The organism is Nocardiopsis sp. N85 (assembly GCF_028882275.1).
GTDB lineage: Bacteria > Actinomycetota > Actinomycetes > Streptosporangiales > Streptosporangiaceae > Nocardiopsis > Nocardiopsis lambiniae.
This window is the reverse complement of sequence record NZ_JARBUT010000012.1, coordinates 1-57671: the sequence shown is the minus strand read 5'-3', so window position 1 is coordinate 57671 and position 57671 is coordinate 1. Positions and strand designations below refer to the sequence as shown.

At 71.1% G+C, this 57671-nt stretch carries 44 protein-coding genes and 1 pseudogene (1 of these 45 running past the window's edge); 16 read left to right on the top strand and 29 right to left on the bottom strand.

Annotated elements, in window-relative coordinates; genetic code table 11:
• The 3 genes in view from PWG71_RS17680 to PWG71_RS17670 are tightly spaced (at most 37 nt apart) and all read left to right on the top strand, a layout consistent with a single transcriptional unit that may run on beyond the window.
• A protein-coding gene (locus tag PWG71_RS17680; RefSeq protein ID WP_274810879.1) for a hypothetical protein crosses the window boundary here: on the top strand, nucleotides 1–957 show its 3' portion. 402 nt of this gene lie to the left of the window's left edge; 957 of the gene's 1359 nt are visible here — the last part of the coding sequence; its start codon lies beyond the left edge, outside the window; the stop codon is at nucleotides 955–957.
• 37 nt (nucleotides 958–994) lie between these two features.
• Entirely contained in the window at nucleotides 995–1840 is an 846-nt protein-coding gene (locus PWG71_RS17675) for an SRPBCC family protein (protein WP_274810878.1), read from the top strand.
• On the top strand, nucleotides 1830–2639 hold the full coding sequence (locus PWG71_RS17670) for a helix-turn-helix domain-containing protein (protein ID WP_274810877.1): 810 nt from the start codon (nucleotides 1830–1832) through the stop codon (nucleotides 2637–2639). The genes PWG71_RS17675 and PWG71_RS17670 overlap by 11 nt, the downstream gene beginning before the upstream one ends.
• 15 nt (nucleotides 2640–2654) lie before the next feature.
• On the opposite strand, the gene PWG71_RS17665 is transcribed toward PWG71_RS17670, so the two are convergent.
• From PWG71_RS17665 to PWG71_RS17645, 5 genes are all read right to left on the bottom strand, one after another.
• Nucleotides 2655–3911, bottom strand: a complete 1257-nt coding sequence (locus PWG71_RS17665; RefSeq protein ID WP_274810875.1) for an ABC1 kinase family protein — start codon at nucleotides 3909–3911, stop codon at nucleotides 2655–2657.
• Nucleotides 3899–4972, bottom strand: a complete 1074-nt coding sequence (locus tag PWG71_RS17660) for an SRPBCC domain-containing protein (RefSeq protein WP_274810874.1) — start codon at nucleotides 4970–4972, stop codon at nucleotides 3899–3901. Before PWG71_RS17660 ends, PWG71_RS17665 begins: the two co-directional genes overlap by 13 nt.
• Nucleotides 4973–5051: 79 nt before the next feature.
• Nucleotides 5052–5687, bottom strand: coding sequence for a DUF6073 family protein (locus PWG71_RS17655; RefSeq protein ID WP_274810872.1), 636 nt, complete (start codon nucleotides 5685–5687; stop codon nucleotides 5052–5054).
• 62 nt (nucleotides 5688–5749) lie between these two features.
• Nucleotides 5750–7057, bottom strand: coding sequence for a HEAT repeat domain-containing protein (locus PWG71_RS17650; RefSeq protein ID WP_274810871.1), 1308 nt, complete (start codon nucleotides 7055–7057; stop codon nucleotides 5750–5752).
• A gap of 382 nt (nucleotides 7058–7439) precedes the next feature.
• The gene (locus PWG71_RS17645) at nucleotides 7440–7631 is read right to left on the bottom strand and encodes a hypothetical protein (protein WP_274810870.1); all 192 of its coding nucleotides are present in this window, start codon (nucleotides 7629–7631) and stop codon (nucleotides 7440–7442) included.
• A 28-nt stretch (nucleotides 7632–7659) separates the two neighbouring features.
• Between PWG71_RS17645 and PWG71_RS17640 the strand changes: the two genes are divergently transcribed.
• The 3 genes from PWG71_RS17640 to PWG71_RS17630 are packed head-to-tail and all read left to right on the top strand — an operon-like array spanning nucleotide 7660 to nucleotide 10120.
• On the top strand, nucleotides 7660–8406 hold the full coding sequence (locus PWG71_RS17640; protein ID WP_274810869.1) for a helix-turn-helix transcriptional regulator: 747 nt from the start codon (nucleotides 7660–7662) through the stop codon (nucleotides 8404–8406).
• 17 nt (nucleotides 8407–8423) lie between these two features.
• The gene (locus tag PWG71_RS17635) at nucleotides 8424–9383 is read left to right on the top strand and encodes a DUF1702 family protein (RefSeq protein WP_274810867.1); all 960 of its coding nucleotides are present in this window, start codon (nucleotides 8424–8426) and stop codon (nucleotides 9381–9383) included.
• Nucleotides 9380–10120 carry a TetR/AcrR family transcriptional regulator gene (locus PWG71_RS17630; RefSeq protein ID WP_274810865.1) on the top strand — a complete coding sequence of 247 codons (741 nt, stop codon included), beginning with the start codon at nucleotides 9380–9382 and terminating at the stop codon, nucleotides 10118–10120. Before PWG71_RS17635 ends, PWG71_RS17630 begins: the two co-directional genes overlap by 4 nt.
• Here the strand turns inward: PWG71_RS17630 and PWG71_RS17625 are convergent.
• The 3 genes and pseudogenes from PWG71_RS17625 to PWG71_RS17615 all read right to left on the bottom strand — a co-directional run.
• Nucleotides 10096–10416, bottom strand: a pseudogene (locus tag PWG71_RS17625) (flavin reductase family protein); the annotation flags it as partial. The gene PWG71_RS17630 and the pseudogene PWG71_RS17625 overlap by 25 nt on opposite strands.
• Nucleotides 10417–10496: 80 nt before the next feature.
• On the bottom strand, nucleotides 10497–10937 hold the full coding sequence (locus tag PWG71_RS17620) for an acyl-CoA thioesterase (RefSeq protein WP_274810864.1): 441 nt from the start codon (nucleotides 10935–10937) through the stop codon (nucleotides 10497–10499).
• The gene (locus PWG71_RS17615) at nucleotides 10934–16708 is read right to left on the bottom strand and encodes a type I polyketide synthase (protein WP_274810863.1); all 5775 of its coding nucleotides are present in this window, start codon (nucleotides 16706–16708) and stop codon (nucleotides 10934–10936) included. The genes PWG71_RS17620 and PWG71_RS17615 overlap by 4 nt, the downstream gene beginning before the upstream one ends.
• A gap of 502 nt (nucleotides 16709–17210) precedes the next feature.
• Between PWG71_RS17615 and PWG71_RS17610 the strand changes: the two genes are divergently transcribed.
• Entirely contained in the window at nucleotides 17211–18536 is a 1326-nt protein-coding gene (locus tag PWG71_RS17610) for an ABC transporter substrate-binding protein (protein ID WP_274810862.1), read from the top strand.
• 22 nt (nucleotides 18537–18558) lie between these two features.
• Here the strand turns inward: PWG71_RS17610 and PWG71_RS17605 are convergent, their stop codons facing one another.
• From PWG71_RS17605 to PWG71_RS17585, 5 genes are all read right to left on the bottom strand, one after another.
• A complete protein-coding gene (locus tag PWG71_RS17605) occupies nucleotides 18559–19215 on the bottom strand; it encodes a TVP38/TMEM64 family protein (RefSeq protein ID WP_274811052.1) in 657 nt (218 codons plus the stop codon).
• Nucleotides 19216–19435: 220 nt separating this feature from the next.
• Nucleotides 19436–20821, bottom strand: a complete 1386-nt coding sequence (locus PWG71_RS17600; protein WP_274811051.1) for a sensor histidine kinase — start codon at nucleotides 20819–20821, stop codon at nucleotides 19436–19438.
• A gap of 151 nt (nucleotides 20822–20972) precedes the next feature.
• Nucleotides 20973–21782: a TIGR03943 family putative permease subunit gene (locus PWG71_RS17595; protein WP_274810861.1), complete on the bottom strand. Its 810-nt coding sequence runs from the start codon at nucleotides 21780–21782 to the stop codon at nucleotides 20973–20975.
• Nucleotides 21779–22855 carry a permease gene (locus PWG71_RS17590; protein ID WP_274810859.1) on the bottom strand — a complete coding sequence of 359 codons (1077 nt, stop codon included), beginning with the start codon at nucleotides 22853–22855 and terminating at the stop codon, nucleotides 21779–21781. Before PWG71_RS17590 ends, PWG71_RS17595 begins: the two co-directional genes overlap by 4 nt.
• Nucleotides 22856–23085: 230 nt before the next feature.
• Nucleotides 23086–24642, bottom strand: a complete 1557-nt coding sequence (locus PWG71_RS17585; RefSeq protein ID WP_274810857.1) for an alanine/glycine:cation symporter family protein — start codon at nucleotides 24640–24642, stop codon at nucleotides 23086–23088.
• Between the two features lie 216 nt (nucleotides 24643–24858).
• Between PWG71_RS17585 and PWG71_RS17580 the strand changes: the two genes are divergently transcribed.
• Nucleotides 24859–26175: an MFS transporter gene (locus PWG71_RS17580; RefSeq protein ID WP_274810855.1), complete on the top strand. Its 1317-nt coding sequence runs from the start codon at nucleotides 24859–24861 to the stop codon at nucleotides 26173–26175.
• 96 nt (nucleotides 26176–26271) lie between these two features.
• On the opposite strand, the gene PWG71_RS17575 is transcribed toward PWG71_RS17580, so the two are convergent.
• The 6 genes from PWG71_RS17575 to PWG71_RS17550 all read right to left on the bottom strand — a co-directional run bounded on the left by PWG71_RS17575 (nucleotide 26272) and on the right by PWG71_RS17550 (nucleotide 33510).
• Entirely contained in the window at nucleotides 26272–28137 is a 1866-nt protein-coding gene (locus PWG71_RS17575; protein ID WP_274810853.1) for a DEAD/DEAH box helicase, read from the bottom strand.
• A 325-nt stretch (nucleotides 28138–28462) separates the two neighbouring features.
• Nucleotides 28463–29299: an enoyl-CoA hydratase/isomerase family protein gene (locus tag PWG71_RS17570; protein WP_274810852.1), complete on the bottom strand. Its 837-nt coding sequence runs from the start codon at nucleotides 29297–29299 to the stop codon at nucleotides 28463–28465.
• A 67-nt stretch (nucleotides 29300–29366) separates the two neighbouring features.
• Nucleotides 29367–29573, bottom strand: coding sequence for a helix-turn-helix domain-containing protein (locus tag PWG71_RS17565; RefSeq protein WP_274810851.1), 207 nt, complete (start codon nucleotides 29571–29573; stop codon nucleotides 29367–29369).
• A 218-nt stretch (nucleotides 29574–29791) separates the two neighbouring features.
• Nucleotides 29792–31390, bottom strand: a complete 1599-nt coding sequence (locus PWG71_RS17560) for an ABC-F family ATP-binding cassette domain-containing protein (protein WP_274810850.1) — start codon at nucleotides 31388–31390, stop codon at nucleotides 29792–29794.
• A gap of 228 nt (nucleotides 31391–31618) precedes the next feature.
• Nucleotides 31619–32980, bottom strand: a complete 1362-nt coding sequence (locus tag PWG71_RS17555; RefSeq protein ID WP_274810849.1) for an AI-2E family transporter — start codon at nucleotides 32978–32980, stop codon at nucleotides 31619–31621.
• 122 nt (nucleotides 32981–33102) lie between these two features.
• Nucleotides 33103–33510: a YccF domain-containing protein gene (locus tag PWG71_RS17550; protein WP_274810847.1), complete on the bottom strand. Its 408-nt coding sequence runs from the start codon at nucleotides 33508–33510 to the stop codon at nucleotides 33103–33105.
• Between the two features lie 676 nt (nucleotides 33511–34186).
• Here PWG71_RS17550 and PWG71_RS17545 point away from each other — a divergent pair.
• The gene (locus PWG71_RS17545) at nucleotides 34187–34486 is read left to right on the top strand and encodes a WhiB family transcriptional regulator (protein ID WP_017588640.1); all 300 of its coding nucleotides are present in this window, start codon (nucleotides 34187–34189) and stop codon (nucleotides 34484–34486) included.
• 122 nt (nucleotides 34487–34608) lie between these two features.
• Here PWG71_RS17545 and PWG71_RS17540 read toward each other — a convergent pair whose 3' ends face one another.
• Both PWG71_RS17540 and PWG71_RS17535 read right to left on the bottom strand, forming a co-directional pair.
• Entirely contained in the window at nucleotides 34609–35916 is a 1308-nt protein-coding gene (locus PWG71_RS17540) for a phosphoribosyltransferase family protein (protein WP_274810843.1), read from the bottom strand.
• A gap of 127 nt (nucleotides 35917–36043) precedes the next feature.
• Complete coding sequence (locus PWG71_RS17535; protein ID WP_274810841.1) at nucleotides 36044–36604, bottom strand: GNAT family N-acetyltransferase; 561 nt, start codon at nucleotides 36602–36604, stop codon at nucleotides 36044–36046.
• Between the two features lie 325 nt (nucleotides 36605–36929).
• On the opposite strand from PWG71_RS17535, the gene PWG71_RS17530 reads away from it, so the two are divergent.
• Nucleotides 36930–38129 carry an MFS transporter gene (locus PWG71_RS17530; RefSeq protein ID WP_274810840.1) on the top strand — a complete coding sequence of 400 codons (1200 nt, stop codon included), beginning with the start codon at nucleotides 36930–36932 and terminating at the stop codon, nucleotides 38127–38129.
• A 105-nt stretch (nucleotides 38130–38234) separates the two neighbouring features.
• Here PWG71_RS17530 and PWG71_RS17525 read toward each other — a convergent pair whose 3' ends face one another.
• From PWG71_RS17525 to PWG71_RS17515, 3 genes are all read right to left on the bottom strand, one after another.
• Nucleotides 38235–39011 (bottom strand): hypothetical protein, encoded by a 777-nt coding sequence (locus PWG71_RS17525; RefSeq protein WP_274810838.1) that lies wholly within the window; start codon nucleotides 39009–39011, stop codon nucleotides 38235–38237.
• Between the two features lie 32 nt (nucleotides 39012–39043).
• The gene (locus PWG71_RS17520) at nucleotides 39044–40480 is read right to left on the bottom strand and encodes a hypothetical protein (RefSeq protein ID WP_274810837.1); all 1437 of its coding nucleotides are present in this window, start codon (nucleotides 40478–40480) and stop codon (nucleotides 39044–39046) included.
• A gap of 830 nt (nucleotides 40481–41310) precedes the next feature.
• Nucleotides 41311–42321: a YihY/virulence factor BrkB family protein gene (locus PWG71_RS17515; protein ID WP_274810835.1), complete on the bottom strand. Its 1011-nt coding sequence runs from the start codon at nucleotides 42319–42321 to the stop codon at nucleotides 41311–41313.
• Nucleotides 42322–42714: 393 nt separating this feature from the next.
• On the opposite strand from PWG71_RS17515, the gene PWG71_RS17510 reads away from it, so the two are divergent.
• The 4 genes from PWG71_RS17510 to PWG71_RS17495 all read left to right on the top strand — a co-directional run bounded on the left by PWG71_RS17510 (nucleotide 42715) and on the right by PWG71_RS17495 (nucleotide 46155).
• Nucleotides 42715–44412: a nitrite/sulfite reductase gene (locus PWG71_RS17510; protein WP_274810834.1), complete on the top strand. Its 1698-nt coding sequence runs from the start codon at nucleotides 42715–42717 to the stop codon at nucleotides 44410–44412.
• Between the two features lie 74 nt (nucleotides 44413–44486).
• Nucleotides 44487–44681, top strand: coding sequence for a hypothetical protein (locus PWG71_RS17505; RefSeq protein WP_274810833.1), 195 nt, complete (start codon nucleotides 44487–44489; stop codon nucleotides 44679–44681).
• A gap of 2 nt (nucleotides 44682–44683) precedes the next feature.
• On the top strand, nucleotides 44684–45385 hold the full coding sequence (locus PWG71_RS17500; RefSeq protein WP_274810832.1) for a phosphoadenylyl-sulfate reductase: 702 nt from the start codon (nucleotides 44684–44686) through the stop codon (nucleotides 45383–45385).
• Nucleotides 45382–46155 carry a sirohydrochlorin chelatase gene (locus tag PWG71_RS17495; RefSeq protein WP_274810831.1) on the top strand — a complete coding sequence of 258 codons (774 nt, stop codon included), beginning with the start codon at nucleotides 45382–45384 and terminating at the stop codon, nucleotides 46153–46155. Before PWG71_RS17500 ends, PWG71_RS17495 begins: the two co-directional genes overlap by 4 nt.
• Nucleotides 46156–46198: 43 nt before the next feature.
• Here the strand turns inward: PWG71_RS17495 and PWG71_RS17490 are convergent, their stop codons facing one another.
• The 4 genes from PWG71_RS17490 to PWG71_RS17475 are packed head-to-tail and all read right to left on the bottom strand — an operon-like array spanning nucleotide 46199 to nucleotide 52797.
• Nucleotides 46199–47587, bottom strand: a complete 1389-nt coding sequence (locus PWG71_RS17490; protein WP_274810830.1) for a lyase family protein — start codon at nucleotides 47585–47587, stop codon at nucleotides 46199–46201.
• Nucleotides 47584–49569, bottom strand: a complete 1986-nt coding sequence (locus PWG71_RS17485) for an FAD/NAD(P)-binding protein (protein ID WP_274810828.1) — start codon at nucleotides 49567–49569, stop codon at nucleotides 47584–47586. Before PWG71_RS17485 ends, PWG71_RS17490 begins: the two co-directional genes overlap by 4 nt.
• 14 nt (nucleotides 49570–49583) lie before the next feature.
• The gene (locus PWG71_RS17480) at nucleotides 49584–51155 is read right to left on the bottom strand and encodes a class I adenylate-forming enzyme family protein (RefSeq protein WP_274810827.1); all 1572 of its coding nucleotides are present in this window, start codon (nucleotides 51153–51155) and stop codon (nucleotides 49584–49586) included.
• Between the two features lie 34 nt (nucleotides 51156–51189).
• Nucleotides 51190–52797 (bottom strand): zinc-binding dehydrogenase, encoded by a 1608-nt coding sequence (locus PWG71_RS17475; RefSeq protein WP_274810826.1) that lies wholly within the window; start codon nucleotides 52795–52797, stop codon nucleotides 51190–51192.
• Between the two features lie 635 nt (nucleotides 52798–53432).
• On the opposite strand from PWG71_RS17475, the gene wrbA reads away from it, so the two are divergent.
• Both wrbA and PWG71_RS17465 read left to right on the top strand, forming a co-directional pair.
• Nucleotides 53433–54044 (top strand): NAD(P)H:quinone oxidoreductase, encoded by a 612-nt coding sequence (wrbA, locus tag PWG71_RS17470; protein ID WP_274810824.1) that lies wholly within the window; start codon nucleotides 53433–53435, stop codon nucleotides 54042–54044.
• A 186-nt stretch (nucleotides 54045–54230) separates the two neighbouring features.
• The gene (locus tag PWG71_RS17465) at nucleotides 54231–56588 is read left to right on the top strand and encodes an ATP-binding protein (protein ID WP_274810823.1); all 2358 of its coding nucleotides are present in this window, start codon (nucleotides 54231–54233) and stop codon (nucleotides 56586–56588) included.
• A gap of 25 nt (nucleotides 56589–56613) precedes the next feature.
• On the opposite strand, the gene PWG71_RS17460 is transcribed toward PWG71_RS17465, so the two are convergent.
• On the bottom strand, nucleotides 56614–57576 hold the full coding sequence (locus PWG71_RS17460; protein ID WP_274810821.1) for a UbiA family prenyltransferase: 963 nt from the start codon (nucleotides 57574–57576) through the stop codon (nucleotides 56614–56616).
• Nucleotides 57577–57671: the final 95 nt, after the last annotated feature.

The window sequence follows — 57671 nt, the reverse complement described above, 5'->3', positions numbered from 1 at the left end:
CCGGGACCGGTGGTGATCACCGGTGGTCTGGGCGGCATCGGCCTGCGGTCGGCACGGGAGTTCGCGGTGCTCGGCCACCCGGTGGTCCTGGTGGACCGGACGGACGAGGGGGGACTTCCTGCGGAACGGGCCGAGGCCCTGGCCTCGGTGCGCGCGACGGCGCCCACGACGGTGGTGCGCGCGGAGCTGGACGGGGTCGACGCCCACGCCGTGCTGCGGACCCTGTCCTCGCCCGCCGTCCACCTGGTGCACGCGGCGGGCGAACTGGGCTTGCGACGGTGGGACCGATTGTCGGGAACGATGCTGGACCGGGCCGCCCGACGGCGTGGGGAACAGCTGGAACGGTGGGTGCGGGCGGCGGCCCGGGGTCCGCTGGCGAGCGTGCTCGTGCCGGGGTCCACGGAGAGCCGGGCGGCGCACCGGGGGTTCGGCGCCTACGCCCTGTCCCACGCGTGCTCTCGGGCGGCCGTCCGAGAGTTGGCGGAGTCCTTCCCCCGGGTGACGTTCACCGTGGCGGAGTGGACGCTGTGGAGCGAGGTGGGCATGGCCGCGGGTGTCGCCGGCCCCGGTCTTCGCGCCGCCGGTTTCGCGATCGTCCCGCCGGCGTGGGGGGCGCGCACGCTCGTCCGACTCCTGGGGCGTTCGGGGACCGAGGGAGAGGCGGGGGTGTACGCGCTGGGCGGGCCGCGCCTGTCGACGTCCTCGGGGGCGGTCGCGGTGGTGGGAGGTGTCGGGGGCGCGGCCAACCTCGACCCGGCGGACCCGGGGTCCACGCTGAACCGTGTGCTCCGGGGATGTCTTCCCGGCATCGGACACGCGCGGGTGGAGGCTCCGAGCGGGCACGGTGGCCCTCGCACGGTGCGGGCCCTGGTCGGTCCGGACGGTGTGCGGCTGTGGTCGTCGGATCCGGCGGACTGGCGGCCCGACGGAGGGTACGAGGCCCTGGTGCCGTTCTAGGAACCGGTGGCGACGCGAGAGCGGAGAGGAGGTCGGTGTGGAGGCGATCGAACGCGCGGTGCCGATGCCCGCGCCCCCGGAGCGGTTGTGGCGGGCGATGAGCACCCCCGCCGCGGTGGGCGACTGGTTGGGCGGGCTGGGTCCGGACGGCGTGCCGCACGGGTCCGACGGCACTCACGGTACGTGGATTCTGACCACGCCCTCGGTGGAGTACGTCCGTCTCCGGGTCCGTGAGGTCGGTCCGGGGCGGTCCATCACCCTGGACTGGTCCGAGTTCGGTGTCGAGGCCCCGAGTCGGATCCGGGTGGCGGTGGAGACGGGACCGGCCGGTTCGCTCCTGCGGATCAGGGAGGAGTTCCCCCATGCGCGTTCTGTGCCCCGTGTGGCGCGGGAGGTCTTCTGGGACGACTGTGTCGAACGGCTCCGCTTCTACCTGGCCGCGGAGGAGGGAGGCCAGGCGCCACCGGGAATCCGCTCCATCTCCCTCGGGGTGCGCGTCCCCGTGGGGACCTGGTTGCCCCTGCACCGGCGGAACCTCTTCCGATGGTTGCCCGTGAGCGGACCGGGTTACCCGCCGACGGCGTTCTACGTGGTCGACGACGCGGGCCCCTGGCGTTTCCCCATCCGCCGGGTCGAGGACTACTTCGACGAACGGCTCAGTCTGTTCGTCGACGTGGGCGACGGGGTGACGCGCGCCGTGGTGCGGACCCACCACGACGGCACCGGGGTGGTGTTGTCGATCCATCACTCTCAGTGGCCGATCGTATCGGGGGCCGAGAGTAGGATGACCCGGCTGCGCGACGTCTTCGAGATCACCTGGCGAGCGAGTCTGGAACAGGCCGTGAGAGCGGCCGGCTCTGAAGGAGGACGACATGGCCGCTGATGGGACCGGCAAGGACAACCCCGCCCAGCGTGAGGCGGTGCTGGCGGCCGTGGGCGCCATCCGCGAGGACCCGGCCGCCCCGCACCTGCTGGCCGATCTCGCGTCCTCTGGTTTCTACAGTCAGTTCCACTTCCATCGGATCTTCGCCAGGCACACGGGGACCACTCCGGGACGTTTTCTGACGGCGTTGCGGATGCAGGAGGCCAAACGCCTGTTGGCGGAGACCTCCGAGACGGTGATGAGCATCAGCGATCGGATCGGGTACCAGAGCATCGGTTCCTTCACCACGCAGTTCACCCGCCTCGTGGGGGTCTCCCCGGGAAGGTTCCGGGAACTGGTGGACGTCCTGGCGGGATACCGCATCACCGAGCCCGACCTGGAGCGGGCCCGGGCCACGGGGAGCCGCAGGGTGGACTGCCGACTGACGCTGTCCGGCACGGCCGGGACGCCGCTCACCGATCGGATCTCGTTCGTGGGCCTGTTCGACTCGGGTCTGCCCCAGGGCGGGCTGTCGGGGTTCGGAATCGTGCAGGGGGCCGCGGGCACGCTGTTGGAACAGCGTCCGGCGGCGGGACGGTCGGAGATGTTCCTGATGTCGCTGCCCGCCCACTCCCCCCTGGTCGACCTGGCCGTGGGCGGCGACGAGGACATGCTGGTCAGCCGGGGACGCACGGCGGCCGGGAGCGGGACCGCCGCGCTGACCCTGAGAGCTCTCGACCCCTTGGACCCCCCGGTGGTGTCGGCCGCCCCGGCCGTCCACCTGCGCTCGTTCCTGGGCGGGTCCTCCCGTGGCCGGTGAACGACGCGGGAACGGTCAGAACCCGTCCTGGATCTCCACGGTGGGCATGAGGGAGCGCAGCGTCCCCTCGGCGACCATCAGCGCGGACAGCGGGAACACGAACTCCGCCCGCGAATGCACGCCGTAGCGGGTCTGCAACTCGAAGATCCCGTTGCCGAACTCCGCCATGGTGAACACGCCCCCGTCACCGCCGTGCGCCCGGACGTGGCGTTCCATCGCCTCGACGAACTCACCCCGGCGCCGTTCGTCGGCGTCCGGCGCGCTGTCGAAGACGATCTCCCCGCAGGTACGCCCGTCGCCGATGGCGATGGCACGGAAGAAGCGGTCCAGGCTCTCCCTGGTGTGCTCCGAGACCCGTACCGCGTACCCGGCGTCCAAGAGCACGACCCGGCCGTTCCCGTGAACGTAGAGGTTGCCCGGATGCAGGTCGCAGTGGACGAAACCGTCCTCGAACACCATGCGCCGCACGGCGCGCAGGGCACGGCGCGCCGCGACCGCCTGCGCGGTGGGCGGGACCCGGGCGCCCAGACCGGGGACGTACCGGGTGACCAGTACGCTCGATCCGCACAGATCCGGGTACAGGGCGGGGACGTCGACCCCGGGCAGGCGGGCCAGGTTCGCGGCCAGAACGCGGTGGTTCTCCGCCTCGGCGATGTAATCGGTCTGGGCCATGATCACGTCGGCGACGTAGTCGACCAGGTCCGCCAGTGGCCGGCCACCGGTGCGGTCCCAACGGACCGCCAACGACGCGGCGGCCCGCAGCAGCCTCAGGTCGGCCGCCATGAGCCGGTCCACGCCCGGACGGCGCAGTTTGACCGCGACCCGTTCGGAACCGACGGCCCCCCGGTAGACGCAACCGACGGTGCCCGAACCGAGCAGGATCCCGGTGACCTCGACGTCGGCCAGAGCCGGCACCTCGTCCCGCGCTCTCCGGAGGGCGACCGCGCGTTCGGCGGCGGACATGGGTCGGGCCCGATCGTGCAGCACGCCCAGGGCGTCCGCCCAGATCGGGCCGATCATGTCGCGCCGGGATCCGATGAGCTGCCCGGCCTTGGCCGCCGTCGGCCCCAAGCGCTGGAGGCCGACGGCCACGGAGGTCGCCACGCCGCGCCGGGCGCCCGCGGCGCCTCCACCCGGCAGGCCGGCGGCGGCCGCGACCGCGGCGGTGACGACCGTGCCCGCCCCGATCAGACCGAGCGCGCCCAGACGGCGGGCCGTCTCGAAGCGCGTCGGGGCGGGGCGCGCGACGCGGCCGGGGGTCACCTGCTCCACGCGTGCGGTCCCGGTCCGTCGGTCCCCGATCCCGGCGCCTCACCCGGGGGGCCGCCCATCAGCAGGACCAGCCGTCCGAAGGCCGACGCCCAGAAGGCGGTGAGCAGCGCCCGGTCCACCGGGGCCTCGGCGAGCTGCCCGAACCGTTCCCACCCGGAGTGGAACACCTGGAGGACGCTGCGTCCCAGGCCCGCCGGTTCGATCCACAGGTGCCCGTCGAGCGGGCCGGGCCACCCGAGGCGGTGGAGGGTGAACTCCAAGCGGGGCTGGAAGGAGGGGAAGCTCTGGTTGGCCTCGACGTGTCGGGTCACGGTCAGCGAGGCCGTACCGCTGGCGTCGCCGATGGTGAAGTCGACCCGGTCACCTTCGACGAGGGTGCCCGAACTGCGCCCGAGCCAGAACTGGAGGGCCGGTATCGAGGTCAGCGTCGACCAGGCCTCGAAGGTGCCGAGGGGCAGCTCGGTCTGGATGTAGGGTCCCATGCGCCGCCAGGGCCACCGCTGCCGGCGGCCGGTGCGCAGGTGTTCGGCGAGCTGGTCCAGGATGCCGGGCCAGCCCATGCCGTTCCAGGACCGCCAGTCCGAGGGCGGGTTGGTGGCGCGCTCGACGACGCGGACACGGACCACCCCGCCGGTCGGTTCGGAGAGTTCCCAGCGCACGGTGGTCGCGGGCCCCACCCCGACCCAGCGCCACAGGTGTTCCAACAGCGCACGGCCCTCGTGGGGGGGTTCGGCGGCGACGGTACGGCACCAGAAGAACTCGCCGTCGTTGAAGTCCAGCGCGCTCTCCCGACCCGGGGCGGCCCAGAACTCGTCCGCGTCGGCGAACCACTGGGCGATGGCGTAGGGATCGGTGAGGGCGTTCCACACGTCGTCGAGGCCGTGGCCCCGGATATGGATGTCGCTGACGAGTTCCTCCCAGCGACGGTGGGCGACCGGATGTCCCCCCGACGAGCCGAGGGGAGGGAATTCGAGGATCTCGTGGGTGAACTCGGGGCCGCCCGGCGGACCGGATTCCGGGCGGGGCCGCTCTTCGGGTGGTGCGACGGGTTCGACGGACACGGGGCTCTCCACTCTCGATGCGGGTCGGGGCGCGCGACGGTGGGTGGACGGGCCCCGCCCGTCCACCCACCGCGGTCGATCAGCTGAAGCGCTCGGGGGGCAGGTAGCCGCCCATGTTGAACTTCAGGCTGGTCAGGTAGGCCGTCGGCTCGTCCCAGGGGGTGCGGACGTCGTAGAGCGGGAGCATCCGGTAGATCTGCCCCTTGCCGGGGGCGCCGGCCGGTGGGATGGAACGGACGTCGTCGATGGTGAGGATGACGGGCTCGCGGTTGAACAACCGGGTGCCCAGTTTGGGGATGTCGAACATGCAGCCGACGGCCATCCGACAGGCCTTGGCGGCCGGCCCCTCCCCCGCGTAGGGGTCGAAGGGGGTGCGGATCTGCCCGGCGGAGAGGTACTCGGGGTTGAGGGTGACCGTGATGGTGCCCAGTTCCTCGGAGACACCGGTCATGTGCATCTCGATGAGGTTGGTGTAGACCTCGGCGTCGGCCCACTCCTCGTCGGTGGCCGGGGAGCGCACGACGCGCACGTAACCGTCGAACTCGACGTCGAACTCACCGACGCCGGGGATCGCGAAGGTGTCCCACGAGTGCAGGCCCAGGTTGTCGATACCGGGCTCGGGCGCCTTCCACTTGACGACGGGGGATCCCTCGTACAGATTCGGCACCCCCTCGGTCTCCACCGGGCGGCCGAGCAGGGTCTTCTTTTCGGACATGGACTTTCCTCACCTTTCCTGTGCAGGGAACCCGAAGGGCCCAACGGGCCCCGCGGGGTTCGTCAGACGCGGCCGGGGCGGTGGTCGGAGCAGGTGCGACCGGGCTCGTCGGGGATGCCGTCCTGGTCGCTGTCGAGCTCACCGTCCACGGTGCTGTACACATCGCGGGAGTTGAGGTCGATCTTCCCGTCGCCGTCCCAGTCGTTGAGCTTCCCCTTGAAGGTGCCGAGGATGAACACGTTGGTCTTCGGCCCGACCTCGGGGTCGTGGAGGGTGGACAGGATTCCGTTGCCCGGGGCCAGCATCTCGGTGATGTCCTTGCCGACCATGTTCTCGACGTCGGTGTAGCCCCACCCTTGGAAGCGACCGCGGACGTAGCGGATGGCCGATTCCCCGCGCACCTGGATGTCGGGGTCGAGGAACCAGGTGCCGAAGCGGGCGAAACCGATGTCGGTCTGGCGGGTACCCCGGCTCGGGTCCGCCGCGCGCCCCGAGTGGTAGAAGGTCCGGGGCACCTGGGACTCGAAGTAGAAGTTGCCCCGGTCGGCCCTGGTCCGGTCGGTGAACCCGCGGAACAGGTAGTTGTCCATGTGCCGGGTGCCGTCCTCGTACAGCCCGTCGATGGTCTTGGCCATCAGGAGCTGGCGTTCGCGCGTGGCGACGTTGGGGCAGGCGTGCGCCTGGCCGTAGACCCGGGCGAGGCCGCGCGGCCCGAGGGAGAGCTTGCCCCAGTGCCGGTTGGTGTCGTCCAGGCGGATGTACAGGTCGCAGTGGATGAGCAGGTAGATCGTCTCGTCGAAGGTGCGGCCCTCGGTGAAGACGGCCTCACGCGCGTCGAAGGCCGGGTCTCCGGTCCGCAGCTCGCTGAGGAAGAGCTTGGCCCACTCGGCGATCTCGGGGTCCGGGTCGTCCAGGAACCGGGACAGGGTGCTCATGGCGTGGGGGCCGCCGAGCTTCTCGATGGCCCACAGGGTGTCCCACCGGATCTCGCGGTCCTTCTCGGTGCGCACGACCTGTTCCAGCACCTCGAAGACGTCCGCGGGGTCGCGGTCGGCGTACTCGAAGACGGCCTGCTCACGGGCCACCGGGTCGGGGTGGGAGAGGGCGTCGCGGGCGAGTTCCTCGTCGGTGCGCGTGTCCAGGCGGACGGCGGCCTTGTTGAGGGCGTAGCCGAAGTCGCTCTGCCAGGCGGCGGGGTCACCGGCGACGAGGCGGGGGTCCATGCTGAGCGTCGTGCGGTAGGAGAAGTTGAGCGCGTCGCGCTGCTCACTGGCCAACTCGGTCAGGGGCGGCTGACCGGCCAGGCCCGCCTGGAGTTCGGCGTCCGCGGGGTCCGGCGGCGGTTGTTTGTGCGCCAGGTCGATCGCCATCTGTTCTCTCCTTTAACCAGCTAATGGGCACCGGGATTATGTTCACCACGATAGGTTCACCGGCCAACGAATTCCTTCTCGTGCATTGCTGGCCGTCCCGATAACACAATCTTCAATTGGCCGCAACACCCGGACACCGATCAATGCTCCAAGAATGCGGCCAGCAAGATCACACCACTAGGTGTGACTAATTAAACACAGAGAAGAGTCACCTTCGGGGCGAGGAGACCCCAAATGCAACAAGAGACACACCCGTACACACAAGAACAGTGAGAAGCACTCTGATCAGCGCGGAACCCAGAACCTCGCGCGGATGACGCCCCTCAGGGGCCGTTTTCGGACGTGACCTATCCGTGCGCACGACCCTCCCCATACCGAGGATTCAACGCTTGGCCACATTATCGCCGGCACCGAAAAGAGCAATACGGAAGACGTCGCCGGGCCAATCTTCGTACAAGATGATCGGATACACGGGAACATGCAGCGCCCCGGCGAACGCCACGACATCCCCACATGCCGTAGAGTCACGAGGAGCCATGGTGCGAGAATCGGTTTGCCAAGCAGTTTCTTTCATACGCAGACGCTATGCCGAGCCGATCACCTTGGCCGATATCGCAGCCGAGGTCTTTGTAAGCCCCTTCCACTTCTCCAGGCTGTTCACCCAGGAGGTCGGGATCTCTCCGGGCAGGTACCTCGGCGCGGTCCGCATGTTCGAGGCCAAGAGACGCCTGGTCGCCTCCTCGATGAACATCTGCGACATCGTGCACAGCGTCGGCTACAGCAGTGTGGGCACCTTCACCAGCAGGTTCACCCGCCTCGTGGGCATGTCGCCCAGGGAGTACCGCAAACCCGAGGTGGGGCGGTCGATGGTCGCGGTCTCCAAGGACTTCAACCGCATGCCCTCACCGGTCGAACTGGCCGGTTCCCCCGGGCCGGCGAGCCTCGACGGAGAACGGCACACCGGCAGCGTTCGCGGCATGATCGAACTGCCTCGCGCGATCCCCGACGGTCGGCTGCTGGTGGGCGTCTACGACACGATCGTGCCCCAGAACCGCCCCGTGGCCTACAGGTTCCTGCCCGCCACCGAGCGCGTCACCTTCACCCTCGGCAACGTCCCGGGCGGGGAATGGAGCCTCATGGCCCTGGCCATGAGAACGGGCGCCCCGGCCAACGCCGACGTACTGGTCGGCACCCTCCCCCACCGGCTCACGGTACGGAAGGGGATGAACACCTGGACCCGGATGTCGATGCGACGTTTGGCGTCGACCGACGTGCCCATGGCCATCAGCCTCGCCGACACCTCCTCCGACCACGTCCACGTGACGGCCCCCCTGGCCTGCGGCCGATGATCGCTCCAGGAGTCCTCGTGCACACCACCCTCGGGACGCTGCGCCGCCGCGTCCTCACGCCGAACACGACCCAGACCCTCGTCGAGACGCGCGGCTTCCACCAGGGGACCGCGACGGCCCGGGTCCTCATCGAGACCGTCGGCCGGTTCTTCCTGGTGGGCTACGGACACGCGGCGGAGACCGGCAGCCCCGAGGACACCGACCGCCGGCTGGCGGACGTTCCCGTGCGCTTCCGCGGATTCGCCCACGAGGGGGCGGCGATGGCGTTCACCGTCCTGGACGCCCTCACCCCGCGCGGGCGACGCGCCGCGGAGTACATGGCGGGACCGGGGCATCCCCACCTGTACATGGCCCATGTCGGCGTCGGCTGGGCCCTGGCCCGGCTTCCCCGGCCGCTCTGGCCGTCCGCGCACACCCTCGATCCGCTGCTCCGGTGGCTGGTCCTGGACGGCTACGGTTTCCACCAGGCCTACTTCCACACGGACCGGTTCGTGCGCCGGAGGGACCGCGACACCCGGCCGGCGCACTGGTCCGGCGACCCCGGCTACGCCGCACGGGCCATGGACCAAGGGATCGGGCGGGCGCTGTGGTTCGTCGCCTGCGCCGATCCCGGGCGCGTCGCCGACCTGGTGGAGTCCTTCCCCGAACGGCGCCGGGCCGACCTGTACAGCGGTGTGGGGCTGGCCGCCGTCTACGCCGGGGGCGCGGATCGCGAGGCTCTGGAGCGTCTGCGCGACCGGGCCGGAGCCCATCGGCGTTGGCTGGCCCAGGGCGCGGCCTTCGCCGCGGAGGCACGACTGCGCGCCGACCTCTCCGTGCCGCACGTGGGAGTCGCCGTCACCGCGCTGTGCGGTGCCTCCCCGGAATCGGCGGCGTGGTCGGCCCGGGAGACCCGACCCGCCGAGGGCCGAGGTCGCGAAGGCGTGCCGGGCTACGAGGTGTGGCGAACACGGTTGGCCGAACGGTGGGCCGTGTGAGCCCCAGACGCGCCGACCCCCGGACCCCGTCGGCCCTGGTCCACGCGGCCGCGCGCGTGCTCGCCTCCGAGGGCCCGTCGGCGCTGACCACCCGTCGACTCGCCCGGGAGGCCGGGTGTTCGACGATGGCCGTCTACACGAACTTCGACGGCATGACGGGGCTGGTCCGGGCGATGGTCCACGAGGGCTTCGCCCGGCTGTACGCGCGGTTCTCCCGTGTGCGGGCGACCGCGGACCCCGTGGCCGACCTGGCGCTGTACGGGCGGATCTACCGGGCGAGCGCGGTGGCCGACCCGCACCTGTACTCCGTGATGTTCGGTTCCTCCTCCCTGGCTGGGTTCTCCCTCTCGGACGACGATCGACAGCACGGCAGGTACACGATGGCCGGTGTGGTCGCCTGTACCGAACGGTGCATGCGGGCGGGGCGGTTCGACGACGGCGATCCGTTCCTGGTCGCCCACCACATGTGGACGACCGTGCACGGGGTGACCTCGCTGGAATTGGGCTCCTACCTGGTCGAACCCTACGGGGCCGATGACTGCTTCGAGTCCCTGTTGCCCGCCCTCATGGTGGGTGCCGGGGACGTCCGCGAGCGGGCCGTGGACTCGGTGGAGCTGTCGCGTTCCAGGTTCCAGCGCCCCGCCCCGGGCCCCCTCAGCTCGCCGTCCACGAAGAACAGGGGGTCGCTGTCGGCCCCCGCGACGGCGGTGAGCACCCTCCCGACCACGATGGAATGATCCCCGGCGTGATGGACGGTCTCCACCGCGCACTCCAGCCATCCCCGGGCACCCGCCAGCAGCGGAGCGCCCGTACGGGCCCCGCGGTACCAGGCCCACCGGTCGAACTGGACGGCGCCCGTGGGGCGGGAGCCGTCGGCGAAGTACCGGGCCAGAGCCGTCTGATCCGCCCCCAGCAGGGACACGCCGAACATCCCCCGGTCGTGGACCGTGGCGTGCAGACGTGCGTTGAGGGCGACGCAGCACAGGATCAGCGGGGGTTCCAGGGAGACCGACGTGAAGGCGTTGGCGGTCATCCCGTGCGGGGTGTCCCCTCCGGTCGTGAGCACGGTCACCCCGGTGGGAAAGCGCGCCATGACCGTGCGCAGGTCCACCATCAGACCACCACCCGAGCCGGGGCGAAGGGCGCCAGGGCGGCCCGCAGGACCTCGGGCACCCGGACCGGGACGACCGCGTCACCGTGACCGCGCATGCACACCACCCGCTGGTTCCCCCGGGCCACGGGGGTCTCCACGGCCCCGTTCACCCGCACGTAGTCGAAGGAGAAACCGATCTGCGTCTGGGTCAGCTCCTCCAGACGCATACGGACCGACAGGACGTCGAAGGCGGTGGTCTCGGCCAGGAAGTCGCAATCGACGCGGAGCGTGAAGAGCTTGAGGTCACCCCGGAGATCGTCCAGCACGGAAGGGGCGTGGTCGCGCAGGAACATCTCCCGGCAGCGCCCCTGCCAGCGCAGATAGTGCGCGTAGTACACGTTGCCGACCAGGTTGGTCTCCTCAAGGCTGACGATGTGCCGCATCTCGTAGTGGTCGGTCACGGGTTCGACTCCTTCGGCGAGGGGACTTCGGGGACACGGCCGACGGCGACCACCACGGGGTCCGCGCGACCCGCCAGGGTGGTGACACCGGTGGCGATCTCGGTCGCACCCGAGGTGAACACGACCCATCCGTCGGGATGGACGCGGTCCAGAACCACGGCACGCGTCGCGGTTCCGAGTTTGCGCAGACATTCCAGGGCCGCCCAGAGGCGGGTGGCCGACGTGTCCGCGTCCTCACCCGTCTCGGTCACCAGCAGGTCGGCCACGGCCAGGGCGTCGGGGCCGAGCAGGTCGGCCCGGGCGGTGCGGTCCCGCCCGACCACCTCCTCGATGTCGCAGCCCACGGGTGCGTCCGCGGCCACGGCCAGGGTCACTCCGGCTCCGTGGGAGACGGAGACGTGCGCTCCGTCGACCTCGGGCCGACCGTCCGGCCGGTGGCGCACGCGCACGGGTCGATCGAGACAACGTCGCAGGGCCGCGGCGGTCGCCTCCCCTCGGTCGGGGCCGGCGTCGGGCTCGACGGCGATCGACACCCCTTCCCCCAGGAACCGGGAGGCGCATCGTTCCATGTGCGGGCCGAGCAGCGGCGCGGGCCAGGGGCCGGCACCGCCGCGGACGCGCACCGCCTTCAGGCGCAGACCCTCCCACCGTTCGACGACCCGGCCCTCCGGGTCCGACAGCTCCACGTCGTAGACGTGCGCGTCCCCGTCCCTGGACCGTTCCGACGCCGCCAGCAGGAACGGGCCCTCGTCGTCGGTCCGGGCGGGCAGGAGGCGATCGACCCGCTCGGGCAGAAGGACCGCGTCGGGCACGCCGCTCTGGAGCGCGTGCATCGCGGTGTCGCGGACCCCGGGGTCCGCCAGGACCAGGTCCTGCGGCAGGTAAGGGGCGAACCACGGGACACCGGTGCCTCCGGAGACCTCGGCCACGGTGTGCCGCGCGCTCACGCGGCGATAGGCCGACAACCGTTGGAACCGCTTCCCCTGGAAGAGCAGGGAGCCGTAGAGTTCCGCGCCGGGGTCGATACGGACCCGTGGTGCGTCGGTACCGGGCACCAGGGGCCCCCGCTCGGGGCGATCGGCCGGGGACCACCGCAGGACCGACCGGAAGTGGTCGACGGCGAAGCCCGTATCCTCGCTGCGCACGACCACGTCCACCGTGCGGGTGTCACGGACCAGGGCGGCCACACGGATCACACATCTTCCGGAGGCGGACACGACGATCGGCCGCAGGAACTCCATGTCCTCGAAGACGGGGACACCGGTGTGTCCGCCGATCGCCGCTCCGACCTGGGCCATGGCCTCCATGCCGATGACCGCGGGCACCAGCGCGTCGCCGTCGAGCCGGTGATCGTCCAGATAGGGGTCGGTCGCGGTGGACGACTCCGTTTCGGTGACCAGTTCGGTGCCGGGGTGGTGGACCAGGATCCGCTCCAGGAAGCGTCCCAGGGGAAGGGCGGCCGGGGCGGGCAGGGTCGGTGGGGCGCCCAGCCGTCCGCAGACCACGATGACCGGTCCGGCGGAGGTGTCGGAGAGCAGGTCGCGCAACACCTCCAACCCCTCGTCGACGGAAATCGGTGTCACCCCTTCACGGGCGAGGGATTCGACGACCCCCATGCGCTCGCCCATACCGGAACCGGACCACACCGACCACTCGATCGCCAGGACCCTGGTGCGCGGATGGAGACGTCCGTACTCCTCGGCCAGGGCGCTCATCCGGTCGTTGGCGGCGGCGTAGTGGGCCTCTCCGCGCAGCCCCACCCGTCCGATGACGCTGCCGAAGGTGACCAGGAGACGGAGCCGGTCGGGGTCGATCGCCGCGAGCGCCGCCCGCAACCCGTCGACCTTGGGCGCCGAGGCGGCGGCCAGGTCCTCGGGGGTGAGCGAGCCGATCGGGGCGGGCTCGTTGCGTCCGGCACCGTGCAACAGGGCCGTGACGGTACCGAACGCGGCGGCGCGTTCGACCGCGGCGCGGACCTGATCGGGGTCGGTCACGTCCGCGCGTTCGTAGCGGTGGCGGACACCGGCGGCGGCCATCCGCTCCAGGTTCGCGGCCAGCTCGGGATCGGCCGCGGGGTCCGAACGCCCGAGCAGGAGCAGACCGACCCCATGGCGGAGAGCCAGGTCACGCGCGCACTCCGCGGTGATGCCCTTCCCTCCTCCGGTGACCAGGACCACGTCGTCGAAGCCGAGGGGAGGATCGGCCTCGGGGCGTTCCCGTCCGGGGAGGAGGGGGACCAGATCGGGGACGGTGCGCCCCTCCTCCGCGTAGCGGACCTCGGTGTAGGCGGTGGTGGCGACCGTGTCGGCGAGCACCGTCCCCGTCAGGCGATCGTGTGCGCCGGAATCGGTCCCGTCCGTATCGGCTTCGATGACCGTGACCGGCACCCGTGCCTCCAGGTGCAGGGTGCGGGCCAGACCGGAGACGATCGGCCCGGGTTGGACCACGACCAACCGGACTCCACGACCGGCCGCCTCCTGGGCCGCCGCCAGCGAGGCGGCCGGGTGGGCGGGGTCGGGGACCAAGAGGACGCCCTCCCCCACGCCGGCCCCGGCCAACGCCGCGCGCAGGGTCTCGGCGATCCGGTGCCCGCCGGGCGCGTACGACGACCAGTGGGCCGTGGTGGTGGACCGGGGGACACGGACGGGGGCGGGGTCGGGTGCGGTTCGCCGTCCGAGCCGGAAGGCCCGGACCCAGGGTCCGACGCCGGCCGCTTCGGACGTGGCTCCCGGATCGTCGCCCTCCCCCGTCGAGGCGTCGATGACGGCGGCCAGGTCCGCGAGGCTGGAGGTGGCGTGACCGCTGGTCGCCTCCAGCGGGGGCCGGCCCAGCATGCGGGCCACCTCGTTGGCGATCTGGCCGACGGTGATGGAACTCAGGTGGAGTTCGTCCAACGGCCGGGTGTGCGCGGTGACGGTCTCCAGTGGCAGTTCGACCCGGGCCGCGACCTGCCGACGGAGCAACAGGAGGGTATCGACATTCTCCGCCTCGGAAACGTCGAGGGCCGGCGCGGGTTCGGGGGTCCGGGACGGGGAGGTGCGCCCCAGCGGGCTGTCGGCCACCGTCTCACAAGGGTTGACGAGGAAATCGCGGGACTCGCGGAGAGGACGGATCAGGCGGCCCTCGAAGAGCCGACGGACGGCCAGCGGGGCGCCGAGGGCGAAGGCCGCGCCCAGGGCCTTCAACGTGGGCGACAGCGTGGGGGCGTCGGTGTCCACCGTCAGGGCGGGGACGTCGGGGGCGATCCGCTCCGCCGTCCGGGCCAGCACCCGTCCCGGACCGACCTCCAGGAAGAGGTCGGTGTCCGGCGCGATACGCGCGACGGCCTCACCGAACAGGACCGGGCGGGTCACCTGCTCGGACAGCAGGTCCGGGAGCGAGGCGTCCGGTCGGAGATCGGTACCGACCACGGTGGAGACCACGCGACGCGTCGGTGGGGTGAAGGGGATCCCGTCGAGCACGCTCCGCAGTCCGGGAACGGCCGGGGCGACCAGGGGGGAGTGGAAGGCGTGGGAGACCCGGAGGGGGGCGACGTCCAGGCCGCGGGCGCGGGCCCGGTCCCGTACGCGTCCGATGGCGGCGGCGGTGCCCGAGACCACGGTCTGCCCGGGTCCGTTGTGCGCGGCGACCACGGCTTCGGACTCCGGTTCGTCGGTCAGGAGGCGGGCCACGTGTTCGGTGTCCGCGGCGACGTGGAGCATGGCGCCGCCGGACCTCGCGGTCTCCGCCATGATCCGCCCGCGCGCGCGGGCCAGGGCCGACAGGCTCTCGGCGTCCATGGCACCCGCCCAGTACAGGGCGGTGAGTTCGCCCAGGCTGTGGCCGACCGCCGCCCGGGCGGTCACCCCGAGGTCCTCCATCAGCCCCAGGGCCGCCATGGAGCCGGCGACGATCCTGGGCTGGGCGATCTCCGTGGCGACCGGGTCCCCCTCGGGCAGCCGGGCCACGTCCAGCGTGTCCTCGACGCTCGGGAACCGACGGCGCAGGGCCCCCAGGCTCCCGTCGCCCGATCCCTGACCCGGCATCAGGAAGGTGATCCGGGGCGGCCCGGTCCGTTGGGAGAGGAAGACGCCCTCCCCGGGGGAGACGACCTCCTCCTCGCCTGCGTCGATCCGGGAGATCAGTGCCGTCACGGCGCGCGCGGCCGCGTGCGGCTCGGTGGCGACGACGGCGCAGCGCACCGGACCGCCGCCGAGCCCGTCGGCGGCCTCGGCGGCCAGATCGGTGAACTCCGCGTAGGAGAGGTGCGGGAGAAGGTCGGCCCAGGCGGTGAGTCGGGTGCGCAGGGCGGCCCGGTCCGGGGCGTCCGCGAGGAGCAGTTCGGCATCCTGGCGGCCCGCCACCAGGGCGCGGGTCCGGGCGTCGGGGGCGATCGGGGCGGGGTCTTCGACCGGGTCGGCGGCCTGGAGCGCGATGTGGGTGTTGATACCGCCGAACCCCATGGCGGAGACACCGGCGCGCAGCGGACGCCCTTGAGGCCAGGGTTCGGCCCGGACGGGCACGCGCAGGCGGGCGCCCTCCACGGTGAGCAGGGGATGCGGGGTGTGCTGGGCGGTACCGGGTGGGACGACCCGGTGGTGAACGGCCAGGGCCGCCTTGATGAGCCCGGCGACACCGGCGGCCGCCTTCGTGTGGCCGATGTTGGCCTTGACGCTGCCCAGGGCGGCCGGGGCTCCCGGGCCGCGCGCCGCGGACAGGGCGGCGATCTCCGTGGCGTCGCCGAGCGCGGTGCCCGTGCCGTGACCTTCGAAGTAACCGACCGTGGCCGGGGGGTATCCGGCCCGCGCGTAGGCGCGTTCCAGGGCGACGCGATGGCCCTCCTCCTCCGGCCGGGTGATACCCCCGGCCCCGTCGGAGGAGATCGCCCAACCGGTGATGAGGGCGTAGACACGGGCGTCGGCGGCGAGCGCGTCCTCCTCGCGCATCAACACGAGGACGCCCGAGCCCTCCCCCGGCCAGAAACCATTGGAGTCGCGGTCGTAGACGCGCATGTCGCCGGTGGCCAGGGCTCCGGTGCGGGCGAAGCCCACCAGTTCGAAGGGGTCCAGGGACAGGTCGACCCCCCCGACGAGGGCCACGTCCAGGTCTCCGTCGGTCAGTGCCCGGGCGGCGGTGACGACCGACAGCAGGGAGGAGGCACAGGCACCGTCGACGGTATGGCCGCCACCGCGGAGGTCGAAGTGGTTGCACACCCTTCCGGCGATGGTGTTGGACAGTCCACCGGCCAGGGTGTCCTCGTCCATCTCGGGGAAGGGCGCCTTGTAGGCCTCCTCCGCCTCGGTCAGCAGACGGGCCGTCTCGTCGTCGTCCCAGCCCCGTCGGCGCAGGACCTCGGCCAGGGTCCGGCGGACATAGGGCCAGCGCAGACGGAGGGAGTTGGCCCGGGAGAACTCACCGGTGAGGCTGTTGCCCAGAACGACTCCGGTGGTGCCCCGCGGCAGTCCTCGCCCCTCGGGGAACCCGGCGTCCGCCAGGGCACGGGCCGCGGTGTCCAAGGCGAGCCAATGGGTCATGTCCGTGGAACGGAAAGTGCTGCCCGCCACCCGGTAGGCGGCCCGGTCGAAATCGAATCCGCGCAGCAGGGCCGCCTTGTCGGAATGGAATCGATCGGAATCCGTCGGATCCGCGGACCGGTAATCCGCGAGGGAGAGCCGTTCGGGTGGGATGCGACGAAACGAGCGGCGCCCGGCCAGGACGTTCTCCCAGAGCTCGTCCGGGGTATCGGCGTCCGGGTAACGGCAGGCCATGCCGACGATGGCGATCCTGTCCATGCTGCCTCCGATGCATCGGGACGACTGCCACCCAGGATGACCAAAAGCGGAGAGGACATTCTTCTTTGTTTTTGCTCATGGCAATTTTATAACGCTGATATTTTTCACGGGAGTTTCCCGTGTCACGTCTTCATGGAAGAACGACGCCAACGGCCGACCCGGCACGGCCGGCCCGCCCTCCGAGGCGAAGACCTCGGAGACGCCACGCGACGCCCCCGGTGAACACGAAGAGCTTTCGTTCGATGACTTTCAGGCACTGGAGCCCCGTCGTTCATCCGGTGACCGACTGTGGACAGTGACAACATCACGAGTTCACTCGAACACCATGCGCAACATTTTGCACCCCTCCCGCTGGTGCGGGTCGCACGCATGGTGTTTACTCGCTAGTAACGTACCGGCCAGTAGGTTTCTTTTCGATGCCCTGTCCGGTCACGGCCCCCTACCCCCACCGGGCCGTTCGCGCCCGCTCCGTGAAGGTCACAACGAAGTCCAGGACAGCACCATGCGACCACTGAGATCGATCGCCTCGGCACTGGCCGTCGCGGTACTCGTCACATCCTGCTCCAACGGAGGAGACACGGATCAGGCGGCGGAGGAACGAGCCGCCGACGTCCGGGGGGTCACCGACGATGCCATCGTCATCGGCACGCACCAGCCGCTCACCGGGCCCGCCTCCCCCGGCTTCCGGCACGTGTCCACCGGTGCCAGGGCCGTGTTCAACTACATCAACGACAACGGCGGCATCCACGGGCGTCGGATCGAATACCAGGTCCAGGACGACGGCTTCGATCCGGCCCAGACCGTCGAGGTGACCCGCAGCCTGATCCACGATCAGGAGATCTTCGCGATGCTCGGCGGCCTGGGCACCCCCACCCACGAGGCCGTCATCGACGAGATCAACGAGGCCGGCGTGCCCGACCTCTTCGTCTCCTCCGGCGCCCTGTCCTGGGACCAGCCGGACGTCTACCCGTACAGCTACGGCTTCCAGGTGGACTACTCCAAGGAGGCCAAGATCCAGGGGAGGTTCATCGCCGAGAACTTCCCCGACGACAAGGTCGGCCTCCTCTACCAGAACGACGACGTCGGCCCCTCCTCCCAGGCCGGGCTGGAGCAGTACCTCACCGACGAGATCGTCACCTGGGAGTCCTACGACCCCGGGGTCCCCGAACTCGCCGGCCAGGTGGCCTCGCTCAAGAAGCAGAACGCCGACGTCGTGGTGTGCCACTGCATCCCCGCGTTCCTGGGGATGGCCATCCTGGAGGCGACCGCGATCGGCTACACGCCGCAGTGGATCGCCCCCAGCTTCGGCGGCGACGTGGAGATCGTCACCGGGCTCATCCAGGAGTACTCCGAGGGCACGGCGGCCGAGGACGTCCCGCCGGAGGTGTTCCTGGACGGTCTCATCGTCACCGCGTTCCTGCCGATGGCGGCTCAGCGCGACGATCCGTGGACCGAGTTCTTCCTGGAGATCCACGAGGAGTACAACGCCGACACCCCGTTCACCGACACCACCGTCTACGGCATGGTGCAGGCCGTCCTGCTCGCGCAGGTCCTCATGGAGACGGGTCCGGACCTGACCCGTTCGGGCCTGATCGAGACCCTCGGTTCGAGGGAGTGGACCGGACCGGGGCTGGTGCCCTTCGCCGCCACCGAGACCGACCACAGCGGTTACGGCGGCGTCATGGTGGTGCAGCATCACACCGGCGAGAAGCCCGAGGTCCTCCAGGAGCCCATGGTCACCGACAGCGACGGCGGAGAGATCCTGCCGTTCGAGATGGAACGCCCCTCCCCCGACGAGGTGGCGATCTTCGGCGGCGGCGGGTCCTGACCCGACACGGCGAGCGGGGGGATCACTCCCCCTCCGCCCGCCGTCCGCCGGCGCGCCGGCGGGAGCGGACCCACCACAGCAGGGCCGGCAGGGCCGCCAGTACGGCCCCGGCCACCGCGACCGGCAACCCCAGGTCCGTCCCCCCGGCTCCCAGCAGCACCATCGCGCCGGTCGCCGGGACACCGCCCGCGAACGTGCCCAGGGCGAAGGGCGCGACCCGCATCCGGGTGAGACCACACCCGTAGTTGACCGCCTGGTACGGGACGATCGGCAGCAGTCGCAGTTGCAGCACCGCGACGAACGCGTGCCGTTCGGCCACCGCGTCCAACCGCGACCGCACGCCCTCGGGCAGCAGACGGGCCACCGTTCCCCCGGCCGCGTAGCGGGCGACGGCGAACTGGGCCAGCGCCGCACCCACCCCTCCCGTCAGGGCCAACGGCATCCCCGCGCCGAGTCCGAAGAGCAGCCCCGCGGCGAGGTTCAGCGCGGGCCGGGGCACCAGCGCGAACACCGCGATCACGTACAGGACCAGGTAGGCGACGGGGGCGGCCGGCCCGGCCGCCTCGATCCAGGCCCGCACCCGCGCGGGGTCGGGCCCGTACACCAGGGCGGCGATCAGCACCGCGGCCCACACCGCCACGACCGCCGCCCGCGCCCACCTTCCCCGTTCGTTCACCAGGACGGCCCCGGCACGGTACGGGCCGGTCGGACCCGCTCCGAACACGGGAAGGGCACCCTGTCGGGGATGACCGTCGACGACGCCGCGGACGCAGACCGGCGCCTGAAGGAGCAGCCGGACGGCGAGCCCTCCGGAGCCCCGACGAACCCGGTCCGGAAGTCTCCGGTCCGGCGGTCCTGCGACACCTCGCACGAGGAGGTCGTTCCCTCGTGTCGGGGCATCAGCCCTTCGCTTCGGGGTCGGCGGGGATCCGAAGAACGAACAGGGCGCCGCCGAGCAGATCACTGTGACCGGCGATGAGCGTGCCCCCGTAGGCCCGCACGATCTCCCGGGAGATGGGCAGACCCAGACCGCTGCCCCCCGGATCGAGTTCGCGCGATTCGCGCAATCGGGCGAACCGTTCGAAGACGCGCTCGCGATCGGCCTCGGGGATGCCCGACCCGTCGTCGTGCACCTCCACCACCGCGTCCTCCCCGTCGCGATCCACGACGATGTCGATCCGCGAGTGGGCGTGCCGCTCGGCGTTGGCGACCAGATTGGTCAGCACCCGGGTCATCCGCAGCCGATCCACGCGCACCGGGGCCGCGCGCTGTGCGTGGACGTGCAGGTCGACGACCTCGTTGCGGTCACCGAACTCCTTGCCGACGAGATCGGAGAGGTCGACGCGTTGACGCACGGCCGCGACGTCGCTGTCCAGCCGGGCGAGTTCGAGCAGGTCCGCGACGATGTTCTCCAGGCGCTCGGTGTCCGTGAGCAGGCCGGTGAGCAGACGCTCACGGGCCCGGGGGTCGGGCTCGGGGTCGGAGAGCTCGACCTCCAGTTTGGCACGCATCCCGGCGATGGGGTTGCGCAGTTCGTGGGAGGCGTCGGAGATGAACCTCCGCTGCCGGGTGACGGCCTCTTCCAGGCGGTCGAGGCTGGCGTTGGCGGTACGCGCCAGATGGGCGATCTCGTCGTGGGTGCGGGGGACCCGGAGTCGGCGGTGCAGGTCGGTGACCGAGATCTGCTCCATCTCGTGGCTGATCGTCTCCACGGGGCGCAGGGCGCGACCGACGCCGAACCAGATGACGAAACCGGTGAAGGAGAGCAGCGCGACGGAGGTCCCGAACATCACCGCCTCCAGGGTGCCGCTGGTCAGGATGTGGGGCGGGGGTGACGCCGCCAGCACCACGACGTCGCCATAGGCGGAATCGGCCATGGAGTACCCGACCACCAGGTAGCAGTCGTCGGGGCTCTCCCCCACGAAATCCGCGCAGGTGGTGGTGTCGAGGCGGAAGTCACCGCCCGCGGGGTGGTCGCGGGACAGCGCCGGCAGGCCGCGCAGCGCGTCGCTGGCGGCGAGCACCTCTCCGGAGTACCAGTCGACGATCTGGAGGCGCGGGATGGGCTCGGTCGCCGGGATGTCGCCGGGGAAGCGTTCGTCGGTGATCTGATCGGCGATGTGGCGGGCGGCCGTGGCCGTTCGGTCGCGGGCCTGGGTGACGATGAGGTCGCGCAGTACGAGGATGGACGTGATCAGGACGGTGGCGACCACCAGCACGAGCACGACCATCGCCCCCGCGGTGACCCTCCCCCGGAGGGACCGGGGACGCGCGCGGTTCCACATCCGTCTGAGGCGACCGCTGCTGTCCGACACCCGCCCATTGTCACCCGGGTCGATCGTGAATCGCCGAATCCGAACCGGTGTGGCGTAGCGGAAGGCACGCCGTGGCCTGGGCGTTCTCCGGAGAACCCCGGGGTCCGACGAGGCCGGTGTGCTACTCGTAGGGGTCCGGCGGGTCGGTCACCTCTTCCATGTCGATGACGCTGAGCCGGTGCTCGTTGACGTCGAACAGTTCGCCCTCGGGTTCGACCCAGGTCCCCTGGACGGTCCACCAGGTGTCCGTCTCGGGGGCGGGCACACCGGTGATGAGCACCTTGTTGACGACCGCGTCGGCGGCGCAGCAGGCCAGCTGGAGACGGGCCAGGTACCAGCCCTCCCCCTCGGCGGCGGGGACGGCGAACCCGGTGAGCTCCACGGTGCGCCCGGCCAGCAGACGGTCCTCGTCGACCCAGGCCCGCATGACGAACTGGCGGATGTCCATGGCCACGACCTCGTTCGGCCCGGACTCCTCCAGACCGTCGTCGAACCGCCCCGAGCGGCGGTCCTCCGGCGGTGGCCCGGAGGACTCGGACGCGCTGTTCTGCACGGTGTAGGAACCGAGCGCGGGTGGGGCCACCACGAACACGGCGAAGACCGGGAGCAGGAGCAGCCAGGCCACCCGCGGCGCCCGCGAGTGATCATGTCCGTGGCCGCCGTGGCCGTCCCCGTACGCACCGAGGTCGCCGGCGGTGGCGTCGGCCTCGGCGTGCGCGTGGTCGTGCTCCTCCTCCGCCTCGCGGGCCTCACCCCGCAGCTCGGCGACGATGACCACCACCCCCAGCACCAGCATGACCAGCCCTCCGGCGATGAGGAACGGCTGGAAGCCGGGCTTGACCCAGTTGAGGTAGAGGTTGGTGGGCACGGTCGCGGTGAGCGCCGCCGCGCCCAGCAGCACGAGGGTGAGTCCTTGGGCGATGCGGTTCACAGGATCAGAGCTCCGATCAGGAACGTGGCGGCCAGTCCGACGACCAGGCACAGGGGGACGAAGCGCACCACGAACCGCCAGCCGAACACGCCCGCCTGCATGGCGATGAGTTTGAGGTCGACGATGGGACCGACGACCATGAACGCGAGCTTGGCGGTGGGTGAGAAGTCGGTGAAGCTGAGCGCGACGAAGGCGTCGGCCTCGGAACAGATCGACAGCAGGATCGCCAGCAGCGCGAGCACGAGCACCGACACCACCGGCATCCCGGCCACGGTCAACAGCCATTCGCGGGGGACCATGACGTTGATGGTGGCGGCGGCCAGTCCGCCGACGACCAGGTAACCGCCGGCGTGCATCATGTCGTGCAGCATCGACTCGCGGAAGACCCGCCACTTGGACGCCCCCGGTGCGGACGGGCGGGAGGGCAGCCGCAACCAGTCGGCACGGCCGAAGCGCACCCAGACCCAACCGATGACCACGGCCGCCAGCAGGGAGGCGACGAACCGGGCCAGGACCATCTCCGGTTGTCCGGCGAAGGCCACCGCGGTGGCGATCATGACGACCGGATTGATGGCGGGCGCCGCCAGCAGGAAGGTGAGCGCGGCGGCGGGGGCGACCCCGCCTCTGATCAGGCTCCCGGCGATGGGCACCGAGGCGCACTCGCACCCGGGCAGCAGCGCTCCGGACAGTCCGGCGACCGGTACCGCCCGGCTCGGCTTGCTGGGGATGAACCGCTGGTAGGCCGAGGTCGGCACGAACGCGGTGAGCGCCGCCGACAACGCCACTCCGAAGACGAGGAAGGGCAGTGCCTGGAAGCAGATCGCGGTGAAGATGGTCGCCCAGGTCAGGAACGCCGGACCGGTGAGCTGGTCGGAGAGCCAGGCGTTGCCGACGGCCATCGCGGTGATGATCACCGCGAACAGCCAGACCGTTCCGGTGCGCCGTCCCTTCCGTCGACGCCCCCAGTCGTCGGGGGGCAGGACGTCGGCCCGGTCGTCCCAGCCCTGGGCGAGCGAGTCGCCGAGAGAGGACTCGGGGCCAGGGTTGTGCGAAGGTGTGGTCCGATCGGACACGGTGGTACTCCGTGATGGGTCGGGTGGGTCTCCGTGCATAGTACCGACAACGGTTTTCGTCCTGGACCAGCCGGAACCGCGCCTGTGGACGACGCCCTCCGACACCCGCCCCCGCCCTCGTCATCGCGGCTCGGAGGAAGGGACCTCCGGGGCCGTGTCACGGGGCGGGAGCGGTTCGTGGCGGGGTCGGGTCCCTACGGCGCGGGCGGCGTCCGCAGGACCGGGTCCGGTCAGTCCTCGCGGCGGCCCCCGTTGGGATCCTCGTCTCCGGGGAACGGCGGCTCATCGTGCTCCGCCAGGGCCTCGGCCGGGTCGGACGGGGCCGTCCCGGTGCTGCGGTCCACGTTCTCGGGCAGGGCGCCACCGGGCTCGCCCCAGCACTGGACCCCCTTCAGATCGGGCATCTTCGAGAGGGTGAACTGCGGGTCGAGACCGTTGCGGAGCTGCCTACTGTAGTCGGCCAGCAACCGGAAGGCGATCGCCGACAACGGTGCCAGCGCCAACAGGTTGACGGTCGCCATGACGCCCATGGAGATGTCGGCGAGGTTCCACACGACGGTGAGCGGGGCGACGCTGCCCAGGAAGACCGCCGCCAGCACCGCGTAGCGGAAGTAGGTCATGTGCCGCGGATCGCCGTCCAGGAACCGGATGTTGGACTCGCCGTAGTAGTAGTTACCCAGGATCGAGGTGTAGGCCAGCAGGAACAGGATGACCGTGAGGGCGTGGAGGGACCATTCGCCCAGAGAGCCCTGCAACGCCACCTGGGTGACCTGCACCCCGGTCATCTCCCCGTACTCGGGACGGGACACCAGCACGATGAAGGCGGTCACCGAGCACACCACCCAGGTGTCGAAGTACACACCCAGGGCCTGCACCAGTCCCTGCTTGGCGGGGTGGGAGACGGACGCGGTGGCACCGGCGTTGGGCGCCGACCCCAGGCCGGCCTCGTTGGAGAACATGCCGCGGCGCATGCCCTGGAGGATCGCCAGTCCCACACCGCCGGAGACGAACTCGCGCACGCCGAAGGCCCCGGCGAAGATGTCGCCGATCACCCGGGGCAGTTCGCCGACGTTGAGGATGACGACGGCGGTGCCGAGCAGGATGTAGAGGATGGCCATCAGCGGCACCAGTGCCTGGGCGACGGTGGCGATACGGCGCACGCCGCCGAAGATGACCACGGCGGTCAGCGCGACCAGCAGCACGCCGACGATCACGTTCAGCACCCATCCCCCGGGCGTGCCCACGGTGTCGGCGGAGGTGGAGATGGCGCCGGCGATGCTGTTGGCCTGCACCGAGTTGAACACCAGGCTGAAGGTGACGGTGATGATGACCGCGAAGAGGACCCCCATCCACCGCGCCCGCAGCCCGTAGAGCATGTAGTAGGCGGGCCCGCCCCGGAACCCGGTCTCGGTGCGCACCTTGTACAGCTGGGCGAGGGTGGACTCGACGAACGCGGCGGCGCCCAGGACGCACGCCATCGCCCACATCCAGAAGATCGCGCCGGGGCCGCCGAGCATGATGGCCGTGGCCACACCGACGATGTTGCCGGTGCCGACCCGGGAGGCGGCGGAGATCGCGAAGGCCTGGAAGGGGGAGATCTCCCTGCCCCCGTCAGGGGCCAGCCCCGGGCTGCCGCGCAGAACACGGAACATCTCCGGGAGCAGACGTATCTGGACCGCTCCGGATCTCACCGTGAAGTAGAGGGCGAGGATCACCAGGAGAGGTATGAGGAAATAGCTCCAGAAGACGTCGTTGACGGCGATGATGGCGTCGTTGAGGGCGTTCAAGCGTTCCCTTTCCACGAGGGTGGGGGTGGTCGAACCGATGGGGGCCGTTCGCGCCACTGTCCACGGAGGAGACCCCGACCACGGGGGAGGACACGCGAAAAGGCGGCAAAGAAAGGTAACAGATGCGCCACTGTGGGTGATAACCCATACGGGGCGGACCACCTATGGTGAAGGTGACCATGGTCACCTCCCGGCGGGCTCTCTACCGTTCCGGACATGAGCGCGACCAACCCTGATCCCACGACCACCGAGGAGCGGACGCCCTTCGTCCGCGTGGTGACCGCCGGCCTGGTGGGAACCACCATCGAGTGGTACGACTTCTTCCTCTACGGCTCCGCCGCCGCCCTCGTCTTCAACCGGATCTTCTTCCCCGAGTCCGATCCGCTGGTGGGCACCATGTTGGCGTTCACCACCTACGCCGTCGGGTTCGTCGCCCGACCCTTGGGCGGTCTGGTCTTCGGTCACTTCGGCGACCGGATCGGCCGCAAGCGACTGCTGGTCGTGAGCCTGCTGCTGATGGGCGGCGCGACGTTCGCGATCGGCCTGCTGCCGACCTACGCCGCCATCGGCGTGGCCGCACCGCTGCTGCTGACCCTGCTACGGGTCGTCCAGGGGTTCGCCCTGGGCGGCGAGTGGGGCGGCGCGGTCCTGCTCGTGGCCGAACACGGCAAGCCGGAACATCGCGGGTTCTGGGCGTCCTGGCCGCAGGCGGGCGCCCCGGGCGGCAACCTGCTGGCCACCGCCGTGCTGGCGGTCCTCGCCGTGACCATGCCCGACGAGACCTTCCTGGACTGGGGCTGGCGCATCCCGTTCCTGCTGTCGGGGGTGCTGGTCCTCGTCGGCCTGTGGGTGCGTCTGGCGGTGAGCGAGTCTCCGGTGTTCCAGGAGGCGCGGGCCCGCGCCGAGGCCTCGGGCGTCCGTGAACAGGCCCCCATCATCGGCGTGCTGCGCGATCACTGGCGCGAGGCCCTCATCGCGATGGGCGTGCGGATGGCCGAGAACGTCTCCTACTACGTCGTCACCGCGTTCATCCTGGTGTACGCGACGCAACAGGCGCAGATGTCCAACGGCCCGGTGCTCAACGCGGTGCTCATCGCCTCGGCGGTGCACCTGCTCACCATTCCGCTGTGGGGCGCGTTGTCGGACCGGTGGGGGCGGCGCCCCGTGACGGCGATCGGCGCGGTCGGGGTCGCGCTGTGGAGCTTCGCGTTCTTCCCGTTGATCGACACCGGCGGATTCTGGTCGATGACGCTGGCCGCGACGGTGGGCCTGGTACTGCACGGCGCCATGTACGGTCCGCAGGCGGCGTTCTTCTCCGAGCTGTTCAGCACGCGAACGCGCTACTCGGGCGCGTCGGTGGGCTACCAGTTGGCGTCGATCGTGGCGGGCGGGCTGGCCCCGCTGATCGCGACGGCCCTGCTGGCGGCGTTCGGGACGAGTCTGCCCATCTCGGTGTACGTGGCGGCGATGGGGGTCATCACGCTGGTGGCCGTGACGGTGTCACGGGAGACGCGCGGCAGCGACCTGGACTGAACCGTTTCGTCCGAGAGGAGTGGGTACCCCCGGTGAAGGGCCCGGGCCCGGCAGGTCGAAACCTGCCGGGCCCGGGTCGTGTCCGAGGGATCGGACTCAGTACTGGCGTGCCGGGTCGCGGTCGGCGCCGCGGTGGCCGCCACCGCGGGGGCCGCCACGGGAGTCGTCGCGGTAGCCGCCACGGCGCTCGCCGCCACGGTAACCGCCGCCACCCTCACCACGGGGACGGTCGCCACCACGGAAACCACCATCACGGTCACCACCGCGGAAACCGCCCTCACGGCGCTCGCCGCCACGGTAACCGCCGCCACCCTCACCACGGGGACGGTCGCCACCACGGAAACCACCATCACGGTCACCGCCACGGTAACCGCCCTCACGGCGCTCGCCGCCACGGTAACCGCCGCCACCCTCACCACGGGGACGGTCACCGCCACGGTAACCGCCTTCGCGGTCACCCCGGTAGCCGCCACCCTCACCACGGGGACGGTCGCCGCCACGGAAACCGCCCTCACGGCGCTCACCGCCACGGAAACCACCATCGCGGTCACCCCGGTAGCCGCCACCCTCACCACGGGGACGGTCGCCACCACGGAAACCACCATCGCGGTCACCGCCACGGTAACCGCCCTCACGGCGCTCGCCGCCACGGTAACCGCCTTCGCGGTCACCCCGGTAACCGCCGCGGTAGCCGCCGCCACCACGGGGGCCGCCACGGCCGCGACGCTCGCGCACCGGCTCCGGCGGCTCGATCCACGGCTCCCAGGAGGGCTCGCGGGCGCCGGTCACCTCGGTGAGCAGTTCGTCACCGGGGTTGACCAGGTGCTGCTGGGCGTCGACACCGGCGTCGCTGAGCAGACGCCGGGCCAGGCGGCGCTGGTTGGGCGCCACCAGGGACACGACGGAGCCGGAGGAACCGGCGCGGGCGGTGCGGCCGCCCCGGTGCAGGTAGTCCTTGTGCCCGGTGGGCAGGTCGACGTTGACGACCAGGTCGATGCCGTCGACGTGGATGCCGCGCGCGGCGACGTCGGTGGCGACCAGGGCCTGGATGCGCCCCTCACGGAAACTGGCCAGGGTGCGGGTGCGCACGCTCTGGGTCTTGCCGCCGTGCAGGGAGGCGCAGGGGACACCGGCCTCGGCCAGCTGCTCGCTGATCGTGTCGGCACGGTACTTGCTGCGCACGAACAGGATGGTGCGTCCCTCGCGCGCGGCGATCTGGGTGATGATCTTGTTCTTGTCCCGGGGCAGCACCTTGAGCAGGTGGTGCTCCATGGTGGTGACCTGGGAGACCGGCGGGTCCACGGAGTGGGTGCGCGGGTCCTTCATGTACTTGCGCACCAGCGTGTCGACGTCGCCGTCGAGCGTGGCCGAGAACAGCAGGGTCTGACCCTCGGGGTGCACCTGGTCGAGGAGTTCGCTGACCTGCGGCATGAAGCCCATGTCGCACATCTGGTCGGCCTCGTCCAGCACCGAGATCCGCACGTCGCCCAGGTCGCAGGCGCCCTGGTCGATGAGGTCGCTGAGGCGACCGGGGGTGGCGACGAGGACGTCGACACCGCGACGCAGCTCGTTGATCTGGCGGGTGTAGGAGCTGCCGCCGACGACGTCGCCGACGCGCACGCCCACGATGCGGGCGTAGAGGCGCAGGGCGTCGCGGACCTGGTGGGCGAGTTCACGGGTGGGCACGAGGATCAGGGCCCGGGGCCGGTTGGCCCCGGCGCGCTGTTCGGCGGCGCGGACCAGGATCGGCAGGCCGAAGGCCAGGGTCTTGCCCGATCCGGTGCGACCGCAGCCGAGGACGTCGCGTCCGTCGATGGCGTCGGGGATCGTGGCGGCCTGGATCGGGAACGGGGTGGTCACACCGTTCTTGGCCAGCTCATCGACGATGTCCTGGGGAAGCCCGAGGGTGTCGAAGGCAGGCGTTACGGCAGTGTCCGTCAAGGTGACGTGTACCTTCCTCATCGGTTGGCGGCGTTTCGAGGAAGGCTCCACACGGACGGCCTAGCGGTCCCGGCGAAGAAATCACACAAACGCGCCTGATCACACGCGGATGTGGGCCCCGACATTCTTCGTGGGGCTCTATATCTCTTCGGGAAGAGTGGCGCCGACGTGATCGGCGCACGAGATCCGCGTCTTGAGCGGTCTCGGCGCGCCCTGATGCGCGCGGCATTGCGAACGACCGCTTGCAGCAGAGTACTAGAGATCGCCCCGGGGTGGGGACGGGATGGGGGTTTTTCACCGGTGATCCGGGTCTCCCCCACCCCCTTCCCCCGAACGGGGCCGGGTCTCAGCCCCCGGCGCCCATGGCCTTGGCCAGGGAGGTCAGCCGACCGACCTGGGCCTCGCGCTCGGCACGGGCCTGCTGTTCGAGCGTGTTGCCCGCGGCCTGCTGGAGCAGGGCCTTGGTGGCCACGGCGGCCTCGGGGTTGGTCGCGAGCAGGGCCGCGATGACGTCGTCGACGGCGCCGTCGAGTTCCTCGACCGGGACGACGAGCTCGGCCAGTCCGAGTTCGCGCGCTTCGGCTGCCTCGACCCGGCGGGCGGTCAGGCAGATCTCGACGGCGCGGTTGACGCCGACGATGTCGACCAGCGGCTTGGTGCCGGTGAGGTCGGGGACCAGGCCCAGAGCGGGTTCCTTCATGGTGAACTTGGCGTCCTCGGCGAGGATCCGGAGGTCGCAGGCCAGTGCCAGCTGGAAGCCGGCCCCGATCGCGTGCCCCCGCACGGCGGCGATGCTGACGATCTCGGGCCTGCGCAACCACAGGAAGCCGGCCTGGAGTTCGGCGATGTAGGCCTCGACGTCGTCCGCGTCGGCGCTGCCGTCGAGGATGCCCGCGACGAGGGAGCGTTCGCCGTCGACGCCTTCGGGGGTGAACATGCCGAGGTCGATCCCGGCCGAGAAGATGTCACCCTTGCCGGCGAGCACCACGATTCGGACATCCTCGGGCAGGGTCTGGCCGATGTGGGCCAGGGTCTTCCACGTACGCCCGGTCATCGCGTTGCGACGCTCGGGGCGGCTGATGGTGATGCGGGCGACGTGCCCGTCCACCTTCAGTTCGAGCCCGGCCCGGGAGAGTTCGTCCTCGGTGGGCCGCTCGGCGGCTCCGCTCGACGCCTGTGCCATGGGGGTTCCTTCCGTGGGTGTGCCGTGTCACCCCGAATATTACTCACGGGTAACCCAGGTGCGCGGTTCAGGCCTTGCGTGTCGCCCCGCCCCGACCGCGCAGTTCCACGCCCGCTTCCAGGAGGAGACGGTGCACGAAGCCGTACGAACGGCCGGTGGCGGCGGCCAGCTGCCGGATGCTCTCCCCGGCGTCGTAGCGGCCCTTGAGCCGAACGGCGAGCTCGGAACGGTCCTCACCGGCCACCCGCGTGCCCTTTCTCAGCGCGTTGTTCACAGGTCCATTCCTCCAGGGGTCGACGGTCGGGGATCCTCATGATGGGACATGGTGATCCCGTACCGCCACATTGACCGGCCGCCACGCCGGGCGCGCCGACCGGCCCCCCGTTTTCGGCACGCCGCAAAACACGACCGAAAAGAGAAGGGGTGAACCTCCCGGATGTTCCGGGCGTCCACCCCCGCGTCCCGGACCGCCGGGAGGCCTCGGTCGGCACCTCAGGCGAGCGCGATGAGGTCCTCGAACTCGGGGTTCCACACGTCCTCGACCCCGTCCGGCAACAGGATGACCCGCTCCGGCTGGAGCGCCTCCACCGCGCCCTCGTCGTGGGTGACCAGCACGATCGCGCCCTTGTAGTTGCGCAACGCAGCCAGGATCTCCTCCCGGCTGGCCGGGTCCAGGTTGTTGGTCGGCTCGTCCAGGAGCAGCACGTTGGCGCTGGAGACCACCAGGGTCGCCAGGGCCAGACGGGTCTTCTCGCCACCGGAGAGGACCCCGGCCGGCTTGTCGACGTCGTCGCCGGTGAACAGGAACGAGCCCAGCGTGCGCCGCGCCTCGACCTCCGGCAGGTCCGGGGCGGCGCTCATCATGTTCGCCAGGACGGTGCGGTCCACGTCGAGGGTCTCGTGCTCCTGGGCGTAATAGCCCATCTTGAGCCCGTGCCCGGGGACGACCGCCCCGGTGTCGGGCTTCTCGACGCCGGCGAGCAACCGCAACAGGGTGGTCTTGCCCGCGCCGTTGAGACCCAGGATGACCACGCGGCTCCCCCGGTCGATGGCCAGGTCCACACCGGTGAAGATCTCCAGCGACCCGTAGGACTTGGACAGCCCCTCGGCCATGAGCGGGGTGCGGCCGCTCGGCGCGGGGTCGGGGAAGCGCAGCTTGGCGACGCGGTCGGACTGGCGCACCCCCGCGACGCCGCCCATGATGCGGTCGGCGCGGTTGAGCATCTGCTGGGCGGCGCGCGCCTTGGTCGCCTTGGAACGGAACCGGTCGGCCTGCTTGCGCAGGGTGTCGGCCTGCTTCTCGGCGTTGGCGAGTTCGCGTTTACGGCGGCGCTCGTCGGCCTCGCGCTGGGCCTGGTACTGCTTCCAGCCCATGTTGTAGATGTCGATGACGCTGCGGTTGGCGTCCAGGTAGAAGACCTTGTTCACCACCTGGTCGACCAGTTCCACGTCGTGGCTGATCACGATGAGACCGCCCTGGTGGGACTTGAGGAAGTCGCGCAGCCAGACGATGGAGTCGGCGTCCAGGTGGTTGGTGGGCTCGTCCAGCAGCAGGGTGTCGGCGCCGCTGAACAGGATGCGCGCCAGCTCGATACGGCGTCGCTGGCCACCGGAGAGGGTGCGCAGCGGCTGGCCGAGCACCTTGTCGGGAAGGCCCAGGCTGGAGGAGATCGCGGCGGCCTCGGACTCCGCGGCGTAGCCGCCGAGCACGTGCAGGCGCTCCTCCCAGCGGGAATAGGCGCGCACACCCTTGTTGCGGGTCTTGGTGTCGGTGCTGGTCATCTTCTTCTCGGCCTCGCGCATCCCGCGCAGGGCCTCGTCGATGCCGCGGGCCGACAGGATGCGGTCGCGGGCCAGCACCTCAAGGTCACCGGTGCGCGGGTCCTGCGGCAGGTAGCCGATGCTCCCGGTGGAGGTGACCGTGCCGCCGGTCGGCAGGCCCTCCCCCGCCAGCACCTTGGTCATCGTGGTCTTGCCCGCGCCGTTGCGTCCCACCAGGCCGATGCGGTCCCCTGCGGCGACGCGAAAAGTGGTCGGCTCCAACAGGAGACGGGGACCGACGCGCAGTTCGAGGTCGGTGGCGATCAGCATGATGGGGCTTCCTACGAGGTGGAGACGGCGGGAGACGGCCCGGCGCACCGGTCCTCCGCGCGGTCGCGGCGGTGTGCGGGCGAAAGGGGCGGGCGGCGACGGGGCCGACCGACCCAGCCTAACGGCAGTGGTCGGGGATACCGCCAAGGATTTCGTCCGTCACGGCGCGGACGGACGACGGCGCCCCCGTCCGGTCAACGGGGACGGGGGCGCCGAACATTCCCGACCTCAGTCGTCGGTGGGTCCCTTCTCGCGACCCTCGTTCTCGGAGACCTTGGGCGAGGGCTCGCCCGAGGAGGGGGCCGAGGACACGACGACCACCCGCTTCTTCGGATCCGGATGATCGGGCCGGCCGGTGACCTCCCCGCCGGCGTTCTCCTCCGGCGGGGCCGGGGGGCGGTCGCGCAGCAGGGCGGCGAGCACCGCGGCCACCGGGGTGGCCAGGAACATGCCGGGGATGCCGCCGACGACGGCGCCGATGGAGATCGCGATGAGCACGATCGGCGAGGGCAGCTCCAGCGCCTGGCCGTAGATGAGCGGCGCGAAGACGTTGCTCTCCAACTGCTGCACCAGGATGACCGCGCCGAGCACGACGAGTGCCCAGTACCACTCGTCCACGGTCACGAACGTCACCAGGACGGCGATGAGGCCGCTGAGGAACGCGCCGATGATGGGCAGGAACGCGCCGACGAAGGTCAGCACGATCAGCGGGATCGCCAGGTTGAGGTCGAGGATGAGCACCAGGGCGATGCCGATGCCGATGGCGTCGATGGCCCCGACCGCCGCCACACCGCGCACGTAGTTGCCCATCACCTTGTAGGCGACGTGCCCGGCGTGCTTCAGACCGGGGCGGGAGCGCCACGGCAGCAGCGTGAGCAGCCACTCCGTGAGCAGGTCGCCGGAGTGCACGAAGTACACGGTCAGGGCGATGATCAGGACGATGCCGATCAGGATCGACAGCACCGCGGCGCCCGCGGTCCAGGCGCCGCTGATGAGCTGGCTGCTGTTCTCCTCGATCAGGGCGGTGATCTGCCGGGTGGCGTCGGCGAGGGCATCGTCGAAGTCGAACACTTCGGCGCTCAGCCCGAACGGCAGTTGCAGGTTCTGGAGTTCCTCGATGCCGTCGGTGATGCTCTCGACCAGGGCCTCCGACCCCTGGGCCGCGGGCATGATGATCATCGTGAGGACACCGCCGAAGACGATGAGCGCCACGAAGATGGAGATCGTCGTCGACGACCCCCGGCCCAGCCCCTTACGGCGCAGCCAGTTGGCCAGCGGCATGAGCAGGGCGGTGATGAACACGGCGAGGATCACCGGGAGGGTGACCACGGACAGGTACACCAGCGCGTAGATCAGCAGACCGGCCACGACACCGATGAGCAGCATGCGCCAGGCGACGTCGCTGACGGTGCGCAGCAGTTCCTTGTCGGTGGCGACGGGTTCGGCCTCGGCTTCCTCCCGCGCCTGACGCCGGGTCTCCTCCACCTCGCGCTCCTCGGCCTCCCGCACGGCCTGACGCTCCTCGCGCGCCCTGCGCGCGGCGAGCCACTTGTTCAGGAGCGCCCACACTCCCGGCCTTTGGGCTTGCACATGGACTCCATTCTCGGTCTGACACGTGCATCCCGTCCGGTGAGGAACGGACGCACGGGGGTTCTGATGGGGGGATGCGCTCGGGGGACGACGGGTTCACACCCGTCGGCGGGAGAACGGTGTCAGAACTGCCAGGGTTCCCGCGCCCGGCCGCTCTCCACGATCTCGTTGCCGAAGGGCGCCAGGGCGACGGGGATCATCTTCAGCGACGCCCAGGCCATGGGGATGCCGATGACGGTGACGGCCAGGCCGACCGCCGTGGTGATGTGACCGATGGTGAGCCACCAACCCGCGACGATCACCCAGATGATGTTGAGAACGGTACTCCCACCGTTCGCCCCGGGCTTGCGCACGAGTTCGCGACCGAAGGGCCACAGGGCGTACCCGGCCATACGGAAGGAGGCGACACCGAAGGGGATCGTCACGATGAGGACGCAGCAGATGATCCCGGCGATGGCGTAGCCCAACGCGAGCCAGAGACCGGCGACGAAGAGCCAGATGATGTTGAGAATGAGCCGGAGGAGGGCCACGGTGTCTCGTACTCCTTGATGACGGTGCGGGAGACGCGCCCCGAAGATCGGCCTCCGGGGCGTTCTGTTGTTCTATCGCGTGGGACGCCCGCGCACCACGACCCGTTCCCCCTGCGCGCCCCGGGTCCTTCCCCTAGGGGTCGGGGCGGGATCCTCTGGGGCGGCGACGGAGGGTGAGCACATACGGCCCGTCCCAATCGCGAGGACGTGTCGAGTCCGCAATGTGATCGGCGCATCAGGGGGAGGCCCTAGGCAGGAGGGACATCGCCCCATACGATGTGCTGTGTCCTTCGCGAGACGGTCGTTCTTGCGATAAGTGACGAACTCGGACAAACAACCGAAGATCAGCCGTTCGGCATCAGTTTTCGGTAACGGTTGGGCGAGTAATTTTCCCACCCCCCGTGCATGATCGGGAGTGGGGATGGCATGATTACGTACCGGCTCGGACGGATGGCAGTCACCGCCTCCGAGAGCCGTTCGCGTGAGAGCACCCCGTAGTCGGCGTATCGACGCCGCAAGGTTCCGTGCTCCTCGTGGTCTCAGCCACACCGGGGAACATCGCCTGTACCGTTCGGCGTTTGCGTCGTGCGGGGTCACTCACGCCGCATGACCGACTTTTAGGTGACTGAGCTTTTTTCGACAGCTTACTAGTGATTTCAGTAGAGGTGGTTCAAGCATGTCTCAGGTACGTCGGCAGGCCGCGCTGCGCCCCCGCCCGAGCTGGGGGTGGCAGGATGCCGCCGCGTGCCGGGGCGAGGACCTTGTGCTCTTCTTCGGTCCGGACGGCGAACGCCAGCCGGAACGGGAGATCCGCGAGCGCAAGGCCAAGGAGATCTGTGCGGCCTGCCCGGTTCGAACCGACTGCCTGGACTATGCGATTTCGCGTCCGGAGAAGTACGGCACCTGGGGCGGTCTGAACGAGGACGAGCGCGCCTCCGAGCGCCGTCGTCGTATGCGCCGCGCCAACGCCGCCTGACCCGGGTATCGCGCATTCGCCCCGGTGGATCTCTCCTCGGCGGCCCCGGCCCCGTGCGAAACCCGCGTCGTCCTCGACACCATGTCGAGGACGACGCGGGTTCTTCGTTTTCGGGAGGTCCTTCAGCGGGACCGTCGTGTCAGGTGCCGATCGAACCAGTCCAGGGTCTCCACCGCCACCTGACGCCATTCCTGCGCGCCTTGGAGCAATTGCTCGGCACCCGACATCACCTTGAGATCGGTGGGGCCGCCCAATCGGCCCCGCGCCCATTCCCCCAGTTCGCGCACGAACGAGTCCCGACTCTCCAGCAGCACCAGGACCGGGGCCCGCACCTCCGGCAGGGCCGGCTCCGCCAGGTCGATCCGGCCGCCGTGCACCACCACGGCTGACACGTCCCCGGGTCGGTGCGCAGCGGTGACCAGGGCGGCCGGGGCCGCGGCGCCCGAGCCGAGCACCCCCACCGGCTCGCTGGCCGCGTCGGTGGCCCGGCGCAGCCAGGTGACCGCCGAACTCAGCCGCTCCCCCAGCACGTCCGTCGCCGCACCGCCGCCCACCGAGGAACGCTCGTCCCCGATGAGCAGGTCGAGCATCAGCGTCGCGTACCCGGCGCGTTGCAGCATCGAGGCGATCGCCCGCCAGCGCGGATCGCCCCGTGCCTCCCCGAACGCCAGTACCACCGCGCCCCGCAGGGCCGCGGGCATGGTGAGGTCACCGTCGAGGTAGACGTCTCCCGCCCGGATCCGCACCCCCCGGGCCGTACCCGGGTGGGTGTGGCTGCGCCCCAGTTCCGACATGATGGCGGTGACGTGTCCGTCGGAGAGTTGATCGAAGTCGCGGTACCACTCCCCCACCGCGCGGAAGTTGTCCGGTACGCCGAGCACGACCACCGCGTCGGCCTCCTCGCGGAGCATCGCGATCGCCTCCCGGGAGGCCACCGGAACGGCCAGCACCAACTGGGACGGGCCTGCCTGGCGCACCATCCGCAGGGCGGCGCGGGCGGTACCGCCGGTGGCGACACCGTCGTCGACGACCACGCAGTCGCGGCCGGCGATGCGCGGAGCGGGACGCTCCCCCCGGTAGACCCGACGGCGGCGGTCGAGTTCGACGCGCTCGGCGTCGACGGTCCCCGCCAGGGCCTGGCGGGGTACCCGCATCCGGGCCAGGGCCCGGTCGTCGTAGAGGACGTGGCCGTCCTCGGAGATGGCGCCCACGCCGAGTTCGGGGCGACCGGGCAGACCGATCTTGCGCACCACGAGAACGTCGAAATCGGCGTCGAGGCGCCGGGCCAACTCCGCGCCGACCGGGACGCCGCCTCTGGGCAGGGCCAGGACCAAGGGATCCTCGACCGCGAAGGGTCGGACCCGCTCGGCGAGGCGGCGGCCCGCCTCGGACCGATCGGCGAAGGGCAGGGAAACGGGTACCGGGTTCATGTCCTCACCGGCGCCGGTTCGGCGCCGCTCCTCTCGCCGTCTCGCTGGGGGCCGTTGGAAAAGTGGTACCGGACATACCCCGGGACACGGAGGTTGCAACCCCGGGGCCGGGCAAAAACCGGGTGGGTCAGGAACCGCGGAACCCGTTCTCCAGCACCGCCATCAGCAGGGCGTCGTGGCGCCGACCCTCCCACAGCAGGGAATCGCGCAGTCGCCCCTCGACGGAGAAACCGCAGGAACGGTACACGGCGATGGCCCGCATGTTGAAGGCGTAGACGTGCAGCCACACCCGGTGCAGACCCACGTGTTCGAACGCGTACTCCAGCACCATCCGGGTGGCCTCCCGGCCCAGCCCCCGCCCCGTGAACTCCAGTGCGGACAGGGCGATGCGGTATCCGGCGCTCTCGTTCTCCGGCGCCACCGCGTACAGGGACAACTCCCCGAGATAACGGCCGTCATCGGCGGCGATGATGGCCAGGTCCAGTCGGTCGGTGCTCCGTTCACGGGTGCGGCACCACTCCTTGGCCTCCCCGTAGGTGAGGTGGTGGTGGGTGCCGGTGAGTCTGCGGATCTCCTCGTCGAGTCCCGCCGCGAAATAGGCGTCCGTGTGCTCGGGCCCCAAGGGCACCAGGCGTACCCGTTTCCCGGTGAGGGTGGGCTTATCGCGCAGCGCTCTCGTATTGATCATGAGGCCTTCCGGTTCCGCCCGGGCGTCGCGGGGCGACGACCGGGACGAGGGAGTCGGCGGACGGGGGCCGGGGTGCCCTGCGCGGGAGCGGGCCGCGAGGCCGGCGGGATCGGTGGACCGGGGGTCCACGGTGACGGAGAGTGGACGAGGACGGCCGTGGAGGTGCTCGTCGGTGACGGGCCGGAATCCCTATGTAAATCGGGACGCTGACGGATGGCAAGTCCGGAACGGGGGCGACCCGGCGGAAAAGGGAGAATCCCGTGGCCGGGGGGCGACCGGAATCGATAACATCCGCAGGCACCGAGCCGTCACCCGTGGGAGCCCGATGAACAGGCAGATCGACCGGACCGCCCTTCCGACACCACAGGTCCGTAGGGCGCGGGGCGCGGTCTCCACCCTCTTCTTCGTCAACGGCTTCACCTACACCAACGCGGTTCCCTGGCTGCCCGCGCTCAAGTCCGGGCTGGGGCTGAGCAACGCCGAACTGGGGCTGGCGATCGCGGCGATGCCGACGGGCGCGATCCTGACGGGGATGCTCGCCGGGCCGTTGATCCACCGGTTCGGCAGCGGACCCACGGCGGTGGGGACCAGCCTGGTCTCCCTGGGAGCCCTTCCGTTCATCGCGCTGGCCCAGAGCTGGTGGGCGCTGGCGGGCGCGCTGTTCGTCCTGGGATGCGCGGACGCCTGGACGGACTCGGCCCAGAACTCGCACGGATTGCGGGTGCAGCGCCGGTACGGACGGACCATCATCAACACGTTCCACGCGGTGTGGAGTCTGGCCGCGGTCTGCGGCGGTCTGCTCGGCGCGGTGATGGCCGGGTCCGGGGTACCGATCCTGTGGCACCTGAGCGGGACGGCCCTGGTCCTGGTGGTGGTGAACCTGACGGTGAGCCGGATGCTGCTGCCGGGCCCGGAGAACAGCGAGCGGACGGACGGGACCGGCGACGTCGGTGGACGTCGGCCGCGCCTGCCCGGGCGCGGAGTGCTGCTGTTGATCATGCTGGGCGTGCTGCTGATGCTGGCCGGGGGCATCGAGGACTCGGCGGCGTCCTGGGGCGCGGTGTACATGTCGGACGCGTTGGCCGCCCCGCTCTTCCTGGCGGCGATGCCGTTCGTGGCCTGTCAGGCGATGATGGTGGTGGGCCGCCTGCTGGGCGACCGGGTGACCGACCGGTTCGGCCCCGCGACGGTGGGCCGGGCCTGTGGGCTGTTGGCGGCGGGCGGGATCGCGTTCGCGTTGGCCCTGCCCCACCCGGTGACGACGATCATCGGGTTCGGGGTGATGGGCCTGGGGGTGTCCACGCTGTTCCCGTTGACCTTGGCGGCGGCAGGGAACGTGCCCGGGGTGCGCACCGGCGACGGGGTGACCGTCGTCGGCTGGCTGGGGCGCGCCGGTTTCCTGGCGTTCCCGCCGGCGGTGGGCCTGCTCGCCGACGCGGTGGACCTGGGCACCGCGTTGTGGGTGATCGCCGGGGCCGGGGTGGGCGCGTTCCTGTTGGCGTCGGCGCTGCGTCCGCGCACCTGAGCACCTGAGCACCTGGACGGAGAAACGTACGGGCCCCCGAACGCCGGAGCGTTCGGGGGCCCTCGCACATGTCCGAGACCCGGGGGTCACGGTCGATGGAGTGTGCTACTCCACCGAGACCGAACGACGCGCGCCCGCCCAGAGGGCGAGGACGCCGATACCGGTCACGACCGCGCCACCGAGGACGAAGCCCTCCATGTCGACACCGGTGGTGGGGAGGGTCGGGGTGGACTGGCCACCGCTGCCCGCCGTCACCGGAGAGGTGCTGCCCGGGGTCTTGGTGCCGGGAGTCTGGCTCTCGTCACCGGGGTCGCCGCCTTCACCGGGGTCGGGGGTACCGGGCTGACCCGGGTCACCCGGGTCGGGGTCCGGGCCCGGGTCGGGGTCCGGCCCAGGGTCAGGGTCGGGACCCGGGTCGGGGTCCGGGCCCGGGTCGGGGTCAGGACCGGGGTCGGGGTCCGGCCCAGGGTCGGGGTCAGGCCCAGGGTCGGGGTCAGGCCCAGGGTCGGGGTCGGGCCCAGGGTCGGGGTCGGGACCGGGGTCGGGGTCGGGACCCGGGTCGGGGTCCGGACCGGGGCCCGGGTCGCCGCCGTCACCGGGATCGCCACCGTTGTCGCCACCGCCGTCACCGGGGTCGCCACCGTTGTCGCCACCGGGGTCGGGAAGGTCGTACGGGAGGATCGCGGCGACCTCCTCGACGATGGGGGCCACGACCGGAACCTGGACCTCGGGGAGGACCTGGGCCTCGGCCTTCTCCTCGACGACGTCGGACGTGACCTCGATGGTCTCATCCGTGCCTTCGGCGAACGCGGGGCTCACGGAGAACCCGGCCATGAACAGGCCGGCCGCGGTCACGGTCAGTGCCCGCTTCTTGGGGGACATCCCACTCCTTTCTTCTTTTGTGTAGGGGGTCATTACCTAGAGGGGATGGCATAGAGGTGGTCCTCGTGGACCACGATGGCGTTGCCGCCGAGCAGACCGACCGGTTGGGTCGACGCCGGGTCCGACTCCTGGACCTCGCCGGTGGCGTCGACCGCCACCGAGGCCCCGTCGAGCTGGCCGAAGACGTCGGTGCCCACCGCGATCTGCGGTTCGAACCCCGGGACGACCGCCGTGGCGCCGCTCTCGGGGTCCATCACGACCGGGCCGTAGGAGACGACCTCGGTGCCGATGGGGCCGGAGCGGTGTCGAACGCCCTCCAGGTCGGCGGGGTCGATCTCGGCCGTGCCGATGACGGAGCCGTCGCGGGAATCGTGGAAGGCCAGGATCGCCCCGTCACCGCGCAGCGGATTCCAGCGGATGATCACGTACTCGCGCAGGGCCGTGACCACCGAGTCCATCTCACCGGCGTCCTCCGGACGGCGGGCGGTGACCTCGGTGACCTCACCGTCGGGGTCGGTCCACGTCCACGGGCCGGTACGGACGGCCATGAGCACATCGGTGCCCTCGGCGAGCATCGGGGCGGATCCGTCGGGGACATCGACCGGCACCAGTTCGTCTCCGACCGGGACCAGGGCGTCGTCACCGCTGCGGACCAGCGCGGAGAAGCCCACGTACTGGGTGGAGGCGTCCTCGGGCAGGGAGAGGCTGGTGTGGGCGCCGCCCGCGACCGGCCAGAACCACAGGGTTCCGGTGGTCTCCATGACCACGGCCTCCTCGCCGTCGTATTCGACGAACCGGGGAGGGCCCAGGAACTCGGCGGAGGCGGCCGGCAGGGCGGCCGACCACAGACGCGTACCGGAGGCGTCGAACAGGTTGAGGCGTTCGTCCGGACCCATGAAGGCCATCAGCTCACCGTCGCGCGAGACACCGGGCTGGCCGGCGGTCGCGAGTTCCTCGGAGAACTCCACGTTGTCGGCGTACCCGGGCGGGGCCGGGTGGCCCAGGACCTGCGCCTCGACCGCGGTGGGCCGCGGTGCGGGTTCGGTGCCCGGGATCATCCGCCACGTGGCGACCCCGGCACCGCCCAAGAGCACCAGGGCGAGCACCACGGCGCCCGCGATGACCGGTCCGCGCCTCTTTCCGCGCTCGGGGCCGGTGGCGGTCGGTGGTCGGGGTGCGGCGGGCGCCGGGCTCGCGGGCAGCCGGTCGGCGGCCTGTACGACACCGTCGGGTGTGGCGACCAGGTTCCAGTAGCCGTTGCTGTCGCGTGCGTCGATGAGCACCGGCTGGCCGATTCTGGCGGCGTAGCCGGTGGCGACGTCCAGCGCGGCGCGTCGGGTCTCCTTGGGCACGCTGCCGGTGACGACCTGGCGCTGTCCCTCGATGAGGATCTCGGCACTGCGCTCGTCGGGGGCGATGGCGATGACGGCGGTGGGCCGGGGGTGCCCCGGACGGGACGCCCGGCTCATGGTGCCTCCGAAGGCATGGGAAGGGTGGACCTGTTCGTGTGCGGGTGGCGGGGAACCTCGGTCGGTCGCGTCGAGGGGGCCGCGCCCGGGATGCCACCGAACGAGGGGGGCGACGTACGCGAAGTCGATGCTGAACGCGATGATACTGATCGTGTCGGACACGGCCCACCCGGGCAAGGGCGGCCGGTGACGGACACGGTGCGCACGGCGATCAACGGCGTTTTCGCTCCCCCTCCTCTGACCTGGCACGACCGGGTCTCCGGGACGGGGGCTCGACCCGCCCTCCCGGAACCACGTTCTTATGGACACGCGGATGTGTCGATGAGTTCACACCGAAAATGGCCGAATCCGGCCATCAGACCCCATCGGTCACCCTGTGTCCCGAGCCCCCGTCGCCCTCTCGACGTGCGGGACCGGCCGGGGAACGCGGCCGGGTGACCTACCCGGCGGTCCGCTTCCGACCGTGAAGTGCACGATACCGCCCGGACGGACCGTAAAGGTGTGCGGGGTGGACGGGCGGGTCCGCACAGGGTGATCCCGTCGCACGGCGGGCGGTCTTCGGGAACGGGGCGGGGGCCGGTCCGTCGTGGCGTGGAGGCGGGCGGTCCCGCCCCGGACGGCGACGAGGAAGAGGAGCCGGCCCCGCACACGACGACGGTCCGGACCCGAGGTGGGCGCCTCGGGTCCGGACCGTCGTGCTTTCGCGCCCTCGGTCACCGGTCGCCACAGGCCGCCTGTGGGGACACGGCGCGCCGCTCGGGCCGGCCGGGACGGGCGCGCCGCCAGGGCCCGCACACGGCCCTCCGGGGTGAGGTGTCCGGAACCGTTGGTCAGCGGCCGTTGGCCTCGCCGATGCTGTCGAGGACCGCCTGCTCGCGGCGGCGCACCAGGCGGCCGGCGCGCTCCAGGCGGCGGGTGGCGATCTCGGCGCGGGCGGCGGCGGTGCGCACCGTCGGCCACATGGCGTCGATCTCGGCGTTGAACGTCGACCCCGCCAGGATCGCGATCGCCATCACGAACAGCCAGGCCAGGATCGCGATCGGGGCCGCCAGGGAGCCGTAGATGCTCACCTGTCCCAGGGAGGCGTCCAGGTAGGCGCGCAGCACGATCGAGCCGATGATGAGCACCGTCGTCGCCAGCAGGGCGCCGGGCAGGTGCCGCCACAGCGGGGTGCGCACCGGGATGCTCAGGGCGTAGAGCATGGTCACGGCGGTGGTGGCCAGCACCGAGACGGTCGGCCAGTACAGCAGGTTGAGCCGGCCCACGGTGATCGGCAGCAGCCCGTGGACCAGGTCGGGGCCGGCCACCAGGATCGGCAGCACCAGCAGTGCGAAGGCCAGTCCGCCCAGGTAGGCGACGAACGCCAGGACCCGCTGGGTGAACCAGCCGCGCAGTTCCTCCAGGCCGTAGGAGATGGTGATGGAGCGGATGAACACGTTCATCGCCCGCGATCCCGACCACAGCGACACCAGGAAGGTCACCGACAGCACCCCGCCCTGGACGCCTTGGAGGAGGTCGTCGATCAGGGGGGACACGACGCTGTCGACCGTGTCCGGGGTGAGGATCTGCGCGGTGCTGTCCAGGATCAGCCGCCTGATCTCCTCGACGGTCTCCTCCCCCAGGAACGAGGTCATCGGGACCAGGGCGCCGAGCAGGCCGAGCAACAGCGCGGGCATGGAGATGAGGGTGAAGAACGCCGATTCGGCGGCCAGTCCGACCACCCGGGCGCGGGAGAAGGCCCGGCTCGTGCGCAGCACGAGGAGCAACCCGCCGCGCACCACGGGACGCCTTCTCAGCCAGGCGTCGGTGATGCGCCAGAGCCCTTCCCAGAAACCCACCACGGGAAGAACGTTAGCGCGGTATCGGGACCGACCCCCGCCCGGGTGAGTGACGTGACTCACTCCTGGGGCCTTCCGACTCTCCTGGACAAAGGCCCGGCGCACATGACATTCTCATTTCATGATCGCTGCCCTGGACCCCATGCTCTGCGTGCGTCGCCACGTGGACTTCCTTCGGGTCCGCAGTGCCATCTGTTGCAGCGTCGGTTAATCTCGCCGCCTTTTTGACGCACCCCAGGGGTGCGCGCGGCACCGGCGCTCTCCCCTCTCTCTTCGATCCCACACACGCGGAATCCGACCCGAGGCACCTGCACGACGAAGTGCGGAGCCGGCGGGTGGCAGTGGTGCGGGCGCCGGGGTCGCACGGACCCCGTGACCCCATCGGAGACACCCGCGATGCCTCCCTCTTCCGCGCAGAACGGTCGGACGGCGACGGCGGCCAAGCCGCGTCGCCGCCGCGGTGAGGGCCAATGGGCCCTCGGTTACCGCGAGCCGCTGAACAAGAACGAGGAGAACAAGAAGAACGACGACGGGCTCAACGTCCGCGATCGGATCATCAACATCTACTCCAAGCGCGGTTTCGACTCGATCGACCCCGCCGACCTGCGCGGACGCTTCCGGTGGTTCGGGCTGTACACTCAGCGCGCCCCGGGCATCGACGGCGGTAAGACCGCCATCCTGGAGCCGGAGGAGCTGGACGACCGCTACTTCATGCTGCGGGCGCGCATCGACGGCGGCCAGCTGTCGGTGGCACAGTTGCGCGCGATCGCCGGGATCTCCCGCGACTTCGGTCGCGACACCGCCGACATCACCGACCGGCAGAACGTCCAGTACCACTGGATCCGGGTCGAGGACGTGCCGGAGATCTGGGAGCGGCTGGAGGCGGTGGGCCTGTCCACCACCGAGGCCTGTGGCGACACCCCCCGCGTCATCCTGGGCTGTCCGCTGGCCGGTGTGGCCGAGGACGAGGTGCTGGACGCGAGCCCGGAGGTCTTCCAGGTCTACGACGACCACATCGGCAGCCCGCTGTACTCCAACCTGCCCCGCAAGTTCAAGACGTCCATCTCGGGCTGCTCGGTGTACTGCACCAACCACGAGATCAACGACGTCGCGTTCGTGGGCGTGCGTGACGAGAACGGTGAGGCCGGGTACGACCTGTTCGTCGGCGGCGGCCTGTCCACCAACCCGATGTTCGCGCTGCGGCTCGGCACCTTCGTCCGCCCCGACCAGGTGAGCGAGGTGTGGGCGGGGGTCTGCGCGATCTTCCGCGACTACGGTTACCGGCGGCTGCGCACCCGCGCCCGGATCAAGTTCCTCATCAAGGACTGGGGCGCGGAGAAGTTCCGCCAGGTACTGGAGGAGAAGTACCTCGGATACGCGCTGCCCGACGGCCCCGCCCCCGTCCTGGACCCGGGGCTGCGCCGCGACCACGTGGGCGTGCACCGTCAGAGCGACGGCAGGTACTACGTGGGCTTCGCGCCGAAGGTGGGCCGGGTCTCGGGCACCTCGCTGGCCAGGATCGCCGACATCGCCGAGGCGCACGGGTCGGACCGCGTCCGTACCACCGCCGACCAGAAGCTCGTCATCCTCGACATCGAGGAGGACCGGGTCGAGTCCATCACCGCCGCGCTGGAGGCAGAGGACTTCCAGGTGCGGCCCAGCACGTTCCGCCGCCAGACGATGGCCTGCACCGGCATCGAGTTCTGCAAGCTGGCGATCGTGGAGACCAAGGGGCGCGCGGTGACCCTCATCGACGAGCTGGAGAAGCGACTGCCCGACTTCGAGGAGCCGCTGACCATCAACGTCAACGGGTGCCCGAACTCGTGCGCGCGCATCCAGGTCGCCGACATCGGCCTCAAGGGCCAGTTGGTGATGAACGAGCACGGCGAGCAGGTGGAGGGATACCAGATCCACCTGGGCGGCGGCATGGGGCTGGACGCGGCCTTCGGCAAGAAGATCCGCGGGCTCAAGAGCACGGCCGACGAACTGCCCGACTACGTCGAGCGGGTGCTGCGCCGGTTCCAGGACCAGAAGAAGGACGGGGAGTCGTTCGCGGCCTGGGTGGGCCGGGCCGCCGACGACGACCTGAAGTAGCCGCGGGCGGGCCGGTCGTCCGCGACCGGCCCCCTCCCACCATCCGCGACATCCCCGATTCGAGGAGGTGCGTCGTGTCCGAGAGGGCCGCACCCTACTACTGCCCCTACTGCGGAGACGAGGACCTGGTGCCCGAGGAGGGCGCCGCGGTCAAGGGCGAGGGCTACCCCTGGGCCTGCCTGTCCTGCGCCCGTGTGTTCCGCGTGAAGTACGTGGGCCTGCGCTCCGCCTCCTTCGGCGACGCACCCTCCAGACCGACGGAAGGGTAGGAATGAACGCCACCATCACCCCTGTGGGCGGTCCCGAGCTCGCCGCGAGCGCTTCGCGCGAGCTGGAGGAGGCCACCGCCCAGGAGATCATCGCCTGGGCCGCCGAGACGTTCGGCGACGGCCTGTGCATGACCTCCTCCATGGCCGACGCCCTCATGGTGGACCTCGCCTCCAAGGTGGTCCCCGGCATCGACGTGGTCTTCCTGGACACCGGTTACCACTTTCCCGAGACCATCGGCACCCGCGACGCCGTGGCCTCGGTCTACGACATCACGCTCGTCAACGTGGAGCCGACCCGCACGGTCGCCGAACAGGACCTGGCGCTGGGGCCGCGCCTGCACGGGCGCGACCCGGCGATCTGCTGCCACCTGCGCAAGGTGGAGCCGTTGCAGAGGGCCCTGGCCCCCTACGCCGCGTGGCTGACGGGGCTGCGCCGCGCGGACGCGGTGACCCGCCGAGACACGCCGATCGTGCAGTGGGACCGGCGCAAGCGGATGACGAAGGTCAACCCGATCGCCCGGTGGACGCAGGAGGACGTGGACGCCTACATCGAGACGAACGGTGTGATCGTCAACCCGCTCCAGTACGACGGGTACCCCTCCATCGGGTGCGAGCCGTGCACGCGCCGGGTCGAGCCGGGAGAGGACCCGCGCAGCGGCCGGTGGGCGGGCAGCGGCAAGACCGAGTGCGGGATCCACCTGTGAGCGGGCGGGGACGGGCGCCGGGACGGCGCTCGTCCGTGCCGTTGCTGGCGGTGGCGCACGGGAGCCGGGACCCCAGGTCGGCGGCGGCCGTGGAGGCCCTGTTCGACCGGGTCCGGGAGCTGCGGCCCGACGCGGATGTGCGGGTGTCCTACCTGGACCACACGGCGCCGTCGGCGCAGGACGCCCTGGCGTCCCTGGCCGCCGAGGGCGCGGGCGAGGTGGTGGTGCTGCCGACGTTGTTGACCGCGGCCTACCACAGCAAGGTGGACCTGCCGAAGGTGCTGGAGCGGGCGCGGACGGACGAACCGTGGCTGCGGGTGCGCTACGCCGACACCCTGGGGCCGCACGAGGGACTCCTCGCGGCGGTGGAGCGGCGGTCGGCCGAGGCCGGCGCGGTCGCGGACGGCGACACCGCCCTGGTGGTGGCGTCGGCGGGGTCGAGCGACCCGGAGGCCAACGCGACGGTGGCGGCCGTGGCCGGGGAGCTGGCGGCGCGCGGGCCGTGGCGGGAGGCGACGGCGGCGTTCGCGTCGGCGTCGCGCCCCACCCCGGGCGAGGCGGTCGCGGCGGCGTACGCCCGGGGGGCGCGGCGGGTGGCGGTGGCCACCTACCTGTTGGCCCCGGGTTTCTTCGCCGACCGGGTCCGCGAGCAGGCGCTGGCGGCGGGCGCGACGGTGGTCTCGGAGGCGCTGGGGGCGGCCCCGGAGCTGGCCGGGATCGTGTGGGAGCGCTACGACGCGGCCCTGGCCGCTCGGCACGCCCTGGTGTGAACCGTTCGCGGGGGCGGGGCCCGGCGGGCCCCGCCCCCGCGCGTCACCGGCCGGGGGCGTCCAGGGAGGCGTCCACCAGGGCCGCCGCGGCCCCGGTGTAACCGGCGGGGTCGCACAGGGCCTTGAGTTCGGCGGCCGGCACGTCCCGAAGCGCGCCCTCCTCCGCCAGGACGCAGTCCAGGGGGCGCCCCTCCCTGGCGGCGACGGCGGAGCAGCGGTCGAGCAGGCGTCGCGCCGGGGCGCGGCCCAGACGCGGGGTGAGGTGGGCGACGATCCGTTCCGCCGAGACGGCCGAGCCGGTCGCCCCGAGGTTGTGGTCCGCTCGCGCGGTGTCGATGGTCATCCCCTCGGCCAACTCGACCAGGGTGTGCGCCGCTCCCCCCGTGAGGCGCAGGCACTCGCGCAGCAGGGACCACTCGGCGTGCCACGCCCCGGCCGAGCGCTCGTCCTCGGCGAGCAGGCATCCGGTCAACCCCGAGGCCAGAGCGGGCACCTGGAGGGCGGCGCTGCGGATCATGGTGGCCAGGACCGGATTGCGCTTGTGCGGCATGGCCGAGGAGGCCCCCCGTCCGGGGGGCCCGGGCTCGGCGACCTCCGCGACCTCGGTACGGGACAGGTTGATCACGTCGACCGCGATCTTGCCCAGGGCACCGGTCGTGAACGCCGTGACGGCGGCGAGGTCGGCGATCGGGGTGCGCAGCGCGTGCCAGGGCAGGACGGGGGCCGCCAGCCCCGTCTCACGGGCGAACTCGCGGACCAGTGCGGCGGTATACGCCCCGGGGGCCTCACGGTCCCGGTCGGAGGCGTACTCCAGGTATCCGGCGAGGGTGCCCGCCGCCCCGCCGAGGGAGACCGGCAGTCCGCCGTCGAGCAGGCGCGCCACCCTCGCCTCGGCGTCCACGACGAGCCGGTGCCAGCCCGCGACCCGCAGCCCCAGGGTGGTGGGCACGGCGTGCAGGGCCAGGGTCCGGGCGACGGCGGGGTCGTCGCGGTGCCGCCGGGCCAGGGCGGCCAGGTGGGCGGCGGCGGCGCGCAGGTCCTCACCGACGACGGTCAGGGCGCGGGCCGCGACCAGCATCGCCCCGGTGTCGAACACGTCCTGACTGGTGGAGCCCCGGTGCACGTACCCGGCGGCGTCGGGAGCGCGTTCCGCGACGATCCTGGTCAGTTCCCGGACCAGTGCCACGACCGGGTTGGCGTTCTCCCGGGCGGAGACCGCGAGGGCGCACGGGTCCAGGTGTTCGGCGCGGGCCGCCCGGGTGATCGCCTCGGCGGCGGCGGGGGGCACCGTGCCCAGGGTCGCCTGGGCACGGGACAGAGCGGCTTCGGCGTCCAGCATGGCCTGAAGCCAGGCATGGTCGGAGACGAGGGACTCGACGGGGGTGCCGGCCCGGACGGGGGACAGCAGACCGGCGTCGGTGAGCGGGTTCAAACGATCACTCCGGTCAGGGGGTCGGCGGTTCCGGCCCGCGCGGTGGCGGTGGCGGCGGGGGCCAGGTCCAGTACGGCGCGGGCGATCGCGTCGGAGTCGCCGAGCGTCACCGAGTCCACCCCGGGGCGGGTGCCCGCCGCGGTGACCCAGTGGACCGCCTCGGTGGGCACCCCGTAGGCGAACCTGCGGGGGTGGGCCCTTCCCCGCCCGTCGATGGTCCGATAGGGGCGGCCGGTGACCGCCAGGCCGCCGGTTTCGAGGGGGGGACCACCGTTGACGGCGATCCGGTGGGCGGAGACCTGGTCGCTGTCCAGCAGGTGGCGCAGCAGGGGGTCCGCGGTGCGGCGCAGATCGGGTTCGGGCAGCCGGGCCTCGATGAGCACCTTCGAGCGCACGGGGGTTCCGGGCACGCGGGTGGAGTGCGCGACGAAGTCCGGGGCCTCGGTGTCCAGGCGCACCTGGGTGCCCGGTCCGAGGATCTCCACGACGCCCGCCTCGATGAGGGCGACCAGTTCACGGACCCGGGAGACGGGCGGGCCGATGGAGAGATAGGCGTTGAGCGGGGTGTACCAGCCGTCCAGTTCGTCGCGGTGGGAGATGCCCTCCAGCCCTCCGTGGTCCACCGCGAGACGGACCTCGTTGCGCAGGTCGCGCAGCACGTCCAGGGCCGCCTTGGTGGGGTCCTCGACGTTCCCCCGCCGGGCCATCCGGATGTCCTCGCGCAGGTGCTCCAGCAGCCAGGTGCGGAACGCCGTGCGGTCGTCGAAGTCCCGGCCCGCGCAGGGGCGGGCGACACGGTCCCAGTCCCAGTGGTCCCGGGGGTCGATCCGGTACGCGCGCAGGAGGGCGTCGGGTTCCCCGGCGGTGAGGTAGCGGGAGACGAACTCCTCCTCCTCGTCCGCCCGGCCCCGGGAACGCAGCAGGGTCCCGTAGTAGACGGATTCCACCTCGCGGGCGATGAAGGGCCACAGGTCCCGTCTCAGGCCCAGTCCTCCGGCCGCCTTGGCGCGCATGCGCTCGACGCGGGCGACGGTGAGCAGGCGCGGCAGGTACCGTCCGGAGGCGCCCTTCTGGTTCTCACCGCGCGCGTGGTAGGGCACGCCCCTCCGGGAGAAGGCGTACAGCACCGGCTCGTCGCCGCTCGGTACGTAGACCAGGTGTCCGTCCCGTTCGTGGTAGGCGCCTCCCCGCCCCTCGGTGAACAGGGCCATGTGGTCGAAGAAGTTCAGCCCCAGCCCTCGGAGCAGGACGGGTGCCCCGGCCGGGACGCGGGTCGTGTCCACGTCGGCCGGGTTGGCGGGGGTGAGATAGGTGAGGTGGTGGATCCTGGCCAGGCTGGCGGTACGCGCCTCGCCGGGGCCGACCCTCGCCGGCAGGTGTCCCAGGGCCAGCACGATCGCGTCGAGGTGGTCCAGGCGCACACCGTTCTCCAGCCGCAGCCCTTGGGGGCCGTCGGGGAAACCGCGGGTGTCGGCCATGGCGACCGCCTTGGAGCGGTGTACCCGGATCTCGACGTGGGCGGGCGCCTTCTCCGTGATCCTGTCGAGGCAGGCCTTCAGGTAATGGCCGTAGAACGCCCGTGTGGGGTAGGAGTCGGGGCCGAGGCGGCGGGCCTCGGCCACGGTCTGCTCGTCGTGCCCGCCGAAGAGCGCCACCTCGCGGGCCCATTCCGCCAGTGTCGGTCCGGGTTCGATGGGCCCGTCGATGTTCACGCTCTCGTCGGTGTGGACGGTCACCTGTGAGGCGACCGTGTTCATGAGCAGCACACGGGACTGGTCCGTGCGCCACACCGCCCCGGCCCCGGCCGGGTGGGGATCGATGAGGTGGATCGTGACGTGCGCGCGGGAGGGGCGGACCCGCTCGTTGGCGCAGAGCCGTTCGACCACCGACAGCCCCCGCGGCCCCGCCCCGACGACGCCGACCTCCAGCCGGTCCGCGCCGGGTTCACGCCGGTTCGGGGCCCCGTGGGTACCACCGGTCATGTTCCCTCCTCGTTTCACCCGGCGCCGTGACCAGCTTTGAGCAGTGCGACCAGTTCGCGCCGCTTGATCTTGGTGGTGGCGGTCTGCGGCAGGTCCTCCAGCCGCCAGTGCAGCGGCGGTTCCATGGCGGGCAGGTCCGCGGTGGCCGCCCGCCAGGCGGTCTCGTCCAGAGGGGCGTCGTCGCGGGTGCACACGACGGGAACCGGCCGCCCTTCCGGAGAGGGGACGATGATGACCTCGACGAGTTCGGGGATCCGGCCGAACAACCGGTCCTCGATCTCCAGGGTGCTGTCGATACCGGGGATCTCGTCGATCTCGCGGTCCAGCAGGTGCAGGCAGCCCCACTTGCTGAGGTAGCCGACGTCGCCCATGCGCCACCAGCCGCCGTTGACCTGCTTGCGCCAGCGCTCGTGCTCGCCCATGTAGGTGACGATGCGGCCGTCGCTGCGCACCTCGATGTGGCCGGGCGAGGACCTGCTGGGCGTCCGGCCGTCCCGGGAGACCACGCGGACATCGGTCATGCCGGGGAAGGGGCGGCCCACGCAGCGGCCGTCGGCGTCTTCGCCACGGGCCCGGGTGTAGGTACGGGCGGCGATCGGGCCCACCTCGCTCTGACCGTAGGCCTGGGCGAACAGCGGCAGGTCGCGCCGGGAGGCGCCGAGCATCCGCTGCACGGTGCGCGGGTGGATGGCGTCGAAGGTGCTGCTGAAGTACTTGACGTTGGCCAGCGGCTCGCGGGGGTCGTCGGCGAGCGGCTCCCAGCGCAGGAAGGTGTTGGGGTGCGCCTCGATGAAGCCGGGACGGACCCGCGCGAAGAGGGCGGCCACGTTCTCCTCGTCGTCGTCCCGCAGGATCACCAGGGGGTGGCCTTGGAGGACCGAGATCGGCATCGCGGTGTACATCCGCGAATGCACGAAGGAGACGTGGACGGCGATGGGCTCGCGGCGGCGGACCGCCGCGCCCACCACCAGGCTCTGGGGCCGGTAGCGGGCCTGGAAGGTGCGCCCGGTGTGCAGGGCGAGTTTGGGCAGGCCGGTGGTGCCGGAGGTGTGGGTGACCATCGTGGGGTGGTCGGGGGGCATGGTGACGGGTCGGACCCGCGCGACGCCGGCCAGCGAGGCCAGGGACACCGCCCCCTCGTACTCCCCCGCGGCGAGCAGGACGCGCTCGCTGAGGTCGAACACCTCCGCGGGCAGCTCCTTCTCCAGCTTGGCCTGGTCGGTGAGGAGGTAGGGCCGGTCGACCCGGCGCAGCAGGGCGGCGACGGTGGCTCCGTCGAGCTTGGGGGACAGCATCACCGGGATGGCGCCGATCCGGACGACCGCGCAGGCCAGAAGGGAGATGTCGAAGGCGTCGGACTTGTGCACGACGACGTGGTCGCCGGGGCGCACCCGCAGGGACCACAGGCGCGAGGCGAAGTCGTCCACCAGGTCGGCGATCTCGGTGAGGGTGAAGCGACGCCCCCGTTCGGGTGCGATGTCCAGTTCGTGATCGAGGATGACGGGGTTGGCCGGGTAGCGGGCCGCCGCTCGGTCGAAGAGGGTGCCCAGTCGAATACCCCGGTTGGCTACGCGCTGAAGGAACACGGCTCGTCCGTTCTGTCGGTCTGGGGGGAGGGGGTCAGCTCTCTTCGATCACGCGCTTGATCCGGGCCAGCGTGACGTCGAGGTCCTGTTCGAGCTTGGCGGTCCACTCGGTGATGAAGCGTTTGCGCTCCTCCTCGTCCAGGTTCGCGGTGATCGTGTGGATCCCGGCCGTGGCCCGGTTCATCCGGAAGTGGTGCACCAGGACGGAGCCGCCGTCGTCGGTCGGCTCGATGTCGAAGCCCCAGACGCTCTCCTGGTCCGCTCCGGCGTGGGAGAGCATCATCCAGCGGAAGGTACGGCCGGGATCGGCCGCGGTGACGCGGGCCTCGGTGTGCCACACGCCGCGGATCAGGGGTGCCCAGCCGACGACGTCGTCGGCACGCAGGTTCTCGCCCCGGAAGACCGATCCGACCCGCCGGGGCTCTCCGGAGATCCATTCACCGCCGCGGCACTCGGGGCTCCATTCGGAGCTGCGCGGCAGGTCGCTGACGACCTCGTACACCTGCTCTGGGGAGGCGGACACCGGAAGGCTCGCCCGCAGTTCGAAGAGGGGGGTGGTGTCGATGATGGATGCGCTCATGGTTGGAAGGTTCGCAAGGCCCGGTGAGGTGGCGCCAAGCATCGGCGCAGAGTTGGTCAAGTTCGTCCCGTGATCGGGACCCCGACCCACGGCGATCACGATCCGGCGCCCGCGGGCCAGTCCTCCCTCGACGGCGCGGTGGGCCCGTCCGGTGTGCTCCAGGGACACGAGGTCGCAGCGGCGCGGGCGCAGGACGCCGTCCGCGGCGAGCCGACCCACCCGTGCGGCGGCCTCGGCGAGTTCGTCGACGGTGGCCTGGGAGATGGCGAATCCGAGGACGGAGCGGTCCAGGAGGTAGAGGGATCCCACCGGCAGGACGGGGCGCGAACGCATCCCGGCGAGCAGGACGAGGCGGCCGCGCCGGGCCAGACCGGCCAGCGCCGGTTCGACCTCGTTGCGGCCGGCGGCGTCGACGTACAGGTCCACCCCGTCGGGGTGCAGGCGGGCGATCCGCTCGTACAGATCGGGATCACGACGGTCGAGCACGGCGTGCGCGCCCGAGGCACGGCAGTGATCCGCGTCGGTCGGGGACGCGACGGCGGTGACCCGTGCCCCGGCGTGGGAGGCCATGGTGACCAGGGCGCCACCGACGTTGCCGCCCGCGCCCACGACGACCACGCTCTCCCCCGCCCGCAGCCGGCCGTGGGTGGACAGGGCGAGGTGGGCGGTGGCGGCGGGGTGGGCCAGGGCGACGAGTTCGGCGGGGTCGGCGCCCTCCGGTACCCGGTACAGGCGGTCGGCGGGGACGGCGACCCGTTCTGCGGCGGCTCCCTGTCTGCCGTCGTACCCCATGCTCAGCGACCACACGCGCTCCCCCGGGGCGAAGCGGTCCGAGACGTCGGGGGCCGCGCGGACCACCGTGCCCACCAGGTCGCGACCCACCACGAAGGGGAAGGTGAGGGGCGTGCGCCAGGCGCCGGATCGGACGAAGGTGTCCACGTGGTTGACGGTGGCGAAATCCACCTCGACGAGGATCTCGCCGGGCTCGGGGTCGGGGTCCGGGAGCGGGCCGTAGCGGATCAGTTCGGGCCCGCCGAGCCGGTCGATGTATGCGGCGTACATGGCCCCGAGTCTGAACGCGTCGAACGGGAGAGCCGGAAAGTGCGCTCGGCCTGTGTCATCTCGCGACACCGGTTCGCATCGCGGCCAATGGTTCACATGAAGCACACAACAGAAGCGGAAGGCGCACCGGAACCTTCCGGAGATCGAATCCCCAGGTGGAACCGGCGAACACGAGACCTTTTGCCAAAGGCTTTCACAGAGGCCGGAGGGGTGCCTGGAATTGAAGCTCAGAGGATTTACAAAAATTCGACAGAGAGTGAAAGCAGCAGCTCCGGCGGCACCGGGGAAGATCATCTCCCTTTCGACGACCACCCCGGATCACACACCCTCCGTGTTCACCCGGAACGAAGAAAACATGAGCGCCAGTCCCTGAAAGAACGCGGTACCGTTCCACTTGGGCCACCTGAAGCACATGGACAACGTCAGTCACACAAACAACACGACCAACATGACACAAACAAAAATCTTGCAGTGAGCGAAACCCCTCGCCACAAAGATCGAAAATCACTCCGGCCTAAATGGCACTTGCCTCAACGCGTTACCGGCAACTAACATTCGAACAGGGCGTCTCCACCAGCGATGCGATCACCCAAAGTGACCAGCGAATTATTACCATCCGTGAATGCAAAGGGACAATGACCGCTCGAATCTCTGTCATCTATTATTCCTCTACCGGAAACGTGCACGCCATCGCCGAGGCGATCACCGAGGGCGCCTCCGAGGCCGGGGCCGAGGTCCGTCTGCGTCGCGTCGCCGAGCACGCGCCGGACGAGGCCATCGCGTCCAACCCGGAATGGCGGGCCCACCTGGACGCCACCGAGAACGTTCCCGTCGCCACGCTGGACGACCTCGCCTGGGCCGACGGCTTCGCCTTCGGCACCCCGACCCGGTTCGGCAACGTCAGCTCGCAACTGAAGCAGTTCATCGACAGCGCGGGCGGGCTCTGGGAGGCGGGTGAGCTCGCCAACAAGCCGGTGACCGGGTTCACCAGCAGTTACGAGCTCCACGGCGGACAGGAGTCCACCCTGCTGTCCCTCTACAACGTGATGCACCACTGGGGCTGCCTCATCGTTCCCACCGGCTACGTGGACTATGACCTCGTTCACGAGGCCGGAGGCAACCCCTACGGCCTGTCCAGCCCCTCCTGCCAGGGGGCACCCTCCAAGTCCCTTCTCAAGGCCGCCCGTTTCCAGGGCGAGCGGATGGCGCGCATCTCCACTCTGGTCCGTCCGCTGCGCACCGTGTAGTCGTACACGTGCCCGGCCTCGGAAGGAGGCCGGGCACGTGTCGCTCGCAGGACCGGACACCGAGCCGCCGGACGAAGGATCCCGGCCGGCGCCCCGGCCCAGAGGCACCACCGGACGCCTCGGCGGGGCCGCCGTTCCCTGGGCGATGCCACGTCGAAGAGCGGCGAACGAGAAAGCAGGTCGAAAATGCTTGTCCCGTCACAGAGTGTTGCAGATCCCTCACCCTTCGAACCGCGCCCCTTCACGCCCTGGAACCACTTCTCCACTCCGCTCATCGGTCGCGAGGGCGAACTGGAGGCCCTCAGAAGACGACTGACCGATCCGAGTGCCCGCATCGTCACCGTCACCGGGCCGGTGGGGGTGGGCAAGAGCAGACTCGCCGCGACCGCGTTCAACGACGTCCTGCCGACGTTCGCCGGCGCCCGTTCCCTGGATCTGGACTCCCTGCGCTCCGACGCGGAGTTGCAGCGGACCCTGTACGACGTCCTGGAGACGAACCCGGCGGGGCCCGGACCGTCGGAGGGACGACGGTTCCTGTTGGCCCTGGACGGGTGCGACCGTTTCATGGAACGGCTCCCCTCCCTGCTGACCGGCCTGTTGGCCACCCACCACCATCTGTCGCTCCTGGTGGTCGCCCCTTGGTCGTTGGGGGTGTACGAGGAACAGATCCTGCGCCTGGCCCCGCTGGAGACGCCCTGCGTCAAGGGGACCGACGGCCTGGCCCAGCTGCGCAGGCTCCCGTCCGTGCAGCTGTTCGTGCGGCGCACGCGGACCGTGCGCCCGGAGTTCGAGCTGACCCCGGAGAACCACGAAGCGGTCGCACGCCTGTGCGCCATGACCGACGGTCTGCCCTTGGCCATCGAGCTGGCGGCCGCCCAGATGAAGCTGTGCTCCCCGCAGGTCGTGCTGTCGGAGCTGGTCCGGGACCTGGACGTGCTCTCGGCGGACGGCGGGGGAACGCTGTCCGCGCACACCGGCATGCGCTCGGCCATCTCGATGTCCCTGAACCGGCTGCACGGCCTCGACCGGGAGTTCCTGGGGCAGGTGGCGGCGTTCCACGAGGGCTTCGACCTGCCCTCCGCGGTGGCGGTGACCGGACTGTCCCCGGCCGAGGTCCAGCACCTGCTGGAACGGCTGGTCGATATGAACGTGCTGTACACGGGCGAGTGCGACGACGGAGATGTGACGTTCCGCCTGTCGTCCCTGACCCGTCGCCACGTCCTGGACCGGCTGCGCGAGATCGGCGGGCTGGAGCGGGTGCTGCGCTCGCACGCCGCGTACTTCCTCCGCCTCACCGATTCCCTGCACGGCCCCCCGGCCTCCGGCGAGCGCGAGCGGCTGCTGCCGCGGCTGCGCCAGTGGTCGACGGACACGCGCTCCGCGATGGGCTTCCTGCTGGACGACGGCGACCACGCGGGCGCGATCCGGTTGGCCTTCGCGCTGCGCGGCTACTGGCACGGCAACGGCCGGGTCCGCGGGATCACCGAGATGCTGGATCGGGTGCTGTCCGACCCGGGCATCCCCGAGCGCGTGTCCGTCGAGGGCCGGGGCATCCTCGGTGAGCTGCTGGTGTGGGTGGGCGAGTACGACCGGGCGGAGGAGCACCTGCGCGCTTCCCTGAACGCGTACGAGACCGCGTCGGACCAGCGGGGGGCGGCCACGGGACGGCGGCGCCTGGGATCGCTGGCGATGTACCGCGGCGAGGTGGGGGACGCCGAGCGGTTGCTGGAGAAGTCCTCGTGGGAACTGGCGTCGGCGAGCGAGGAGTACGAGCAGGCGCTGGCCCTGCGCGACCTGGCCCTGTGCCGGATGATGTCCGGCGACCACGCGGCCGCGGAGGCCACGGCGCAGCAGGCGCGGCGGGAGTTCGCGCGTTGGGGTGACGAACGCGAGGAGGCGATGACCGACTGCGTTCTGGCCGAGACGTTCTGGGCGCGGGAGGGCGCCGAGCGGGCGCTGCCCCGCTACCGCGCCGCCCTGGAGGCGGTCCACGCCTCCGGTGACCGGGCCGCGTGCGCCACCGGCGTCGAGCGGGCGGCCGTGCTGATGGCCCGTGAGCAGACCCTCACCGACGAAGGATGGCGCACGATCGCGCGCGCCCTGGGCGCCGCGGTCGCCATGCGCTCGGGTACGGACTGCCTGCCCCCGGCCTGTCTGGGCGGGGCGGTGTCCGACGCCGTCGATCGGGCCCGTCTGCGGCTGGGCGTCAGGGTGTTCAACGAGTGCTGGGGCCGGGGACTGGCCTTGACGCCCGAGGAGGTGATCGGCGAGGTGCTGGACCCCTCCGGTCTGGCGGCACCGCCAGAGGAGTCCGCCTACCCGGAGGACGGCCCGCTCACCAAGCGGGAATTCCAGGTCGCCGAACTCGTCGCCCGCGGCATGACCAACCGGGAGGTGGCCCGCAACCTGGGCATCTCGGAGTGGACCGCCGTCAACCACCTGCGGCGGATCATGCGCAAGCTCGATTGTTCCTCCCGGGTCCAGGTCGCCGGGTGGTTCACCCGGCGGGGACGGCCGGTCAGGTCGGCCGGGACACCGACCTGACCGGACCTGTCGGGTCCGGCACCCCTCACAGGAAGAGGTACAGCAGGTTGAACGCGATCATGCAGGCGACCACGGTCCGAAAGGTCGTGATGCCCCGGCTGCGGGCGACCAGCGGGTCCCCGGTGCGGAGGAAACCCGTGTACTGCCGGATCCGCAGGACCGCGAACGGCGCGAGGACGAGCGCGAACCACCAGGGGGCCGCGCCGGTGAGCGGTGGCACGACCACGAGCAGGAGGTTGACCGCGGTCAGGGCACCGAGGAACACCCGGTTGCCGCGCGCGGAGGTGAGCACGGCCACCGTGCGCCGCCCGGCGGCGGCGTCACCGGGGATGTCGTTGGTGTTGGAGTAGCCCGCGATGAGGACCTGGCCGAATCCGAACAGCAGCCCTTGGACCAGGACCACGATCGGCAGCCCTCCCGTGGCCAGGCCGTAGGGGACCAGCAGGAACGCCGTGGCCGAGAACAGCAGCACCGCCTCGCCCAGCCCGTGGTAGCTGAACTTGAGCCCCCAGGAGTACTGGACGCTCAGGAACAGGAGCAGCGCGGCCAGGACCGCCACCCCGAGGGTGGGATGCGGGGTGACCACGAGGGCCAGGGTCCACCACACCACCCCCCACACCAGGCTGAGGTGGCCGAACCGCCGGGCCTGGGCGACGGTCAGCTCCCCGGTGAGCAGGGGTTTGCGTTCGAGGGGCCGCAACGCGGTGTCCTCGACCTCGACGTAGTTGGCGGTGTCGCTGCCGTCCTCCGCCCCGGTGACGTCGTCCAGGGTCATGACGGCGGACAGGACGCCGATCATGCCGAGGGCGAAGAACAGCAGGGTGAGCGGGACCCCGTCGGCGGTGAGGCCGTCCACCCCCAGGATGGTGGCGACGATGACGAGGGTGAGCAGGAAGTCGATGACGAACTTGTACTTGACCAGCCGGGCGTAACGTCCGGCGGTGGCCAGGAGGCCCTCCCCGGAGGGGGTGCGCGCGTCGATGCTCATGTCTCTTCCGTGGGTCGTGGAGTCGGGGAACCTGCGGTGGTCAGCCGGCGACGGCGACGGTGGGCTCCCCCGGCCCGACCCCCGCCTCACCCATC

Excerpts from the sequence above, each read along its gene's own strand:
- PWG71_RS17670 (WP_274810877.1), top strand. The coding sequence starts at position 1,830 with ATGGCCGCTGATGGGACCGGCAAGGACAACCCCGCCCAGCGTGAGGCG.
- PWG71_RS17655 (WP_274810872.1), bottom strand. The coding sequence starts at position 5,687 with ATGTCCGAAAAGAAGACCCTGCTCGGCCGCCCGGTGGAGACCGAGGGG.
- PWG71_RS17650 (WP_274810871.1), bottom strand. The coding sequence starts at position 7,057 with ATGGCGATCGACCTGGCGCACAAACAACCGCCGCCGGACCCCGCGGAC.
- PWG71_RS17645 (WP_274810870.1), bottom strand. The coding sequence starts at position 7,631 with ATGAAAGAAACTGCTTGGCAAACCGATTCTCGCACCATGGCTCCTCGT.
- PWG71_RS17615 (WP_274810863.1), bottom strand. The coding sequence starts at position 16,708 with ATGGACAGGATCGCCATCGTCGGCATGGCCTGCCGTTACCCGGACGCC.
- PWG71_RS17610 (WP_274810862.1), top strand. The coding sequence starts at position 17,211 with ATGCGACCACTGAGATCGATCGCCTCGGCACTGGCCGTCGCGGTACTC.
- PWG71_RS17600 (WP_274811051.1), bottom strand. The coding sequence starts at position 20,821 with ATGTGGAACCGCGCGCGTCCCCGGTCCCTCCGGGGGAGGGTCACCGCG.
- PWG71_RS17580 (WP_274810855.1), top strand. The coding sequence starts at position 24,859 with ATGAGCGCGACCAACCCTGATCCCACGACCACCGAGGAGCGGACGCCC.
- PWG71_RS17575 (WP_274810853.1), bottom strand. The coding sequence starts at position 28,137 with ATGAGGAAGGTACACGTCACCTTGACGGACACTGCCGTAACGCCTGCC.
- PWG71_RS17570 (WP_274810852.1), bottom strand. The coding sequence starts at position 29,299 with ATGGCACAGGCGTCGAGCGGAGCCGCCGAGCGGCCCACCGAGGACGAA.
- PWG71_RS17560 (WP_274810850.1), bottom strand. The coding sequence starts at position 31,390 with ATGCTGATCGCCACCGACCTCGAACTGCGCGTCGGTCCCCGTCTCCTG.
- PWG71_RS17545 (WP_017588640.1), top strand. The coding sequence starts at position 34,187 with ATGTCTCAGGTACGTCGGCAGGCCGCGCTGCGCCCCCGCCCGAGCTGG.
- PWG71_RS17540 (WP_274810843.1), bottom strand. The coding sequence starts at position 35,916 with ATGAACCCGGTACCCGTTTCCCTGCCCTTCGCCGATCGGTCCGAGGCG.
- PWG71_RS17535 (WP_274810841.1), bottom strand. The coding sequence starts at position 36,604 with ATGATCAATACGAGAGCGCTGCGCGATAAGCCCACCCTCACCGGGAAA.
- PWG71_RS17530 (WP_274810840.1), top strand. The coding sequence starts at position 36,930 with ATGAACAGGCAGATCGACCGGACCGCCCTTCCGACACCACAGGTCCGT.
- PWG71_RS17525 (WP_274810838.1), bottom strand. The coding sequence starts at position 39,011 with ATGTCCCCCAAGAAGCGGGCACTGACCGTGACCGCGGCCGGCCTGTTC.
- PWG71_RS17520 (WP_274810837.1), bottom strand. The coding sequence starts at position 40,480 with ATGAGCCGGGCGTCCCGTCCGGGGCACCCCCGGCCCACCGCCGTCATC.
- PWG71_RS17510 (WP_274810834.1), top strand. The coding sequence starts at position 42,715 with ATGCCTCCCTCTTCCGCGCAGAACGGTCGGACGGCGACGGCGGCCAAG.
- PWG71_RS17500 (WP_274810832.1), top strand. The coding sequence starts at position 44,684 with ATGAACGCCACCATCACCCCTGTGGGCGGTCCCGAGCTCGCCGCGAGC.
- PWG71_RS17485 (WP_274810828.1), bottom strand. The coding sequence starts at position 49,569 with ATGACCGGTGGTACCCACGGGGCCCCGAACCGGCGTGAACCCGGCGCG.
- PWG71_RS17475 (WP_274810826.1), bottom strand. The coding sequence starts at position 52,797 with ATGTACGCCGCATACATCGACCGGCTCGGCGGGCCCGAACTGATCCGC.
- wrbA (WP_274810824.1), top strand. The coding sequence starts at position 53,433 with ATGACCGCTCGAATCTCTGTCATCTATTATTCCTCTACCGGAAACGTG.
- PWG71_RS17465 (WP_274810823.1), top strand. The coding sequence starts at position 54,231 with ATGCTTGTCCCGTCACAGAGTGTTGCAGATCCCTCACCCTTCGAACCG.
- PWG71_RS17460 (WP_274810821.1), bottom strand. The coding sequence starts at position 57,576 with ATGAGCATCGACGCGCGCACCCCCTCCGGGGAGGGCCTCCTGGCCACC.